The following is a 56,999-nucleotide window of genomic DNA, read 5'->3' as shown; positions in this document are numbered from 1 at the left end:
ATAGTGGTGTTGACGACATTAGAGAACTACAAGATATAATTAAATATGCAAATAGTGTTTTAAAATATAAAATTTGTATTATCGATGAAGTTCATGTGTTATCAAGTAATGCTTTTAATGCTTTATTGAAATTATTAGAAGAACCTCCTATGCAGGTCATTTTTATTTTAATCACTAGTGAATTAAATAAAATACCTACAACTATTTCATCAAGATCACAAAAATTTCTTTTTTTACCTCTTTCTCAGCAAGATATTTTGCAACAATTAAAAAAAATCGTTAACAAAGAAAAAATCTGTATTACAGATGAATCTTTAGACAAGATTGCTTTTTATGCTAATCATAGTTTAAGAGATGCTTTAAATTTATTAGATCAAATTAGTTCTTATAAAAAAGATTTGATTGAAGAAGCAGATGTTGAAAATATGTTAGGTATTTTTTCTAATTCAAAAATAAAACAGTTAGTTAAATTATTGAATGATGCAAATATTAAAAAAATAATTTCTTTTTTAGAAGAAAATTTAACTTTGAATATTGATTTAGTTTTATTTGTTGATGATTTTATTGATTATTTACTTACAGAATTTATTAATTTTGCTAAAATTAAAAGAACTGAAGAAAAAAAGATATTTGATTTATTAAATTTTGAAAAAAGAGATAAATTTTTCAAAATTTTATTTGATTTAAAAAAAATATTACTTTTTTCTAATCAAAAAAAAAATATTATTATTTATAATATAATATGTTTATATCAATTAATTTGGGTTTCAGAACAGATATCGCCGAAATTAATAAAAAATTCTAATTTCGATATCGAGATTGATAATCAGAATTTTATTTTAAGAGAAAACGAAATAAAAACAAAAGAAGAAAGTAAAAAAAGTACTTTTCGAGAATCTTTTATTCATGATTTAAAAGAAATTTTATCTAATTCTTGTGAAAAGACAAAAAAAAAATTTGATAAAGCATTTGAAATTAACAAAGAAAAATATGAAAAATCAAATTCTGGTGATTATTTTTTATATAATAAGAGTAAAATATTGATAGTTAGCACTAAAAATAAAGTACTTTTGTCTTGTGACGATAGCGATGTTTATAGAGAATTATTAAAATCGCGTATTAAAGAACAAATTAAATCTCTTTTTAATAAAAAAACAAATTTAATTAAGGATTATTTGGTTATTTTAGAACAAGATTGGAAAGAAAAGTTAGAATTTGTTTACAAGGGTTTTTTACAAAATCAAGATATTGTTCAATTACAAAAAGGAATTGCTAATTTTGTTACTAATTTTTATGAAGAAAATTCACCTTTAAATATAGAACAAGAACAAAATGCTATTATAAAAACAGCTAGGGATTTTTTTGGTTTTGATAAAGTGAAAGTTGTAGATTAAGGAAAAGAATATTAATTAATTTTTTTAATAATAATATAGATATGTTTGATAGATTAAAAAAAATACAAGAAAATATGGAAAAAGCACAAAAAAAATTAGAATCTCAAGAATTTACTTCGCATATAGGCAATATTACAATAGTAATGCAAGGTTCTAAACAAGTAGTAGATGTTCGTATCAAAGATGCAGAAAATATTAAAGATTTAGAATTTCTTCAAGAAAATATTTTATTATCTTTTAATGATGTTTTAAAAAAAATAGATAAAGCTTCGGAGGATTTATTTTTTAAAGTTTCTCAAGAATATGAATAATAATATTATTGGTAATATTTAAATTTTTTACTTTATAATTATTTAATAGTATTTTTTGGTTATGAATTACTATTTTTGGGATTTTGAGTAAAAAAATATCGACAAAGATTTTTTTAAGCAATAAATAAAAAAATTTCTAAAGAGGTTTTAAAAAAATGAAAAAAAAAAATTCTATTCAAAATGATTTAAATATTGTTAATTCTATTTCGATGTTAGAACTTTCTTATCAAATATTAGAAAATAATAGAGATCCTATGTCTATTCATCAATTGATTAAAAAAGTTCTTGAAATGAAAAAAATAGATATTTCTGATGAAAATAAAATAAGTCAATTATATTTAGACATTATTTTAAGTGGTCGTTTTGTTTTTCATGGGAATGATTTGTGGAGTATTAAAAAAAATAATTTATCTTTATGGGATCAAGAATATTTTATTCTAGATACAATAGAAGAAAAATTAATTAATGATGAAGAAATTTTAGATTTTGATGAATTCGTTCTTCGGAACAAGAAAAAAAAAGATAATACCGAAGAAGAAAAAGATGCAAATAATTTTGAACATTTAGATGAAGCCTTAGAAGATAATGAAGAAGATTTGATTGATGAAGACGAATATTAATATTTATTTTTCAATAAGACTTTTTTTGTTATATAATAAAATTGTAAAAGATAATTTAGTTTCATTATGTTTTTAGGATTTTATAATTATACCACATATTTAACTTATTGTAATGCTATTAGTGCTTGTTTGGGCATTTTTTTATTAGTTTCTTCTTTGATAAAATTACCACCACAAATTTCTTATTATATTGCTTCTATTTTTTTGCTTTTATCAGGAATTTTTGATATGTTTGACGGTTTTGTAAGTCGATGTAAAAAAAGTCGTTCTGAAGAAGAAAAAAAAAATGGTATTCAAATTGATTCTTTAGCTGATTTATTAAGTTTCGGAATTTTACCTATTTTAATTATTCAAAGTTTTTTTTTGGACAAATATCTTTCTTTTATTGAAAATAAAATTGCTAATGTATTATTCATAATTATAACAAGTGTTATTTATATTTTAGCTGTTTTGATTCGATTATCTTATTTTAATATAATAGCTGAAAAAAAAAATAATTGTACTAAAAACAAATATTATATCGGTGTCCCAGTAACTGTTGCTTCATTTGTTTTTCCTTTTTTGATTTTATCGCATCAAATTTTAGAAAAAAGTTTAGGTGAATCTTTTTTAAAAAAAGGTTTCTTTTTTTATTTTTATTTATTTTTTTTGATTATTTTTGCTGTTTTATTTGTTTGTAAGAAAATAGTTTTTAAAAAACCTAAAAATATAATTTATTTTGCTATGATTTTATTTATTTTTTTTATATTAATTATTTTTTTTATTTTTAATTTAAATTATTATTCATTGAAATAATTTTAAATTGATTTTAAAAGTTCAAAATTAAAGGGATTAATTTTTTATGAACAAAAAGCAATTAAATAATAAAAATACTGATATAAACAATAATAGTTCTAATGAAGAAATAAATTTATTACAAAAATTTTTTTATTCTAATTTAGAAAAAAATTTTTTTAAAAGACTTTTGATAAAAATTTTTGTTTCTCGTTTTTTTTCTTTTTTTATTAGTTTATATTTAAAATCTTTTATTTCGAAAATACATATTAAGAAAACCATAAAGAAAAATAATATCAATTTAGAACTTTTAGAAAAAAAATCTTTTTGTTCATATAATGATTTTTTTGTTCGTAAATATAAAAAAATCTTTTTTGCCAAAGAACCACATTTTTTTATTAGTCCTAGCGAAGGAGAGATAAGTATTTATTCTATTTCGGAAAATAGTTTTTTTTTAATTAAAGGAACGAGATATCATTTAAGTGATCTTTTGAAGGATGAAAAACTATCTTCAGAATATAATAATGGTTTTGCAGTTGTTTTAAGATTAAAACCTTATAATTATCATCGATATATTTTTATTGATGATGGATTTGTAACGAAAAATGTTAAAATTAAAGGAAAATTACACACTGTGCACCCTATTGTTTTTAAATATTTTAATGTTTTTAAAGAAAATAATCGTGAATATAGTATTTTAGAAACAAAAAATTTTAAAAAAATTGTTCAAATCGAGATAGGCGCATTATTAGTTGGCAAAATTCATAATCATTCGATTTTAAATTTTCGAAAAGGTCAAGAAAAAGGGTTTTTTTCATTTGGAGGTTCAATGATTGTTTTATTGATTAAATTTGGTTTAGTAGATTTTAATAAAAAAATTTTGATCAATACTCAAAATAAACTAGAGACAAGTTTTCTTTTGGGTCAGAGTATAGGCGTTAAAAAAAATTTTTAAATTTAAAAAGGAATAAGGCAAATAACAAGATTAAATGAAGAATTTTTTGAATAATAAAAAATTTATTTTTGTTACAGGAGGAGTGATTTCTGGTTTAGGAAAAGGAATTGTTACGGCATCTATAGGACAAATTTTAAAACAACGCGGTTTAAAAGTTTTTGTTCAAAAATTTGATCCTTATATTAATATTGATTGCGGTACTATGAATCCTGTACAACACGGAGAAGTTTTTGTTACTGATGATGGCGGAGAAATTGATTTGGATATAGGACATTATGAAAGATTTTTAGACGAAAATTTATCTCGATTTTCAAACGTGACAACAGGACAAATTTATCAAACTGTTATTAATCAAGAAAGAGAAGGCCTTTTTTTAGGCAAAACTATTCAAGTTATTCCGCATATTACAGATGAAATTAAAAAAAGAATTTTAAAACCTATTGAAAATTCAAATTATGATATAGTTATTATCGAAATTGGTGGTACTGTAGGCGATATTGAATCTTTACCTTTTTTGGAATCTATTCGACAAATTCGTTATGATTTAGGATTTCATAATACTATTTTTATACATAATACTTTAGTTCCTTATTTAAAGACTTCTAATGAAATTAAAACAAAACCTACACAACATAGCATTAAAGAATTAAGGTCTTTGGGTATTCAACCTCAAATTTTAATTTTACGTAGCGAAAAAAATATTTCACAAGAATTAAAACAAAAAATTTCTATTTTATGCGATGTTAAAGCAAATTCTATTTTTGAAAATATCGATGTTGATACTTTATATAAAGTTATTTTAAATTTACACCAACAAAAAATAGATGATTTTATTTTAAATTATTTTCAAATAAATAATTTACCAAAATTTAATATTCTTCCTTGGGAAAATTTAATCAATAAAATGGAAATTTTAAAATACTCAATTACTATTGGTTTGATAGGAAAATATGTTTCTATGCATGATTCTTATTTATCTATTGCTGAATCTTTAAAGCATGCAGCTTATTTTCATAATATTAAAGTAGATATTTGTTGGATTGATTCCGAAAATATTAATGAGGAGAATATTACGGAATATCTTCAAAATTGTGATGGAATTTTGATACCTGGTGGTTTTGGTATTAGAGGCATTGAAGGAAAAATAATAGCTATTAAATATGCTCGTATGAATAATATCCCTTTTTTTGGCATTTGTTTAGGGATGCAATTAGCTGTTATTGAATATGCAAAAAATGTTTTAAACATGAAAGAAGCTAATTCGACAGAAATTGATTCTACAACTATTACTCCTATTATAACTAAAAAAAATCAAAATAACAAAATGGGTGGTACTTTAAGATTAGGTCTTTATTCTTGTTACTTAAAAAGAGATAGTAAAAGTTATCGAATTTTTCAAAAAGATATTATTCACGAAAGACATCGACATCGTTATGAAATGAATCCTTTTTATATACCTATTTTGGAAAAAGATAATAATTTTATAGTTTCTGGTGTAAATCAAGAAGAAAAATTACCCGAAATTATAGAATTAAAGAATCATATTTGGTTTATAGGAGTCCAATTTCATCCTGAATTTTTATCTAGACCTTTTCGGCCACATCCTTTGTTTTTAGATTTTGTTTATACTTCTTTGCAGTTTAATATGAAAAAGAATAAAAAAAAAAATATTCCAAATTTTGATATTTGAATATTTTTTTTTTAATTATAATAATTAATTATCTTTTAAATTTAAAGATTTAAATCTTGTTTAACTAAATCTAACAAACTATTTATATCATCTTGTGAAATTTTTTTATATGCATTTCGAAAATCTACGGTAGCGAATGGATTTGTTTTTGCTTTTGCTTCTGCTTGTGATATTTCATTTTCTACAGTTGTTAGTTTTGTTTGAGTTGTTTCTTGAAGTTGTTTTTTGATTTTGTTTATTTTCTCAAATTGATCTCTTAAAGGTTGTACTAGTGTTTTTGCTTTGTCATTAGTGTCAACATTTATTTTTGTATCATCCGTTTCAACTTTGAAACTTGTTCTTATAGTATTATAAGAATCTTTAGTTAATTTTGCTGAAAAAGGCCAAAATTTTAACCAAGCAGCAAACGCAATATATACTACAATTACAGCAGCAAATATGGAAACACCTACAATAACTTTACCCTTTTGGGTTTCTAAGAATTTTTCATTTGCCATAATAATTTATCTCATCTCCTTTTAAAATTTATAATTTAATTAATTAAATTAATCAAATTATTTATTAAATCTTTCTTACGAAAAAGATTTAATACTGTTATTTTAACATATAAAAATAAAGAAATCTACAAAAGATACTTTTATCTTATTTTTTTAAAAATTTCGTGTAATATTTTATCTGCTTTATCATCTTTTTCTATTTTAGAATTATTTTTTTTTTGATTCAAAATACGTTCTATATAAGTTATAGAATAATTATTTTTAAAAGAAGCTTGTTTAATTGTTTCTATTATATCTTCGTGTAAATATTTTTTTTCTTTATACCAACTTTTTACAATTTCATATTCATACGGGAGTAATAATTTTTCTTTTAATTTTTCAAGATTTTCTATAGTTTCTGAAATTAGATGATTTTTTTTGTTTTGGTTTTTTTTGTGTTCTTTTTTTAGATAAATTTGTTCTATTTTTTTAAAAACTCCATCTAAATCAAAAATTTCTATAATTTTATCATCTTTTTTTTTTTGTGATAAAGAAAAAAATTTTTTTTTAATTAATTTTTCTAAAATAAATTCTGTTTCGTTTTTAGAAAAATTAGTTTCTTCTGCTAATTCTAAAGAAGAAAAAATTTTTTTTTTATAATTTTTAAATAAAAAAAGCAGAATGATTAATTCGGTTATTTCTAAATTTAAATTTTTGTATTCTTTGATTAAAATTTGTTCAATATTTAAAATATTTTCTTCATAAAGTTTTTTAATCATTAATTTATTGTTCCTTTCGGAGAAGTTATTTTTTCTAAAGCTTCTTTAGCGGCTTTTTGTTCTGCTGCTTTTTTAGTTTTCCCTTTCCCTTTCCCTAAAGGTCTATTTTCTAACCAAACTTCAATGATAAATTCTTTTTCATGCGCTAAACCTTTTTCAGAAACAATTTTATAAAAAATGTTTTTCCTCTCCGTTTGTATTAATTCTTGTAATTGGGTTTTAAAATCTTGAATATTAGTAATTTTTTTTAGACAAGGTAAAACTATATAATGAAATGTTTTTTGAGTTTGATAAAAACCTAAATCTAAATAAATAGCTGCAAATAAAGCTTCGAAAGCATCAGCTATAATAGAATAATTCTTAATATATCTTTTTTTTTCTCCTTTACCTAATAAAATATAATTAGATAATTCAATTTCTTTCGCGTAAATAATTAAAGAATCAACACAAACCGCTTGTGCTCTTTTTTTTGTCATAACGCCTTCTTGACTTTTGTCTTTGGTATATAAATAGGATGCCATTAAGAAATTAATAATTGAATCACCTAAAAATTCTAATCTTTCATTATTATATTTTTTGGAATTATTTTCGTTTGAGTAAGAACTATGTGTTAAAGCGTTTACATATAAGGCGATATTTTTAGGTTTGACTTTTAATCTTTGAAAAAGTTTTTTTAAAAACATAATTGATTATTTATTTTCTGTTATAAGGTGTTTTTCAATTTTTTTAAGAAAATTTTGTTGAATTAAAATTTTAGCTTGTTTAATAGCGTTATAAAAAGCATAAGAATTTGAATTTCCATGTGCTTTAATAACTATTTTATTTAAACCTAATAACATAGCTCCTCCTATTTCTTTATTATCTAATTTTTTTTTGATTTTTTGTAATTCTTTGGAAAATAATATTTTACTAATTATTTTTTTCAAATAATTTTTTGTCAAAATTTTTTTGATAGCTTGAAAAGTTATTGTTAAAGCTCCTTCATAACTTTTCAGAACTATATTAGATGTAAAACCATCACTTAATAAAATATCAGCTTCGGTATTTAATATATTTTGAGGTTCTTCATTTCCTTTGAATAAAATAAAATTATTTTTTTCTAGCAAATGAAATGCATTTTTTTCAAAAGTTCTACCTTTTGTTTTTTCTGATCCAATATTTAATAATTTTACTATAGGTTTTTTAATTTTTAATAATTCTTGAGCCATTATTGAAGCACAAATAGCAAAATTTACTAAATGTTCTGGTTTTAAATCAGTATTTCCGCCAGCGTCTAATAAAATTTTTTGTTTATTATCTAAATTAGAAAAAATTGGCGCTAAAGCAATTCGCGATATTCCTTTTAAAGTTTTTATGATCAAAAAACTAGCTAATATTAAAGCTTGAGTGGGTCCAGCTGAGACTACACCATCTGCTTCCTCAATTTGAGCCGCTCGAAGAGCTAAAAACATAGAATGTTGTTGGTTATCTCTTAATTCTTCTCTGATGTGTTTAATTCCTGCTTCTAGAAAAAACGGAGTATGTACAATAGTTATTTTGTTTTGGATTTTTTTCAAGATTTTATTATTTATCTTTGTTTTTTTTTGAATTATTTCTTCGATAAGATATTTATCTCCATATAAATAAATGTATAATGAAGAATCTTCAGTTAAAGCTTTTATAACTCCTTCTATAACAATATAAGGAGCAAAATCTCCTCCCATTGCATCTATAGCTAATTTGATCATTAATTTTTGTACTCCTTTTTTAATATAATATTTTTTTGCAAATTCAAAAATTCTTTTTTAATTCCATCGATAATATTAAAATCCCTTAATATATCTAAAAAATGATATTTAAAAAAACCACTTTGTTCTTTTCCTAAAAAATCTCCTGGTCCCCTATGTTTTAAATCGAATATACTTAATTTAAAACCATCATTTTCTTTTTCTAAAATATTTAAACGTTCGCTATTTTTTTTAGTAACTAAAAAACAAAAATTTTTTTTTTGATTGCGTCCTACTCTACCTCTTAGTTGATGTAGTTGGCTCAAACCAAAATATTCAGCTCCTAAAATAATGATTGTAGTAGCATTGGATATATCAATCCCTACTTCGATAATAGAAGTTGTTAACAAAATTCCTTTGTCATCGTTGATGAAATTATTCATTATTTGTTCTTGTTCTTTAGATTTTTTTTTACCATGCAAAACATAAACATTTTTTATTTGATTTTTTTCTAAAAAAGGAATAATTTTTTGAATATTAAAATATTTTTTATTATCTTGAATAGCTGGAACAACAATGTAAGTTTGTTCATTACGAGCTTGATTTTGTTTTAATATTTTTATTATTTCTGGAAAAGAACATTTTTGGGTGATGATATTTTTTTTATCATAAGGTTTTTCTTTTAAAGAAGAAATAGATAAAAAGTTAAAATAAATAGATGCTAAAGTTCGTGGTATTGGCGTAGCTGTTAAGTATAATACATCTGCTTTGAAGTTTTTGTTAATTGTTTTTTGTTTAATTTCAGTTCCGAATTTGTGAATTTCATCTATAATAATAAGTCCGATTTTATAATAATCAATATTAGCTAAAAAATGAGTTCCGAAAATAATTTCAAAATGATTATTTTTAATGTTATCGATTAATAATTTTTTCTTTGTACTTTTAGAAGTTAATAAAATTGTTTTAATATTAGGAAAAAGTTTTTTAAAATTAAAATAATGTTGTTTTGCTAAAATTTCTGTAGGAGACATCATTATAACTTGTTTTTTTGCAAAAATAATACCTAAAGCAGCAAGAAAAGCTATAATTGTTTTGCCTGATCCAACATCTCCTTGGATTAATCTTTGAATAGGTGTTTGTTTTTGAAAATCTCTATAAACATCATTTAATATTTGTTTTTGATTTTGTGTTAATTGAAAAGGAATTTGTTTGATTATTTTCTTTAATTGATGAATATCTAATCTGATAATTTCTTTAGTTGGTAATTCTTGTTGTTCTTTGTGCCATTTTGAAATTATTTTATAAGCTTCTTCGTATTTAAATCTTAAAAAAGATTGTTGAAGTTTTTTTTGATTCAAAGGTAGATGTAAATTTTGTAAAGCTTCTTTACGACTTAATAAATTGTATTTTTTTAAAAAATAACTATTTAAATTTTCTTTGATTTTGAGTTGTGGATGTTGAAAAATTTGTTTTAAAAGAAATGTAACAGCTTTATCAGATATATTTTTGTATTTATATATCGCCTTAATATGGTTTTTAATACTTACGTTAAAAGAAATAAAAGAAATTGTTAATAAATTTTTAAATAAATTATATTTCCCTTTCACAAAAATTTTTTTATTTAGTGTTAAAAATTTAGAAAAAAAAAATTTCTAAAAAGAAGTACGTTAATAATATTATTGTTGCTATCGAGTAATTTAAAATAGATTTTTATAATTTTATAGTCTGTTTTTTTATTTTTTGGAATACGTGGATTATCAATAATAGTGCCATATAAATTAACTTCTGCTTGATTTTTAGCTTTAGTGATGTCGGATAAAATAAAGTTTTCATATTTCTTAGGTTTGGTTAAGATTAATTGTTTAATATTATGAATATTATTTTGTTCTAATTTTGTTTTTAAAGGAGATTTTAAAAAAATTTCTTTTAAGTTCATATCCATTTTAATTTTTAAATTTGCCTTTTTGGAAAATATATATTAAGTTTATAATTAATCATCTTTAATTTCTAATTTTTACTTAGAATATTTAATATTTGTTTTTCGTAATAAAAAAATAAATTAAATTAATATTAATTTTCTCAATTAATTTATCGAAAATTTTATTTAAAAAATTAGTTTGTTAAAATTAATATTAATTTTTTCTTATTTGTACATTATATATAATGTAATCTCGATTAATTCAAGAGTAAATAAAAATAAAGGAAAAATTCGATTAAAAATTAATCAAAAAAAGATAATAAATATATTATTTATCCTAAATTATTATTTATTTTAAATAAAAAATAAATAAAATCAGAATATATTGCATATTAATTGAATTATATTGAAAATAAAATATTTTTTTCTTATTTGAGAATATTTTTGAATTCATATGATAAAAAACAAGATACATTTTATTTGTTTATCACATATATTAGTATATAATAAGAAAACATAAAATTCAAAAAAATATCTAAACATTATTATTGTATGCTTGTAGGCGCTCAAATCTTCTTCGCGATAATAGATGATATTTAGACTTTTTTATAGTTTGTTTTGATGGGATTTCCGTATTTATCTATTTTTTTCGGGTCTAATTGGTATATTTGCGCTCCGACCACCTCTTATAATTCGTTGATTTTTGTCATTTTTCATTTTTTGTTTCTCCTTTGGGTTTTTGTTTTGGTATAAAAAAAGACCTTCAAATCGAAGGTACTAAGATTAATTATTTAAATTTAGTTAATTATTTTAAAGATTATTTTTTTTAAATTTAATAAAATTTTCAAATCTTTGAATATTATAACAATGTTCTATATTTTCTAACGCTGTTCTTAGGGGATCGCTTATACTTTTCAACCCTATTCCATCAATAATATAAATAAATTCTTTGTCTTTAAATTGTTTAATTGTTTTATTTAAATCTACGAAACGAGATAATTCACTATTTATTTTAGAACCAGCAACATTAAAAAAACTACATTCTAATAAAAAAATAGTTTTTTGTATTTTAAAAACAAAATCTATTTTTTTAGTTTCTTTCAATTCGGCATTTGAAAAAATTTCTTTTAATGTTACTTCAGTTTTAAATTCAATATTATTTTTTTTTAATATTTCAGCTATAATAAACATCATCATTTTGCCAGTTTTATTTTTGTTCATATTCGGATTTAAACCGATTTTTACACCTAATAACAAAGATTCTATATTATTAAGCATTGGATTTAAAAAAATGTTTTGTAATAAACCAGATTCTTCAACAAAATTGAAAATAGATGTTAAACAAGTAAAATCAATTTTAATTTCTTGATTTTCCTTATTTAAAAAGATTAATTGTTCTTGTTGTGAATGTTTTTTTGCAATTAAAAAAGGTAAAATGCAAAAACATTCAGTTGTTTTATTTTTAAATAAATAATCAATTTTACTTTTAAACTCAGTTAATGAAGAAGAAAATAAAGTATTTAATTCTTTTATTTCAACATTATATGTTGTTAAAAAAGTATTAATTTTATTCCAATCAACATAAGAATTTAAATTATAAGTAGTAGTTCGTAATTCTTTTTTAAAACTTAAATAATTTAATTCTAAAAGCTGATTTGTCGTAATTGGATAATTAGTAATAATTGTTTCATAATTATTATTTTTTCGTTTTGAAGCATTAGAATTAATAAAACGCGAAACAGAAATTCTATTTAAATAGAATTCAGAATATAATTCATTAATATAAGGTGTATCGTGATTTGTTAAAATCCATTTAACTCCTCTATTATGTGCTTTTTGTAAAGTTTCAAATAATCGTCTTTGCCCTTCTTTACCAAAAGGTGTAATAGTATAAGCATCAAAAGAATTTTTATCCGAATCATAAGGTGGATCAACAAAAAGAAAATCATCTTTTTGCGCTCGATCGATTATTGTTTGATAATCATCGCAAAAAAATTCAATATTTGAGTGTTTTTTAAAGTACAAAATAATTTTCTTAATGTTTTCAACATCAATTAAAGATGATAAAGAAAGATTTATTTTTTTATTAAAAGGAACGTTAAATTCATTTTTTCTATTAACACGATAGATACCATTGAAACAAGTTTTATTTAAAAAAACAAAAAGAGCGGTTTTTCTAATATTTGCGACAGATTGATTATATTCATCTCTAATTTTCCAATAAAAAGATTCACCATTTTTTTTGAGTTGTTCATTTAATTCATTCAATATTTTAATAATTTTTTGTGAATGTTGTATTAAATTTCGCCATGCTAAAATCAAATCTGAATTAATATCATTAAGAATCGCTTTATTAGGTTGTAAATGCAAAAAAAAAGAGCCACCTCCTAAAAACGGTTCATAATAAGTATTAAATTTCGATGGAATAACTATATCTAAAAAAGGCAATAATTGAGTTTTTCCACCAACCCATTTAATAAAAGGCTTTAACTTTGTTTTCTGCATTTTTTTAATTACCTTACATTTATCGAACTTATTATAACACAAATCAAATTTTGTAACAAGTTTTTTTAATTCTTTCTCGTTTGTTTTTCCTTTGGTTTTTTTTGGTTTTGGTATAAAAAAAAGACTCTAGAGGCGGCTCTATTTCAACTATAATGGTATTTTTTCGTTACCATTATTTTTGTTTTAAAACAAAAGAACATTAGCATTATAGTTTTTAAATTATGAAAACATTTTTTTATTCCCTCATAAAGAAGGAGATATTTACAATAAACAAAATAAAAACAAAATAAACCAAAAAAAATCAATTAAAAAAAGGCGCCCACAAATTATGGAAAACCAAAAAAAACCGTTTAAAATGATATTTTTTTAGTGCTTTTTTTCAATGTTTGCTATTATTCTCGCATTCCGTGTAAATTATAAAATCGACAAAACGGGAAAAGCACAGCATGCGCGAATTAGTCGCGAAAACATATAGCATCATTCGCGATTTTCAAGGAAACGCAATAAGACAAACAGAAAGAAAATTCGAAGGAGAAAATAATTTTATCACGGGACAAACACTCTTCGAAGAATTAAAACCGATTCTCAAAGAATGGTTTTATGTTTAAATTCAAAAGAGTAAAATCATGGAAAACCAAATGACAAAACTAGAAAAAAATCGCTAAATTAAACAAACAATTTGATATTTTCAAAAAAATATATTATAATGTTGATAATCAAAAAAAAGAGTTCATTATGGAAAATAAAAATAATCAAATTAATGTTTTTGATGTTTCACAATTTTTTGTAAAAAAAAGATAAAAGTATCAACAAAACAAAAATTCAAAAATTACTTTATTATGCGCAAGGTTATTATTTAGCTAAATATAACAAAGTTTTATTTCAAGAATCAATCGAAGCATGGTCTTATGGCCCTGTCATTCCTGCTGTTTATGCAGAAACTTTAAAACAAGAATTTCAAAAACAAAATTTTCTATTATCTTTTGATTTTAGTTCTAAAATGACTCATTTACCTTTTAATAAAGAACAACAAGAAATTTTATACCAAGTTTTTAATGTTTTTGGCCATATGAATGCTTCGCAACTTAGCGAACAAACTCATAATGAATTCCCATGGAAAAACACTTATGATCCACATAAATTATTTTCAAAATGCATAATTTCGCCAACTGTTTTATACAAATTTTTTAAAAGTAAAAAAAACAATATATAATATTTGGTTTTGATAAAAAAGCGGAAATATTTCGAAATAATTCAGTTTTTAGATCAAATTATGACAAATTTTGAAAGTGATGGACATTTATTGAAAGTTTTCTATGAAACTAAATTTTCTGAAGATTTTATTAATTCTTATATTTCAGATAATTTTAAAAACATTGGTAAAAAAGTTAATAGAGAATCTATAAAAGGTCATGGTAAGGTTGATGTTCTAATTTATTTAGAAGAAAATTCAGAATATATTATTGAAACTAAGAATTATTATAATCAACAAGATTTAGAATTTGTTTTTAAACAAGTGTTACATAGAATTCATCATCGTTTTCTTTACGCTTCAATTGTTTTGTTAGTGAATGGATTTCAAAAAAATAGATTTAAACAAATTTTAGAAAATATTAATAAATGGATTGATTTAAAAAATGGTAAAAAAACAAAATCAAAAAAAAATTCAATGATAATTTTTTTATGGTTAAAATACCAAACCCTGATACTGGTTATGACATTTTACTTAATATTGCTTGTTATCATTTAGAATTCAATATCAATCATTCTAAAAAAAATCATGAAATTAACGATACACAAGTTAAAGAAATTCAAAATCAAAGTCGTAAATTTATAGAATCACTTAATAAAATAAATAGTTTGGATTCAAAACAAATAGAAGTATATGTTAATGATTTGAAAAAAGAATTTGTTGAAATTATACTTTCTTGTTTTGAATATAATGAATATTTTTTAAAACCTAAAAAAAATAATAATTAAAATTTTATTAAGTTGTTTTTTCATTTAATAAAAAAATAATTTTTTTTTATTTAATTTATTTTTTTTAAATTAAACAACTTAGTTATTGTTTTTAAAAAAATATACAAAAAAAATTATAAGTCTATTTAAACCCAATTCAAATAATTAAAATAAAAAATCTTAAAACGATCCTTCAATTTTAAGATCTTTTTTTATACCAAAATTTCAACTTAAAGGAGAAAAAAATGAAAATAGAAAAAGAAAAAGATTCAATCAAAAAAATTTTCTACCGAAGTGACGGTGTGATGATCGATTATATCAAAGAATACAACAAAAAAGGCGGCTTAATCAAAGAAATTTTCTACCGCCGAGATTGTGATTCGGTCGATTACATCATTAAATACAGCACTGCTGGTAAAGAAAAAGACATATTTAACCCGCGAGGACAGTTAATTAAAAGTATATATTACAAAGAAGATGGCCAAACCGAATATTTAATCCACGAGTACAACCCTGAAACTGGAAATAAAATCAAAAGTACTCGTTTTTTTTGGGAAGGCAAACCAATTAACGATACCATGGAATATAGTCAAATTGGCGAAAAAAAAGTTAAAGAAATTCAGCGCGACCAAAATGGAAATAAAATCAAAGAAATTTATTATTATTTTGATGGCCAACCGATTGAGCAGATTATTGAATACAACCCCCACACTGGAAAGGCAATTAAAGATACTTATTACGATCGCGATGGCCAAACTGTTTTTATGGTCAAAGAGTATGATCCAAACAACGGGGAATTAATTAAATATACTCATTATCGCGCCGACGGCACAACTTATTAAAATAAAAAAAAGAAATGCGATAGCAAAATGAAAAACAAAATTGACGCGTTAAAAACAAAATTAACCGAATTAAAATGCGAAAATATTCAAATTATTCAAGACGTCGAAACTAAAATTAATTTCTTTAATTTTAGTTTCGAAGGATTATACTAGATATTCACAATTTTTGAAAATTGAATTTCATCCAAATGCTAATTTAAAGCGAATTCAATGTTTTTGTTGTAGACATTTGCAAAGTTAATGATTGTGAACCATCGAAACGAAACCGTTAGAAAGACAATTTTTTTCCAAAAAAGAACTTTTTAGAAATCAAATTAATTCATTAATTACTTACATTTTAACATGAAAAAATAAATTGTCAACAAAATAGAAGATTTTATTTTTTTTTTTTCGAACAAATATAGAGAAAATAATTTTTATTTATCAATAAATATTTTGAAAAAATATTTAATATTTTTAAAAATTTATATAAAAAATTAAAATTTTTGATTTTTAGTTAATGATTTAAAAAATAAAAAAATTATTTAATTACTAAAATTATTTAATAATCAATATTTCATTATTTTTAAGATTTTTTTATATTATATTTAATATAAATATTATAGAATATTAAATATAATAAAATTTTTCTATTTACTTATTAAATTTAAAATAAATTTAAAATTTATGATTAATCATAGTATGAATTATTTTTTGATTTGGTTTATTCATTTGATTTGTATATTTATGAATTTGATCTTAATCGATTTGATTAAAGAAAATTTATTGAATATTTTTTAATTAAATAACTAATTTAATTATCATAAATATGATATTTAAATAAAAATTTTACAATTTTTATTTTATTATTTTGTATTTTTTTAATATTTTTTATTTTCTCTTATTATTTATATTTTCATTCAAAAATTAATTGAGGTTATGGATATAATGTATTTCGAACAAATTAAAAAAATAATATCAGAACAATTATCTCTTTCAGATACAGAAAATAAAATTTTTTTAGAAACTAATTTAAGAGAAGATTTAAATTTAGATTCTTTTGATGCTGTACAATTAGTTATAAAATTAGAACATTTTTTTGATTTAAAAATTAGTGATGAAATTATGATGCAATTCAAAACAGTTCAAGATATTGTAAATTATATCAAAAATAATAAATTATCAGTTAATCCTAATTAATAATTATTGTATTTTAAATTTTAATAAAAAATTTAAATGAATTTATTCAAATATAAACATATATAAACGAAATATTCGAAAGTTAAATAATTTTAATTATATAAAAAGAAATAATTTTAATTTTTTGTAAATGATATTTTTAAAGAATATTATATTAAATTTTATATAAAAACAATTTTTTTTAAATATAAATATGGAGATTGATTTTATTTCAAAAATATTTTTCAGAAGGATTTTATCAGATTATGTTATGTTATGATTTTAAAAAAATAGAATTAAAATGGCAATCTTATTGGGAAACTAATAAAAAATTTAAAACCAGTGATGATTTTTCTAAAAAAAAGTTTTATTGTTTAGATATGTTCCCTTATCCTTCCTCGGAAGGTTTACATGTGGGTCATATTGAAGGTTATACTGCTAGTGATATTATAAGTAGATTCAAAAGAATGCAAGGTTATAATGTTTTGCATCCTTTTGGTTGGGATTCTTTTGGATTACCCGCAGAACAATATGCTTTACAAACAGGAAATAATCCTAATAGTTTTGTCCAAAAAAATATCGCCAAATTTAAACAACAAATCAAAAAATTAGGTAAAAGTATTGATTGGGAAAAAGAATTATCTACTTCTAAACCTTATTTTTATAAATGGACTCAATGGATTTTTAAAAAACTTTATGAAAAAAAATTAGCTTTTTTGACATATTCTGAAGTTAATTTTTGCGAAGCATTAGGAACAGTTTTAGCCAATGAAGAAGTTATTTCTATTGAGGGAGGACTTGTTTCCGAAAGAGGACATTATCCTGTTGTTAAAAAAAAAATGAAACAATGGATTTTGAAAATTACATCTTACATTGAACAACTTTTAGAAGATTTAGATTTATTAGATTGGCCATCTCAAATAAAAGATGTTCAAAAGAATTGGATAGGAAAAAAAGAAGGTTTTATATTTAATTTTTTTTTAGAAAATACAAAATCGAAAAGTTTGTTAATTTTTACAACTAAACCTAATACTATTTTTGGGGTAAACTCTTTAATTTTAGCTCCAGAACATTATTTGGTAAAAGAACTTACACTCGAAACAAATTCAAAAGAAGTAGAAGAATATATTAAACGAATAAATCAAAAAACTAATTTAGAACGTATTATAAATAAGGAAAAAAAAGGTGTTTTTACTGGAAGTTATGCGATACATCCATTTAGTTCTAAAAAAATTCCTATATGGATTGCTGATTATGTTTCTCCTTATTATGGAACAGGAGCTATTATGTCTGTTCCTTTTTGTAATGAAAAAGATTTTCTTTTTTCATCAAATTATAATTTAAAAATCATTCCTATTTTGAAATTACCTTTTTTGAAAGAAAAAAAAAAAAATATTCTTTCAGAAATTCAAAATAATGAATCATTATTAAGCGAAAATAATGAAAATTTTGTTTTTATTAATAGTTGTTTTTTAGATGGTTTAAATAATAAAGAAGCTCATGAAAAAATTACTCAATTATCTAAAGATAAAAAGATAGGATATAATCATAATACTTATCAAATACATGATTGGGTTTTTTCTCGTCAACGATATTGGGGGGAACCTTTTCCTGTTTATTTTGATGAAAATAATAATATTTTTTTAGAAAAAGATGAAAATTTACCTTTAGAATTACCTTTTTTGGACAAAATTGAAAGTTCTGGCGATGGAACTTCTCCTTTATCAAAAATAATTTCTTGGTTATATTTCGAAAAAGACGGTAAAACTTTTAGAAGAGATACGAATACAATGCCTCAATTAGCCGGAAGTTCTTGGTATTATATTGGATATATTTTAAAAAATCATTTAGGTATTATTCCTTTGGATACTGATGAAGCAAAAAAGAAGTTAGATTATTTTTTACCGGTAGATTTGTATATTGGTGGAGCCGAACATGCTGTAGGTCATTTGTTGTATTCTCGTTTTTGGCATAAATTTTTATATGATTTAGGTTTGACTTCTTGTAAAGAACCTTTTTTAAAATTATTCAATCAAGGAATGATTTTAGGCAAAGATAATTTAAAAATGAGTAAATCACGTAACAATGGTGTTAACGCTTCTGAAATTTTAGATGAATATGGTGCTGATGTTATTCGTCTATATATAATGTTTTTAGGCCCCCTTGAAGATAATAAAGTTTGGTCAAAAAATGGTATAAAAGGAATTCAAAGATTTTTAAATAGAATTTATAATATTTGCGATTTATATTTAGAAAAATATAATTTTTTTTCTTCGGAAATAGAATTTTTATTAAATAAAACAATTCAAATCGTTACGGAAGGTTATGAAAAATTAAGATTTAATAAAGTAATTAGTAATTTAATGATTTTTATTAATACTGTTTATAAATTAAAAAAAATAAATAAAGAACAAATGATTATTTTTTTACAATTATTAAATCCTCTAGCACCACATTTAACAGAAGAATTGAATCAAGAATTTTTAAAAAATAAAAAAGCATTAGTTGATTTATTTTGGCCCTTTTATAAGGAAAAATTTTTAAATACTATTCGATATTCAGATTTAATAGTTCAAATTAATGGTAAAATTAAAACTATTATTAACATCAAAAAAGATGAATTAAAAGATATAATTTTTCAACAAGTGATAGCGAATCCTAAAGTAAAATTATTATTGAAAGACCATAAAATCAAAAAAATTATTTATATTGAAAATAAGTTATTAAATTTAGTTATTTAACATAAATTTTGCTTTGACTAAGTTTTTCAAAAACATCATGTTTCAAATAAATCATATTTAAAATTTTAAATAATAAAGAATATCGGAGAAAATATGAAATTACATATAAAAGGTCTAATGATAGTAATTTCAGGACCATCTGGTGTCGGAAAAGAAGAAATTAAGAAATCTTTATTTCGTAGAGAAAAAAATAATTTTGTTTATTCAATTTCTATGACTACAAGACCTCCTAGGGTGAACGAAAAAGATGGAATAGATTATTTTTTTGTCAGCAAAGAAGAATTTCGAAAAAAAATTAAAGAAAATTATTTTTTAGAATATAATAATTTTGTTGACCATTATTATGGTACTCCTTATCGAAACATTTTAAAACAATTAAAACAAGAAAAAAAAGAAGTTGTTTTGGAAATAGATGTCCAAGGAGCCTTAAAAATTAAAAAACATAAAGTGAATAAAGATGGTGTTTTTATTTTTATTTCTCCACCCTCTCGACAAATTTTATATGAACGTTTAAAAAATAGAAATACTGAAAGTAAAGATATTTTACTTAAAAGAATAGCCAAAGCAGATGAAGAATTTAATTTAGCTTATAAGTATGATTATATTGTTGTTAATGATGAAATCGAAAATGCTGTAGATAAAATTATGTCGATTATAACAGCAGAACATTCTAAAGTAAAAAATAGTATTAATGTTTATTTATCAGAAATTGTAAATAAATAAAAAAAATGAAAAGGAAATAAAAAAATATGTCTCATGAAAATAAATTAGGGTTGAATGAACCATCTATAGATGAATTATTAAAACGTATTGATTCAAAATATAAATTAGTTTATTTATCAAGTAAAATTGCACATGTTATCGAAGACCAAAAATTAGATTTATTTCATGTTTCAGGAAAAAAAATAATTAGTAAAGCTTTAAATGAAATTGTTCGAGGAAATTTTAAGATAGTTTTTAAATGATATATTTTTTTATATATTATGATTTTGTATATATTTTGGATATTTTATATTAAGGATAAATAATTAAATGCTATTGCTTAAACATTCCCCTGTTTTAACTTCGGAAGTTATTAAATATTTAAATATCCAAAATAAAGGTATTTATGTCGATGCTACTTTAGGTGGAGGAGGACATAGTTATGCTATTTTACAACATATTTCACAAGGATTGCTATTATCATTTGATCAAGATTTTTTTTCTATTCAATATTGTTCAAAACGTTTTTCTCAAACTAAAAATATTATATTAATTCATAAAAATTTTGTTTTTTTAAAAGAAGAATTAAATAAAAGAAATATTTTTGCAATTAATGGAATTGTTTTTGATTTAGGATTATCTTCTTTTCAAATAGATGATAAAAAAAGAGGGTTTAGTTATTTGCATGATGATGTTTTAGACATGAGGATGAATCGTGATGAAAAAAAAACAGCTCTTACTATTTTAAATACTTATAATTTAGAAGAATTAAAAAAAATTTTTTTTCTTTATGGAGAAGAACCAAAAGCTGCTTTAATTGCTCGTGAAATTATAAAAAAAAGACCTATTTATACAACTTTAGAATTAGTCAGAATTATAGATAAATTTTATAATTCTTTTTATAATAAAAAAAAAGGACATAATGCTAAAAGAGTTTTTCAAGCTTTAAGAATTGAAACTAATCAGGAATTGAGATGTTTAAAAAAAGGGTTACAACAAAGCTTAACTTTATTAAAAAAAAATGGTAGAATAGTCGTCGTTAGTTTTAATTCTTTAGAAGATCGCATAGTTAAAAGATTTTTTAAACAAAATAGTGAATGTAATTTCTTACCAAGAATACCTATTCTAAAATCTGATTTACCTCCTAATTATTTTAATATTTTAACTAAAAAAGTAATTCGTCCCAATGATAAAGAAATAATTTTAAATCCTCGTTCTCGTTCAGCTAAATTAAGAGCAGCTATTAAAAAAATATAATGTTTTTTTAATTAATTTATTCCGATTTTTATTTTGAATTAATTTTTTTAATTATTTTGAAAAAATACTTTTTTTATGTTTGCATTCGAAATAAAATTTATATATAATAAAGATGCTTGTATTTTAATTCATTTTTTATGTATATTATTAAAAAACATTAAGAGAATTAATATTCTCTGAAATTTATAATTTATTTTGACATTATTTTTTAATTTTTTAATAATAAATTTATTAGAATTAAAGAATTAGAATGGAGTTTAATTTTTTTATGTTTGGATTATTTATTTTTATCGATATTGATAATTTTTTATTTTAATTAAAAGATTAAGTTGTTTAAATGCACTTGTAGATAAATATTTTTAAATGTTTTTTTATATATAATTAATCAACAAAAGGAAGGTTTTCAAAAGAAATGGCTAAAGAACAAGAAATGTTTGATATTATTTTAAAAACTTATGATCATCGTTTAATCGATCAAGCCGCAAAAAAAATTATTAGTAGCGTTGTTAAAACAGGCGTTCAAACTAAAGGACCTATATCTCTTCCTACTAAAAAAGAAGTTTTTACAGTACTTCGTTCTCCTTTTGTTAATAAAGATAGTCAAGAACAATTTGGGCGTTTTACTCATAAGTGTTTAATTCGTATTATTAATCCTAGTGCACAAACTATAGATGTTTTAACTAATATTGTTTTACCATCAGCTATTGATATTGTTTTAAAAAATGCTTCAAGAAGATAAATTATAAAAAAATAATTAAATAACTAAATTATGTTTATTTAATTAAAATAAAGATTTAATTATAAAAATAAACTTTTGTTTTAATTTTTTTGTTATTATCTAGTTATTTGAATTTTTATTTCGAGAAAAGAGGGAGCCAATGGCTAAAGGAATTTTAGGGAAAAAAATAGGAATTACTCAAATTTTTGATGAAAAAGGTTTTTCTATTCCTGTAACAGTAGTTCATGTGGCGGATAATATTGTTATACAACAAAAAAATCTAGAAAAAGATGGGTATCAAGCTACTAAATTAGGATTCGGTTCTAGAAAAGAAAAATTAACAAAAAAACCTCTTCTTGGTATTTTTAAAAAAATCAAAATAGTTCCTAAATCTTTTATTAAAGAGATTCGTTTTATTTCAAGTATTCAAAATAAATTAACTAATTTTGAAGTAGGAAGTGTTGTTCCGGCTACAGAACTTTTTAGTTCTGGTGAATTTGTTGACGTTACAGCTGTTAGTATTGGTAAAGGTTTTGCTGGTCCGATCAAAAGACATAATCAAACTAAAGGACCTGAAACTCATGGTTCTCGTTTTCATAGAAGACCTGGTTCTATGGGTCCTATAAAAGGTAAAATCAAGGGAAAAAAACTTGCTGGGCAAATGGGACATACACAAGTAACTATACAAAATTTAAAACTTGTTTCTATTCATTCAGAAAAAGAATTATTTTTAATTCAGGGTAGTATTCCTGGACCTAAAAATAGCTTTGTTGTTATTAAATCTTCTGTGAAAAAAATGAAAGGAGGAGTTGATAATAATGCCTAATTATAGTTTGTTTAGCCAAAATGGTCAACTATTATCTGAAATTAATTTATTAGACGAAGTTTTTGGCGTTAAACCAAATCATCAAGTTTTATATGATGTAGTTAATAAACAAAGAGCAGCTATGCGTCAAGGAACTCACTCCACCAAAAATAGATCCGCTGTTTCTGGCGGTGGCAAAAAACCTTGGGCACAAAAAGGAACAGGTAATGCTCGACATGGAACTATTCGTTCTCCATTATGGAGACACGGAGGAGTTGTTTTCGGTCCTAAACCAAGAGATTATTCTTTTAAATTAAATACTAAAGTAAGAAAGGCAGCTTTTAATTTTGCTTTATCTTTACAGACTCAAAAAAAAAATTTGAAAATTATTGATTTATTGAATATTTCAAGCTCTAAGACAAAAGAAATAAAACAACTTTTAAAAAATTTAAATATTTCAGGAAAAGTTTTATTGATTGTTAAAGAATTAAATGATGATTTAACCCGTTCAACTAGTAATTTGTCGCAGGTTATTTTAGAAAGTGCTACTCATGTGAGTGTCTATCAAATTTTAAATACTAAATGTCTTTTAATAACAAAAGAAGCTATTAATTATTTTGAAAAGGTTTTAAATAATGAATAATACATACTATGATATATTAAAATCTCCTGTTATCACCGAAGATACAAATAAAAAAATGGAATTATATAATAAATATACTTTTAAAGTTGATGTTAAAGCTAATAAGATAGAGATAAAAAAAGCAGTGGAGTTTGTTTTCAATACAAAAGTTTTTTCTGTTAATACTATTAATGTTTTGCCTAAATTTAAAAGAAAAGGAAAATATCAAGGTTATACTTCTGCTTATAAGAAAGCTATTGTACAATTAATACCAGGAAGAAGAATAGATATTTTTCATGAAAAATAATTTTTAATAAAATAAAAAAATGATTATTTTTTTATTTTATGAATTTAAATTTAAATATTAAATAAATATTATTTTATTTAGATTTTTTTAATAAAAATATATTAACATTATATACAATTCAAAAATTTGATTTTGATGTTAAAATTATTAAAGATTAAAAATTAAGAAAGGTTATATTCTATGTTTATTAAAAAATATAGACCCACATCTAATGGACATCGTAATATGATGTTACAAAGTTTTAGCGAAATTACAACTTCTACTCCTGAAAAAAAACTTTTGTTACCTCAAAATAGAAAAGGTGGCAGAAATAATCAAGGAAAAATAACAGTTAGACATCGTGGTGGCGGAGTTAAACAAAAATATCGTTTAATTGATTTTAAACGAAATAAAGATAGTATAGCTGGAAAAGTAGCGACTATAGAATATGATCCGAATCGTAATTGTTATATTTCTTTGATTAATTATGAAGATGGTGAAAAAAGATATATTTTAAGTCCTAAAAACTTAACGGTAGGCGAAAAAATTTATTCTGGGGTTGATGCTGATATTAAAACAGGAAATACTTTGCCTTTAAAGAACATTCCTGTTGGTTCTTATATACATAATATTGAATTAAAACCTGGTAAGGGCGGTCAGTTAGCACGTAGTGCAGGTGTTTCTGTCCAAATTATTAAAAAAGAAGAAAAATACATTGTAATACAATTATCTTCTGGTGAATTAAGAAAAGTTTTATCTACTTGTAGAGCGACTATTGGTAGTGTTGGAAACGAATCTTATAAATTAATTCGAAATGGCAAAGCAGGTCGAACACGTTATTTATCTATTAGACCTACAGTTAGAGGTTCTGCTATGAATCCAAACGATCATCCGCATGGTGGTGGCGAAGGTCGTGCTCCAATTGGACGAAAATCTCCTATGACTCCTTGGGGTAAAAAAGCTCGTGGTATTAAAACGCGAAAAAAAAACAAAAATTCTAGTAAATTGATTCTTAGAAATCGTAAGAAATAAAAAAGGAAGAAAGAAATGCATCATGTCACGATCTGTTAAAAAAGGTCCTTTTGTTAATGAAAAATTATTTTCAAAAATTAAAAAAAATAAAAAAAACAAAATAATTAAGACTCATTCCCGAGACAGTTTTATTTTACCTGAATTTGTGGGACATAAAATTGCTGTTTATAATGGTAAAAAATATATTGTTGTATCTGTTAGTGAAGATATGGTAACTCATAAATTAGGAGAATTTGCTTCTACTCGTACTTTTCGTGGTCATTCAAAAGAAGATAAAAGAAATAAAAAATAATTTAAGAAGGTGCTTATATGAATGTTGTTAAAGCTATCGCAAATAAAATATCGATTACTCCTAGAAAAACACGATTAGTTGTTGATTTAATTCGAGGAAAAAAAATTAAAGAAGCGCAAGCGATTTTAATGTTTACTTCTAAGACAGCGTCTTCGGTTGTTTTAAATTTATTAAAAAGCGCTATTGCTAATGCTGTACATAATTTCCAAATGAATGAAAATGATTTATATGTCAAAGAAATTTTTGTTAATGAAGGATTACGTTTAGTTCGAATGTTTCCACGAGCTAAAGGGAAAACTGATAAAATTAGAAAAAGAACTAGTCATATTACAATAGTTGTTTCATCAATAAATGATATAACAAACAAAGGAGATATAACAAAAGATGGGTCAAAAGAGTAATCCGATAGGATTAAGATTAGGCATTATTCATGATTGGAAATCTAAGTGGTATTCTACTAATAAACAAGTCCCTTCATTAATATATGAAGATTTTAGACTTAGGAATTTAATTAAAAAACATTATCCTAGAGGAACAATTTCGCAAATAAATATTGAACGTTTGAAAAAACAAAATAGCGAACAAATAGAAATTAATTTATTTACCTCAAAAATAGGAATTATACAAGGTCCTGAAAATAAATCAAAAAATGTTTTAATTAAAAAAGTCGAAGATCTAATCCAAAAAAAAATTAACATTAATGTTTTTGAAGTAAAAACATTTGATAAAATTGCATCTTTAGTAGCACAAAATATTGCTTTACAATTACAACAAAGAGCTTTTTTTAGAATGGTACAAAAAACAGCTGCTTTTAAAGCTTTAAAAAGTGGCGCCCAAGGTGTTAAGATTATTATTTCAGGTCGTTTGGGAGGATCAGAAATCGCAAGAAAAGAAACCATTTTTTTAAAACTTGTACCATTAAATACTTTTAGAGCGGATGTTGATTATGCTTTTGAAGAAGCATATACTACTTATGGCGTTTTAGGTGTAAAAGTATGGATTTATCATGGAGAAGTTTTGCCTGGAAAGACTATTGATGATACACGACAATTCTTTTCTTCTAAATATGATAAATACGAAAACAAAAAAAATTTTTTTCAAAGAAATAGTAACCAAAATATTAAAAAAGTTATTTCTCGAACAGAAACAAAGAGGTAAATTATTATGTTGATGCCGAAAAAAACTAAATATCGTCGTCCACATCGTTTAAGTTACGAAGGAAAATCGAAAGGTAAAAATAAGATTATTAATGGTAATTATGGTTTAATTGCCAAAGAAGGAGCATGGATTTCTAATAAGCAAATAGAATCAGCTCGTATTGCTATGACACGTCATATGAAGAGAGAAGGAAAAGTTTGGATTAATATTTTTCCTCATTTATCTTTGACAAAAAAACCTTTAGAGGTTCGTATGGGTTCAGGAAAGGGAGCACCTGAATCATGGGTAGCAGTTGTTAAAAAAGGGAAGGTTATTTTTGAAGTTAGTGATACAAATGATTCTGATAAATTCGAAAAAGAAGCTTTAAGATTAGCTTCTCATAAATTATCTATTAAAACAAAAATTGTTAAAAAAGGTCAAGAATTATGAAAATAAAAGATATTCGTAATATGACAAAAGAAGAAATGAATAATAAGATTATTTCTTTAAAAAAAGATTTATTAGATGCTAGATTTAGATTAGATTTAGTTAAATTAAAAGATACATCTTGTATTCGCAAAATAAAAATAAATATTGCTCGTATTAAAACAATTTTAAAAGAACAAGAAATTTAACAAAATAATCATGTTCTTGTTTTTTTAAATAATAACATTGATTAATAAATGTTTAGAAAATATTCTAATAAGAATTAGATAATGTTTAAAAATTAATTTCAATTTCATTTTTTTAATTAAACAAAATTTTTATTTTTTTGTTTATTTTATTAAATTTTTTTATATTTTTATAAATATTAAAAAAAAGAGGTTTATTAAATGCGTAATTCTAGAAAAGTTTTACTAGGAACTGTAATATCAAATAAAATGCAAAAAACTATTACTGTTGTTATGCGTTATTACACAAAAGATGTTTTATATGATAAAAAAATCAGAAAAGAAAGTAAATTTCATGTCCATGATGAAAAAGAAATAGCGCAAATAGGCGATTTAGTTTCTTTTATGAGCACAAGACCTTTATCAAAAACTAAAAATTTTCGTTTATTAAAAATTATTTCTAAAAAAAAGGTAAATTAATATGATTCAAAGAAATAGTCGTTTAATTGTTGCTGATAATAGCGGCGCAAAAGAAGTTTTAGTGATTGATATTTTAGGAGCTAGTCAAAAACTTTATGCTTATATCGGAGATGTAGTTAAGGTTACTGTTAAAAAAGCTGTTCCTACAGGAACAATTAAAAAAGGTGAAACTTCTCGAGCTTTAATTTTACGTACTAAGAATGGTTTAAGAGGTAAAGATGGTTCTTATATTAAATTTGATGATAATGCTGTTGTCATGATTAAAGATGATATGACTTTAAAAGGAACAAGAATATTTGGCCCTGTTGTTAAAAATCAAAAATTAAAAAGTAGCAATTTTTCTAAATTTCTTTCTTTAGCTGAAAAAGTATTTATAATATGATGGAGAAGATATATTAATGAATAAAATTAAAGTAGGTGATATAGTAGCTATTATCTCTGGAAAAGATCGTTTTTTTATTAATGAAAAGGGCGAAAAAAAAATTAAAACGGGGAAAATAGTAAAAGTTTTTTTTAAGGAACAAAAAGTATTAGTGGAAGGAATAAATATCGTTACTAAACATAAAACATCTTCTCAAAAAGATGACAAAAAAGGAAATATTATCAAACAAGAAGCTCCTATTCATATTTCTAATGTTGCCTTAATTGAGTCTAATCAAAATGTTATTACTCGTATAGGATTTCGCTATGAATTGGGTAAAAAAGTACGTTATTCCAAAAAAACAGGTAATACAATAGATATTTCTAATTAAAGTAAGGTGTAAAAAATGAATAAAGATAATAATTCTACGAAAAACAATTCTCTTTTATCCTTAAAAGAAATTTTTAATCAAAAATCTATTATGCAAATCCCTCGTATAGAAAAAATAGTTATTAATATGGGAATTGGCGAAGCTGTTTCTAATGTTAAAATTTTGGATGATTTTTACGAACAATTAACTTTATTAAGCGGTCAAAGACCATTACAAATAAAAGCTAAAAAATCAATTTCTAATTTTAAGCTTAGAGAAGGGATGCCAATTGGTCTTAAAGTAACTTTAAGAAACAAAAAAAAATATTTATTTTTAAATAAATTAATAAATATTGTTTTACCAAGAATTAGAGATTTTAGAGGAATTTCACCTAAATCTTTTGATAAAAAAGGAAATTATTCTTTAGGAATAAAAGAACAAATTGTTTTTCCTGAAATTAATTTAGATAAAGTAAAAAAAATTAATGGTATGGATATTTGTATCGTAACTACAGCTAAAAATGATTCAGATGCTAAAAAATTATTAGAATTTTATGGTATGCCTTTTCGCAAATAAAAAAATAACATTTGTTGATCAAAAAAAGGAGTTTATTGTGGCAAAAAAATCAAAGATTGTTCAAAATCAAAAACAAAAAAAATTATATTTAAAATATAAAGAAATAAGATTAAAGTTAAAAAAAAATAAAGATTATAAAGGGTTATCTCGACTTCCAGTTCAATCTTCACCAGTTCGCTTGAAAAATATAGATCAGATTGACGGAAGACCAAGAGGATTTATAAGAAAGTTTGGATTATCTCGTATTAAATTTCGAGAATTAGCGAATAAAGGCGAAATTCCTGGTGTAAAAAAAATTAGTTGGTAAAACCAAATAGAAGAAAGATAAATATAATTGTTATGAATGTTAATCCTATTGCTGATTTATTAACAAGAATTCGTAATGCTAATATTATGTATTATGAAAAAGTTTTAGTTCCTTCTTCAAAATTAAAAATTAACATTTTAGAAGTTTTAAAAAAAGAAGGATTTATTAAAGATTTTCGATTAGATAAAAAACTTAAAAATATTTTGATTCAATTAAAATATGATTTAACTAAAAAAAGAGCTATTACAGGATTAAAAAGAGTTTCGAAATATGTTACTATAGCCAAAATACCTAGAGTTTTAAATGGATTAGGAATAGCTTTAATTTCCACTTCTAAAGGAATTTTAACAGATTATCAGGCTTTATCACAGGGAGTCGGTGGACAAGTTTTAGCTTATATTTGGTAATTAAAAGGAGACATCAATGTCAAGAGTAGGAAATAAATTAATTCCGATTCCTGAAGGAATTGAAGTTAAAATAAAAGATCAAAATCTAGTAGAAATAAAATCATCTACTAAAGAATTAAAATATCAGTTCAATCCTTCGCTAAATATTAATATTAAAAATAATTATATAGCAATTGTTAGACCAAATGATGAAGTTTTTATGAAGAAAATTCACGGAACTTCTAGGGCTTTATTAGCTAATATGATTACTAGTATTAGTCAATATTCAATAAAAAAACTTGAAATATCAGGTTTAGGTTATGATGTGAAACAAGAAGGTTCTAATTTAGTTTTTAATTTAGGGTTTTCACATATCATTAAATTATTAATTCCTAATGATTTACAAATTACTATTAATAAAAATAAAGAAATTGTTATCAAAGGTATAGATAAACAATTTGTAGGCGAGTTTGCATCTAAAATAGCGAAATTACGTAAACCATCTCCTTATAAAGGTAATGGAATTCGTTTTGTGGGGAAATATTATCCTCGTAAAGCTGGTAAAAGTGCTAAAAAATAAAAATTAAAGTTAAAAAAAAAGGAATATTTTAATGAGTTATGATAAATAAAAAATCATCACAAAGTTTACGTAAAAAACGTCATCTTCATTTAAGAAAAAAAATTATTGGTACTTCAACAAGACCTCGTTTGAATGCGTTTTATTCTAATAAATTTTTTTATGTTCAAATCATTGATGATCAAAAAAGAATAACTTTATGTAGCGCTCATAGTAAAGAAATAGATGCTAAAAAAGTTAATATTCTTACTGCTGAAAAAATTGGGAAATTAATTGCCAAAAAAGCTTTAGAAAAGAATATCAATCAAATTGTTTTTGATCGAGATGGACGTTTATACCATGGACGTGTAAAAGCTTTAGCTGAAACACTTCGAAAGGAAGGTCTTCAATTTTGAAAAATATTCAATTAAAAGAAAATAAAATGAAAACAAATATTTTCGAAGAAAAAGTTATTCAAATTAATAGGATTAGCAAGGTTGTTAAAGGTGGACGTCGTTTTCGTTTTTCCGCTTTAGTAGTTGTTGGTAATAAAAAAGGCAAAATAGGTTTTGCTACTGGAAAATCACAAGAAGTTTTAGATGCAATTAAAAAAGCTTTAGAAAAAGCTAAAAAAAATTTAATCAACATATCTTTATCAGGAACTACAATTCCTCATCAAATAATTGGTAAATTTAGTGCTTCTAATACTTTATTAAAATCTGCTCCCAAAGGAACAGGGATTATTGCTGGAGGAAAAGCAGCTAGGACTGTTTTTGAATTAGTAGGTATTCATGATATAATATCTAAAAATTTTGGTTCTCGTACTCCTATTAATGTTTTAAGATCTGTTGTTAATGGTTTAAAAAATTTAAAAACAGTTAAAGATGTTGAACGTATAAGAGGGATTAATTTAAAAGAAAGATTTAAAGAGAAAGCGATCAATAAATAATGAAAAAGATAGAAATCACTTTAAAAAAAAGTATTATAGGAATAAGTCCAAAACAATTGAAAAATATTAATTCTTTAGGATTAAAAAAAATTAATCAAAAAATTATTAAAGAAAATGTGGCTACAATAAGAGGTATATTAAAAAAAATTCAACACTTAGTTTTGGTTAAGGAAATTATTGAAATCAAAGAGGATAAATAGTTGTTATGTTACATGATTTAAAACCAAACAAAGGCGCTAGAAGAAAAACTAAACGCTTAGGTCGTGGTTCTGGTAGTGGCCAAGGTGGAACTTCTGGAAAAGGTCATAAAGGACAGTTAGCACGTTCAGGTGGAAAAAATAGAATAGGATTCGAAGGCGGACAAACTCCTTTCTTTCAAAGAATTCCTAAAAGAGGATTTAACAATTTTAATAAAAAAAAATATGACTTAGTTAATTTAAAAAAATTAGAAATTTTTGACAATGATGTTGTTGTTTCAAAAGAATTATTGTTACAAAAAAAAATAATTAAGAAAACGACATCATTGGTAAAAATTTTAGCTAAGGGAAAATTAACAAAAAAATTAATTATTCAAGCTGATAAATTTTCGCAAAAAGCCAAAAATATTATCGAAAATAATGGCGGAAAAATAGAAATATTAAGGTAATTTTATAATGAAAAAAATTATTAATTTTTTTTCAGATAGAAAAACCACTATTAAAAAAATTTTTATTACTTTAATTGTTGTTTTTATTTATCTTTTTGGTACTTATTTATATATCCCTTTCTTACCCAAAGAAATATATACATATTTAAAAAACGAATCACCAGATGAATCGCTAAATTTATTTTTACCTAGCTCTTTTTGTATTCTATCACTCGGAGTTGCTCCTTATATTACTGCTTCAATTATTATGCAATTAGCACAAAAAGTTATACCTTTATTGAAAGATTGGAGAGAACAAGGTTCTAAAGGAAATTATAAAATTAATTTAACAACTAAATTTTTAACTCTTTTTACTGCAATTTTTCAAGGTTTAGCTTTGATATTTCAATTTACAAGAAAAATAAAATTTCACAACGATATATTTCAAAAATTAGGTCTAAAACCAAAACCAGAATTAACATTAAATTATTATCAAATTATAATAATTATTTCTATTCTTGTGGTTGGTTCTTTTGTTTGTATTTGGTTAGCTAATATTATTACTTCTAAAGGAATATCAGATGGTATTTCATTTTTAATTGTTGTTAGCGTTAGTAAAGAATTAAGTAAAAATGTTAAATCCTTGGTATCGGAAGGTTTATTAAAAAAAGATTTATTTAACGGTGGCGGAGTTTATTTATTGATATTATTATTATTCTTTATTTTGTTATTTTTAACAGTTGTTTTATCTTCTTCTTATTTGAAAATTCCTGTTTATTATATGTCGACCGAAAATAATGATAAAGCTTTAAATCATATTCCCATTAAATTAAATTCTGCTGGGGTTTTGCCTATTATTTTAGCGAATGCTATATTAAATGTTGTATTTACTTTAAGATTTATTTTATCTCCGGCGAATAAGTTTCAGAAATTTTTTTCAATTTTTGAAGAATCGCGTTCTGAGTATTTAGGTTTAGGTTTTTTTATTTATCTTTTATTAATTATGTTGTTTGCTTTTTTTTCTATTTTTATGAATATTAATGCTAATGAAATTGCTCAAAGTTTATCTAAAAAAAATGCTTATTTAGAAGGTAAAAAACCAGGAAAAGAAACAGTTGATAAAATTAATTATGAATTATTTAAAATTACTGTTATTGGAGTTATTTTTTTAACTTTATTATCTGCTGTTCCAGATTTAATTAATATTTTTTTTAAAAAACAATTAAAACAAATAGGGATCAAATCTTCTATTGGTGGAACAGCTCTTTTAATTGTAGTTGGTGTTGCTATCGAATGTATGAAAAATTTAACTAAAAAAACTAATATTCAAAAAATGCATAATACATTATTTTAAAATTAAATAGGTAATAAATTAAATTATGATATCAATAAAATCATCTGAAGAAATTGTTTTAATGAGGAAAGCTGGTAAAATTTTATCTTTAATTAAAAAAGAATTATCTCTTTTTTTAAAAGAAGGAATTTCTACTTTAGAATTAGATATGATTGCTTGCGATTTGATAAAAAAACATGGTGTAATTTCAGCTTTTAAAAATTATAAAAATTTTAACGGTTATACTTGTATATCAGTTAACGAAACAGTAGTTCATGGGGTACCTTCTAAAACAAAAGTTTTAAAATCAGGAGATATTGTTACTTTAGATTTAGGGATTAAATATAAAAATTATTATGTGGATTGTGCTTATACTTATATGTTAGGTGATGTTTCATGTAAAGTAAAAGAACTTTTAAGAAATACTGAAAATGCTTTAATTTTAGGAATTGAACAAATAAAGCCAAAAAAATATATTTCTAATATCACAAGTGCTATTAATTCGGTTGGTCGAAAATATAATTATGGTATAGTAGAAATTTTTTCAGGTCACGGAATAGGCAAAAATTTACATGAAGAACCATACATTTTTAATTTTGATTTCGTGCCTAAAGATTATGTTTTGAAACCAGGAATGGTTTTTTGCATTGAACCTATGTTTACTCTCGGAAGTAAAGATGTTTATATCGAGAATGATGGTTGGACGGCGGTAACTGTTGATCGTAGTTTGAGTGCTCATTTCGAACATACAGTTTTAGTAACAGATAAAGGATATGAAATTTTAACTAATTAAAATATATGTTAGTTAATAAAAAATAGGATTGAAATATGATTAAAGAATTTGATGATGCTGTGGTAATTGAAGTTTTACGTAATACTAAATTTAAAGTACAACTTCTTTCAAATCAAAAAATTATTATTGCTTCTATTTCTGGAAAAATAAGAACTAATAATATTCGTATTTTTAAGAAAGATAGAGTTAAAGTTAATTCTAAAGGAGTGATTACTTATCGCTATAAAGAAAAGGAGACAAATTCATGAAAGTAAGAGCTTCTGTTAAAAAACGCAGTGATGATGATATTATTGTACGTCGTAAAAAAAGAATTTATATTATAAATAAAAAAAATCGTCGTCATAATCAAAGACAAGGATAATTATAAAAAAGGAGATTTTCAATGACAATAATAGCAGGAGTAAAAATTCCTAGCGATAAAAATATATTATATGCTTTAACAAGCATTCATGGTATCGGGATTAAAACTTCTAAAAAAATTTTAGATGAATTAGGAATTCAAAAAAAAATTAAAGTAAAAGAATTAACTGAAGAACAAATTTCTATTATTTTTCAAGAAGTGAAAAAGTATCTTGTAGAAGGTGCTTTACGTATGGAAGTTGCTTTAAATATTAAACGTTTAAAAGAGATAGGTTCAGATAGAGGAGCACATCATCATAGAGGATTACCAGTAAGAGGACAAAAAACTCGTAATAATGCAAAAACAGCTAAGAAAAAACGTAAAAAAATAGTTTATAAAACAAATAAAAAAATTTCTAATAGCAATAAGAATGTAAAAAAAGAAAGGTAATTTATGAATTTTCAAAATAAAACTAAAAATAAACGTAAAAAAAATAAAAAAAATGTTGTCTTAGGAATTGCACATATTCATACAACTTATAGTAACACCATTATAAGTATTACAAATCCTGAAGGAGATGCGCTTTTTCGTAATGTAAGCGGTGGTTTGTTTTTTAAAGGTCGCAGAAAGGCGACTTCTTTTGCAGCTCAAAAAATAGCCAAAATGGCAGCTGATTCGGCTATTAAAGATCATGGAATGAAAAAAATTGAAGTAAAAGTTAATGGATTTGGTTTAGGAAGAGATACTGCTATTCGTTCTTTGCAAGAATCAGGTTTAATAATTACATCTATTAAGGATGTGACTCGCGTTCCTCATAATGGATGTAGACCGCCTAAACGTCCTCGAGGTTAATATTTTATGTTAAGGAGTAATGTTTATAAAAATGGATAAATTAAAATTTATCAAACCTATAATGGAAATTGAAGAAACTAAAACAGATTTATTCAATAAAAAATTTATCATTCAACGTTTAGAGCGAGGATTCGGGCTTACTTTAGGTAATTCTTTGAGAAGAGTTTTGTTATCTTCTTTGCCAGGATCTGCTATTGTTAATGTTTATATCGAAGGAATTGAATATGAATTTAGTGTAATTCCTGGTATTTACGAAGATGTTATGTCTATCATTTTAAATTTAAAAAAAGTTATTATTTCTGTTGATAGCTTAGATGATAATTTCGAACAAAAAATAGAAATTGATGTTAAAGGCGAAAGAGTAGTAACTGCAGCTGATTTTAAAACAATAGATAATTTAAAAATTGTTAATCCAGATCAAGTTATTGCTCATTTATCTGATGAAAAATCTTCTTTAAAATTACAAGCTACTGTTCGTAGAGGCATTGGTTATGTAAGCGCCGAAGAGAATAAAATTTATGGTCAAAATAAATTTGGTGTTATAGCTATAGATTCTTTATATACTCCGACAACAAGAGTAACTTATAATGTAGAACAAAAATTAAATAACAAAGAAGAATTATTTTTGGAAATAGAAACTAATAAATCTATTTCTTCAAAAGAAGCTTTATCGATTGCTGCTAAAATTTTGGTTAATCATTTAAATATTTTAGTTGATTTATGCGACAAAGCAAAAGAGACTGAATTTATTTATGAACCTGAAATCAAGAATCACAATCATGCTTTAGATTTGAGAATTGATCAATTAGAGATTTCGGTAAGATTATTTAATAGTTTAAAAAAATCAGGAATAAATACAATAAAAGAATTAATAAGTAAAAATGAAAAAGAAATTATGAATTTAAATAGCTTAGGTAAAAAATCTTTCGAAGAATTAAAAAATAAGATAACTGAATTAGATCTTTGTTTCAAAAATACAAATATAGATTAAAAAAAGATATTAAGGTATATTCAGAAAGGACAATTTATTTAAATGGCATATAGTAAATTAAAACGTAATACTGCTCAGAGAAAATCTTTATTAAGAAGTTTAGCTTCTGATTTAATTATTTATGAGCGTATTTTTACGACTGAATCTAAAGCTAAAGAGTTAAGAAAAATTATGGATAAATTAATTACTTTGAGTAAAAAAAATAATCTTCATTCAAGAAGAAGAGCATCCCTTTTTTTATTTGATGAAAATATTAATGAAAAACAAACTGTTTTGCAAAAATTATTTCAAGAAATAGCTAATAAGTATCAAAACCGTAATAGCGGTTATACTAGAATTATTAAAACAGAACCGCGTAAAGGTGATTCTGCTCCGATGGCTATAATTTCTCTTGTTTAATATTCTTGATTTTATATTTTTTGGTAATTATATAAAAAAATTAGGGTTTTTGATATGATTAATGTTAAAAATTTAGATTTTAGTTATAAAGAGAAAGAAATCTTTTATAATTTAAATTTTAATATTTATCCTGGAAAATGGATTTCTATCATAGGTGATAATGGTTCAGGAAAATCTACTTTAGCAAAAATTCTAATTGGCTTATTATTTCCTTCTAAGGGGAAAATTTTGATTAATAATTTAGAATTAAATGAAATTAATTTATCTAATATACGCTCTTTAATGGGTATTGTTTTTCAAAATCCTGATTATCAATTTGTTGGTTTCGATGTTAAAAGTGATATTGCTTTTGGTTTAGAAAATTGTTCATTATCAAGAGAACAAATACAAGAAAGAATTAATAAATATTCTAATATGTTTTTGGTTAATGAATTATTAGATAAAAAAATGCAAGAGCTATCAGGCGGACAAAAACAAAAAGTAGCGATTACATCTGTATTGGCCATGGAACCTCAAATTATTATTTTTGACGAACCAACAGCTTTTTTAGATCCTAAAGAAACTCAAGAAATTAATAATATCATTAAGAATATTAATCAAAAGAAAGATAAAATTATAATCACGATTACTCATGATTTATCTTTTGCTTTACAAAGTGATGAAATTATTGTTTTAAAACAAAATAAAATATGGAAATATGAAACTTCTCGAAATCTTTTAAAAAATCAAGATTTTTTAGAAGAGTTTTTTTTCAGTTTACCTTTAGCCTTGAAAGTTTATTATCAATTACAAAAAGAAAAAGATTTATCTTCAATTGATTTACCATTTTTTGAAGAATTAAAGGATGTTTTATGGCAATACAATTTCGAAATGTAAGTTTTTTATATAACAAAAGAAGTTCTTATGTTTTGCGTGATATTAATTTAAAAATAAATTCACAAAATGATTTTATTGCTTTGATAGGCCGAATTGGTTCTGGAAAATCTACTTTAGTTCAATTAATGAACGGATTGTTGATTCCTTCAGAAGGCGAAATTGAAATTTTTAATCAAAAAATTAATTCAAAAACACCTTATCAAAAAATTATTCCTTTAAGGCAAAAAATAGGATTAGTTTTTCAATTACCTGAATATCAGCTTTTTGAAACTACAGTTTTAAAAGATGTTATGTTTTCTCCTAAAAATTTTAATAAAAATGATTTAGAATCAAAAAAAATAGCTATTCAAATGTTAAAATTGGTTGGAATCGATAAAGATCTTTTTCATGTATCGCCTTTTAAATTATCTGGCGGTCAAAAAAGAAAAGTCGCTATTGCCGGTGTTTTAGCGATGAACCCTTCTATTTTAATTTTAGATGAACCAACAAGGGGTTTGGATATTAAAAATAAAATAGAAATTATGACAATTTTAAAACAAGCAAATCAAAAAGATAAAAAAACTGTAATTTATATTACACATGATATTGATTTAGCAGCAGAATATGCTAATAAAATTATTTTTTTAGAAAAAGGGGAAGTTTTATTTTCGGGTTATAAAAAAGATTTTTTTTTATATCAAAATTTATCTAAATTCGGTTTTTATAAGCCTCAAATTTTTCAAATTATGGATTTTTTGAAACAAAAAATAAATCTTCCTTTTGTTCCTCAGTATTCTTTTCAAGAATTAATGAAATATTTAAAAACATTCTATAAAAAAAATAGTAATTAAGGACAATAAACAAAAAAGATGAAAATTGAACAAAATGATTTGAGATATGTTGATGTTTCTAAAAAAAAATCTTTTTTATTTTTTATTCATCCTTCTTTAAAAATTATTTTAATGATTTTTATGTATCGAATTATTTTTGCCTTAAATATTGATTTTGTTTCTCAAGAAAAATTTAAATTTATTCTTTATTTTGTTATGTTTTTATTATTTATTTTTTGCTTAATTGGTTTATTGATAAATATTGATTTTTCTCATACTTTTAGTAAATTATTAAAACAAATTTTAAATTTACATTTTCTTGTTGTTTTTAGTTTGATAATTCATTTATCTTTTAAACCACAAGAAAAATCTATTATTTTTTATACTTGGAAAAACATTAATATTTTTCTTTTCTTATTTTTTATAATACTTTTTTTTTATCCTCCTTTTGCAAAAAAATATATTAAATACTTTTTTTTATTATTCTTATTTTTGTTTGTATTTTTAATACCTTTTTGGATTTCAAAATTTCCTAATAAAAATATTTTATCTTTTCAAAAAAATGATATTCAAAAAGTTTATTTACAAAGAAAAGATATTTTGCAAATTTTTTTGATTGTAATACGTCTTTCATTAATTTTTATTATTAATATAATAATTAGTGAGACTACTTCTTTTATTGAAATTAATGATGGTTTAGAGATTTTATTAAAACCTTTAAAAAAGATTAAATTTCCTGTAGAAATTTTTTCTCTTATGATATCTTTAATTTTTTCTTCTATTCCTTTTTTACTAATAGAAATAAAAAAAATTTTAAAAGCTCAGACTGCTCGAGGTTTAGATTTTAATACAAAAAATATTTTCAAAAAAGTTTATTATTTAGTTTCTTTATTGATACCTATTTTCGTTTTAACTTTTCACAAATCTTATGTTTTAGCTGATGCGATGGAAACCAGAGGATATGTTGTAGGAAAATCAAGAACTAAATTAACTTATTATAAAATAAATAAAAATAATTATTATTCTATTTTTTTTGTTTTGTTTTTTTATGTTTTTTTTGTTTTTTTATGAAAAATTTATTGATAAGTATTTTATTAATTTAATAAAAGAAATTTATAAAATAAAATAATAAAGGAGAAATTTTTATTTGAAAACCTTTACTTATAAAGTAATTTTAAGTTATGATGGTACTAATTATTACGGTTATCAAAAACAACCTTATTTAGTTACTATTCAATCTGTTTTAGAGCGAGCTTTATATTTAATCACTAAGCAAAAAATTGTGACTTTTGCGGCTAGTCGTACAGATAAAGGTGTTCATGCTCATTGTCAAACGATTCATTTCACAATTTCTTTTGTTTTCGATACAATAAAGTTTAAAAAATCGTTAAATAAAATTTTGCCTAATGATATTAAGATTGTTGATATCAACTTAACTTATAATAATTTTCATGCTCGTTATCACGCTAAATCTAAAATTTATGAATATTTTTTTTCTAAAAAACCCTTAGATCCTTTTTGTTGTCGATTTCAAGTTTATTTATCAGATTTAGATTTTGATAAAATAGCAGAAGCAATAATTTTGTGCGAAGGAGAAAATAATTTTGCTTTATTTACGAACAATAAAAATAAAAAAAAATCTACTATAAGGAAAATTTACCGAGCAGGTTTAAAAGAAACTTCAGAACAATATTATTTATATTTTCATGGAAAAAGTTTTTTAAAACAAATGATTCTTTTTTTAGTAGGTTTTTTGATCAAAATTGGCCAAAATAAAAAAAAAATAACAGACTTTAAATACATGTTAAAAGAATGTCGCGGTTTACAATCTTCTTTTTTAGCTCCTAGCCGCGGTCTTTTTTTAAAAAAAATTTTTTATTAAAAAAAGAAAGAGTGGAAATTAATTTATGTTTATTTCTTTTGAAGGTTGTGAAGGCACAGGAAAAACAACTTTATCGAATTTTTTATTTCACAAAATAATATCAAAATATCCTGTTATTTTAACCAAAGAACCAGGAGATGATTATGTTTTTAATTCAAAAATTAGGAATATTTTGATATCTTTTTATAATAAAATAGATGATCAAACAGAAGCTTTATTATATGCTGCTAACAGAATAGAACATTTAAAAAAAGTCATTTTGCCAGCTTTAGAAAAAAAGAAAATAGTTATTTGTGATCGTTATATCGATTCTTCTATTGCTTATCAAGCTTATGGAAGAAATTTAGGAGAAAATTTCATCAAAAATATTAATATTTTTTCTTTGAAAAACTTACCTTCTCTTACTTTTTATTTAGATTTAGAACCTTCAATAGGGATACAAAGGATTAAAACTTATAGAAAAAATAAAATGGAGTATTTTGATTTCCAAAATATGGATTTTCATAATCGAGTGAGAGAAGGTTATTTATCTCTTTGTAAGCGTTATTCTAAAAGGATTTATAAGTTGGATGCTAGTTTACCTTTAGAACAAATAAAATTGATTATTATATCTAGGATCAAAAAATGTTTTTCGATAAATATATAAAACAAAAACAAATTTTATTAGATAAATTCAAACTTATTATGCATAATAAAAAATTATCTCATTTTTATCTTATTGAAGGTGGAAATAATGAAGAACGTAAATTTTTCATTTTAGATTTAGTATATGAATTTTTAAAAATTGATATTTTACCCGAAAAACAAGAAAAATTACGAAAAATGATTTTAAATAATGAATATCCAAATTTTTATTATTTATATGATGTTGTTAAAAAAGAACAAATTTTAGAAATGCAAAATTATTTTCAACAAACTTCTTTATTTCAAGAAAAAAAAGTTTATGTTATCGAACAAATAGAAAAAATATCTTATCAATCGGCTAATAGTTTATTGTCTTTTTTAGAACAACCAATAAATAATAATACTTTAGGAATTTTATCTACTGAAAATCGCCATTTTTTGTTACCAACTATTCTTTCAAGAGCTCAAATTTTTTCTTTAGATCATATATCTTATAATGTGAAAAAAAATAAAATTTTATTATCTCGTTGCGATAAGAATGATGATTGTTTAGACAAAACTTTAAGAAATCTTTTTTATAATTCTAAAAATTATTCTGAATTTTTTTTTCAAAGTGATTATTATTTAAATTTAAAAAAAGTTTTTTTATTATTTTTAGATTCTTTATCGGATGTTTCTTTATTTTCGCGTTTAGCAGTAGTATCTGATGTTTTTTTAGAAGAAAAAAAATTTTTAGATGATTTTTTATTTATTTTATTTAGTTTTTTTTTAGATTTGTATTATCAAAACAAACAAATAATAGGTGTTTTTTCTTTTTTTTGTTCTACAAAAAAGAATTATTGTGATTATTCAGATTCACAAATTAATCAATTTTTAAATATTTTACAAAAAATTGAACAAAAAAAAAAATTAGTAGAAACAAAATTATGTTTTATTTTTTTATTGATAGAAACAGAAAGACAAGTGAAAAATAACTTAAGAGAATAAAAGAGGTATTTATTTTTAAACAATATGGTAATTATTCAGAAAACTTTTTTTCAATCGAAATCGATTTTATATTTGGTATCGACTCCTATCGGGAATTTATCTGATATTAGTTTGCGAGCATTAGAAATTTTAAAAACAGTAGATTATATTTTAACTGAAGATACAAGAAGAGCTCGTAAGTTAACAAGTTATTATAAAATCCAAAAACCATTAATTTCTTTTCATAAATACAATGAACAAAAACGTTTATCAAAAGTTTTAAATTTGTTAAAAGAAAAAAACAATTTAGCTTTGATTAGTGATTCTGGAACCCCTTTAATTTGTGATCCAGGTTTAGGTTTGATTAAAGAAGTTAAAAAATCTGGTTTTTTCGTTACTGCTGTTCCTGGTTCTTCAGCTTTTTTAACTGCTTTTACTTTATCTTCTTTAGAATTTCCTTTCTGTTTTTTAGGTTTTTTTCCTAAAAAAACAAAAGCTAGAGAAGAACTTTTATTAAAATATTATGCTTTCGATGGTACACTTATTTTTTATGAATCAGCAAAAAGAATTCATTCTACTTTGCTCTTTATTCAAAAACATTATCAAAAAAGAAAAATTGTTTTAGCGCGTGAATTAACTAAGAAATTTGAAACTATTATTAGCGGTGATATTGATATGGTTTTACAACAACATTTATCTTTGAAAGGTGAATATGTTTTGTTAATTGAAAAAAATTTTCATCCTCATTTAATTGAAAAAAAAATTGATTTCAAACAATATATTAACTTATTTTTAAAGCAAGGATTTAGCGAAAAAGAAGCTTTAAAACAAGTTGCTAAAATTTGTCGATTATCTAAAAAAGAAATTTATAAAAAAATTAAAATTATAGAATGATTATTCATAAAATAATAATAAAGGTGATTTTAATATGATTTTTAAACTAAATAAAAAAAAATTTTATATTTCTACTTCTATTGTTTATGCTTCCGCTATTCCTCATATCGGGAATTTATATGAAATGATTTTAGCTGATGCTATTGCGCGTTTTAAAAGATTAGATGGTTATGATGTTTATTTTCAAACAGGAGTTGATGAACATGGACAAAAAATAGAACGTAAAGCTATTGAAAATAAACAAAATACTCAAGAATACGTAGATCAAATTTCTAAAGCTATTATAAAAATTTATAATCAATTAAATATTAAATATGATTATTTTATAAGAACAACAAATGATTTTCATTATCAAAATGTTCAAAAAATTATAGAACAACTTTTAAAACAAGAAGATATTTATTTAGGAATATATGAAGGTTGGTATTCTGTTGCGGAAGAAAGTTATATTTCAGAAAAAGATTTAAAAGATGGTAAAACAATTAATGGCGAAATTCCTATTTGGTACAAAGAAGAAGTTTATTTTTTTAAATTATCAAAATATCAAAAACAATTATTAGATTATTTAGAAAAAACTCCAAATTTAATTTTACCTCAGCAAAGAAAAAAAGAAATTTTATTTTTATTAAAAGAACCTTTAACGGATTTATCAATTTCTCGTACTTCTTTAAAATGGGGGATTAAATTAAATTTTGATAATCAACATGTTGTTTATGTTTGGATAGATGCTTTGAGTAATTACATTACGGGTTTAGGTTATAAACTAGAACAAAAAAATGCTAAATTCAAGAAATATTGGCCTTGTGATCTGCATGTTATTGGCAAAGATATTAGTAGATTTCATTTGATTTATTGGCCTATTTTATTAATAGCTTTAAAATTACCTCTACCAAAACAATTCTTAATTCATCCTTGGGTTTTGTTTAATGATCGTAAAATGTCTAAATCTACTCATAACGTTATTTATTTAGAAGATTTATTAAAAAATTTTAGTGTAGATGCTGTTCGTTATTTTCTTTTACGTAATATTCCTTATGTTTCTGATGGCGTTTTAACTTATGAACTCTTATTCGAAAGATATAATTCTGATTTAGTTAATACTATTGGTAATTTGATTAGTCGTACTTTAGGAATGATTAATAAATATTATCATAATAAATTAAAAAAACCTATTTCTGATTTTAAAAAACCTATTACTGAAATTGATTTATCCAAAAAATCTTTAGAAAGTTTGCCTTATATCCGTAAGTTAATGGAATCTTTTAAAATAGCAGATGCTTTAGAACATATAATTCAATTAGCTCGTTCTTGTAATAAATATATTGATTTATTACAACCTTGGAATTTATTTTCTGATCCAACGCAAAAAGAAAAATTAAATATAGGAGTTTATAATTTAGTGGAAACAATTCGTTTTATTGGGGTATTATTAAAACCTTTTTTGCCTGAATTATCTTCGACAATTTTAGAACAAATTAAATCTGAAGAAAATACTTTTGAAAGTTTAAAAGAATTTGGTTTAACAAAAAACAAAGAATTAAAATTAGAAAAAAAACTTTTTGAACGTTTAGAATGGAAAAAAATTTTTAAATAATTTTAAAATATTAATATTTGTCCAAAAATAAAATTATATTTTATAAAATAATAATGGTATTTTTATTTCTAATTTTTCATATATAAAAAATCTTATTATTTTTATTTATATTTTTTTTGATATAATCATGTATAGTAATAAGTAATTTCGTTTTAAACTAAAAGAGAATTGATTAATTAATGTTGATAATGGAAATTTACAGAAAAGAGGCATAAAATTATAAAAAAGAGATTATTTTTTTTTGATATTGATGGAACTTTATATAGTCAAAATGCCGAAAATATTCCAAAACAAACTTGTCAATTAATTCAAACTTTATCACAAAATCCTAACAATATTTTAGGAATAGCTACAGGAAGAAATTATAATAATTTAAAAATTATTGATAAAATTAAACCTTTTTTTAAGTATTTTGTTTTAGCTAACGGTTCTTTTACTCTTAAAAACTTATTGATTTTTGATAAAAATCCTATTCCTTATGATTTAGTTAGTCAAATTATATTAGAAATTCAAGATAAAAAATATAAAATATTTTTAATAATTGTATGTTTTGAAATAAATTTATTTTTAAAATTTGGAAATGAAAATGATGCAAATTTAATTAAAAAAACAAAAAAACAATATAATTCAGTTATTGATATTCAAAAATTAGAACCAAGAGAAGAAATTTTTTTGATTAATCTTTTTGGCGAAGATAAAGATAAAATTAATCCTTTTTTAGAGCAATTAGATTGTTTTCAAATCTATTATTGGCATACACACACTGATTTAACTATGAAAAATATTAATAAATCAACAGGAATCGTAAAAATTAAACAAAAATATCCTGATTATGAATTGATTTGTATAGGTGATGGTAGTAATGACTTAGAAATGTTGAAATTAGCAGATATTAGTATTGCTATGGGTAACAGCGAATATCCTTATATTAAAAAAATGGCTAATTTAATAACTCCACATATTGATGATGATAGCATTTATGATTTTTTTAAATTACATAAATTACTTTAATTTATTTTTATTTAAGCATTTTTCATGAATAAAAAAATAATTGATTTTTTTTATAAATAAGGAATACAAAAAGATTTTTATTATGGAACACAAATTACAATGTTTAAAAGAATTTTGTAAAAAATTTGAATTTCTCAAAGAGCAAGAACAAAATCTTTTTTCTAAAATTATTAATAAATTACTTCAAGTTAATTATTTAACAGCACAAAAAAGCGCAGATATAAATGATTATCATTTTCTTTTATTACATAAAGAGATTTTTATTTTTTTTTTACAATTGTTAGATTTTGAATTAAAAATTGAAAAACAAGACGAAGTAATTTTTATTAAAAATTTAAATCACTTTAATAAATTAAAATTAAAAAAAGAAGAAAGTTTAATTTTGTTAATTTTACGTATTTTATTTCAACAAAAAAAAGAAAATTTAGGTAATTATGATAAAGTTACAATTTATTTACAAAATATTTATCAAGAATTAACTAAAATTAGTTATGTAGAGATTAAAAAATTAACAAAAGAAAAAATGAAGAATATTTTAGTTTTATTTCGTCGTTATAATATTATTGATTATTCAGATAATGATTATTTATTAGATAATTTAATTATCATTATCTATCCTTCTATTTTATATATAATTGATTTAAAAATGGTTCAACAATATAAAGAATTAATCGATAATAAATTAAAGTAATGAAACAAATAACAAAAATAAAATTGATAAATTGGCATTTATTTTCTAATCAAACAATTGATATCAAAGGGAATACATTGATTTCTGGGGAAAATGGTTCCGGTAAATCCACTTTATTAGATGCTCTGCAATATGTTTTAATTGCTGGTAAAAGCGGTGTTAAATTTAATATAGCTGCTAATGAAAATGCTAAGCGTTCTTTAGAAGGTTATATTAAAGGCAAAATAGGTGCAGAAAATAAAGAATTTTTAAGAAAAGATGATGTTATCACACATATTTCTTTAGAATTTTATGATCCAAAAGAAAATAAATACACTATTTTAGGTTGTGTTTTAGAACTTTCTAAAATAGGATTATTAAAAGAAAAATTTTATCTTTTTTCCGGTTTTTCTTTAGAAGAAGATATTTTTATTTTCGATAATAAACCTAAAAATCATCAAGAAATGCGTAATTATTTACAAAAATTGGATTATTATTTTGATTTTTTTGATACAAAAAAAAAATATCAAATCGCTTTAGGTAAATATTTACAAATTGATATTATGAAATATATCAAAATGTTACCTAAAGCATTAGTATTCAAACCTCTTGATTTAAAAAATTTTGTTTTTGAATTTTTATTAGAAGAAAATCCTATTAATATTGAAAGTTTAAAAAATAATGTACAACAATTAAAAAAAATTGAATTTCAAATAGAAACAGAAAAAAACAAAATAAAACAACTAACTGTAATAATCGAAGCCAATAAAAAATTAAAATCATTCAAAAATCAATTATATATTTATTATGCTATAGAAAAAATGGTTTTTTTAGAACAACATCAGATTAATTTCAAAAAATTTTTAACACAAAAAGAAAATTTTGAGAAAGAAATAACTAATTTACAAAAACAAAAAATACGAAAAAAATTAGATTTAGAAGAAATCGATAATCAAATTTTACAATTAAAATCTCATCAAATAAAAGATGATGTAGGTCTTTTTTTATATAATTTACAACAAAACATTAATAAAAATAAAATTTTTATCCAAGATTTAGAAAAACAAAAGGAAAGTTTTCAAAAACAGTTAAATTTAGAAATGATTTTTTTACAAAATTTGTTTAACAAAATAAACAAAAATATTTTACAAAAAAGTATTGATAGAATTCAATTTTTTTTAAAAACATCAACAGAGGAAAATTATAATTTATTATGTGAAAGTTTTACTAATTCAATTAATTATTTAAAACAAAAAAATATTAATTTAAATATTGAAAATAGTGATTTACTTAAAGAAATTCTTATTTTAGGAAATTCTTTAAGTAAAATAAATGTTGATTTAGAATCATTAAATAGAAGTCTTTCAGTTGAATATCACCCTAATATTATTAAACTAATATCTTTATTAAAAGAAAAGTTAAAATCTATTTATCAAAAAGAGATTGAAATTTATACTTTATGTGAATTAATCGAAATTAAAGATGAATTATGGAGAAACGCAATAGAAGGTTTTCTAGGGATTAGAAAATTTAATTTAATCGTAGATAGTGCTTATTTTGATTCATCTTTAAGAATTTATGAAAATGTTCAAAAAATTTTCCAAATTTATGATGTAGGATTAGTGAATCTTGATAGTATTCCAGATATTGATATTAAACAAACTAGTCTAGCTTTTCAAATTTTTTCTGATCATTATGGAGCTTTAAAATATGTAAAAATTTTGCTATCGCATGTTACATGTGAATTGAATATCGATTATTTAAAAAAACATAAAACAGCTATTACTCCTCAAGGGATGATTTACGGAAATTATACTGCTAAACAATTAAATCCAAAAAGTTATTACATTCCTTATATAGGAATAAGATCTAAAAATATACGTAAACAAATGTTAATAGAAAAATCAAAAGAATTACAAATAAAATTAAAACAAAAACAAGATAATCTTAAGAAAAATGAATCTCTTATTGAATTAATACAAAAAATAAAAATGAGTCTTTTTTTTGAACAAAATCACTTTGCTTGTTATCAAAGTTTACAACAAAAAAAAATTGATATAGAAAAAATGGAAAAACAAAAAGAACAGATACAACTTAATCAAAATTTAACAAAATTAGAGATTAATTTGCAACAATTGAAAAAAAATAAAGAACGAGAAAATCAAAAATTAGAAAATATTTTAGAGCAAATAGCACAAAATGAAAATCATATTCTTGTTTATCAAGAAAAAATCCAAAATTTAGAAAAACAAATCATATTAATGAAAGAAAAAATAGATACTTTGCATTCGAATATTCCAGAACATTTATTAACAGAAACAAATGTTCAATTTTTCAATTACACCAAAAAATATTCTGATAATTATTTTTTAATATTAAAAAGTATTCAAAATGGTATTCAAAATATAGAACAACAAAAAAATGAACAAAAAATTCAAATTATAACATTAATGAATACTTACATTAATGATTATCATTTATTAAATTTAGAACCTAAGTTAGAAAATTTTGAATATTTTGTTAAAGAATATGATTTAATTACATCTAAAAATTTAATCCAATATGAAAAAGAATCTAAAGAATTAAGTTCTAAAACAGAAATTATTTTTAAAGAAGAATTTATTAGCAAATTAAAAGAAAGTTTCGAAAATGCTCAACAACAAATCGAAAATTTAAATATTCTTTTAAAAAATAGACCTTTCGGTAATGATCATTACCAAATTATATTAAAAGCATCAAATAAACCGTATTATAATAAATACTATTCTAGTATAATGGAGGAAAAAGATTTTTCACTATCAAATGATTTGCCAATAGAAAATCTAAATTTTACTAATAAAAGTATTTTATTGGATGAATTGTTTCGTAAAATTATTTCTTATGAACAAGAATATATTTCTTTAGCTTATACTTTATTAGATTATCGTAATTATTTAAATTATGATATTCAAATTAATGATAAAGATGGTAATATCTCTTTGTTTTCTAAAGTTTTTCGAGAAAAATCTGGTGGAGAAACACAAGTACCTTTTTATATTATTATAGCAATTTGTTTTGAACAATTATTGTTCGAAAATAGCGAATATAAAGGTTGTCTAGTTTTATTTGATGAAGCCTTTAATAATATGGATGAAAATAGAATAGATTCTATGATGTCATTTTTAGGTGATTTAAAAATCCAATTTTTTATAGCTATCCCGCCACAAAGAATTGTGAATATTTTGCCTTATGTAACAACTAACTTATTGGTTATGAAAGAACAAAAACATGCTTTTATAGAAAATTTTACTAAAGAATGATATTAACATTTATAATATAATCATTTTTTTGAGAAATACAATTTGTATATTAATAGATTCACTATTTCAACCAATAATCTTTTTTTTCTTGTAAAATTTCTTTTCCTAAAATAGTTAAGAAAATTTTTTGATTTTGAATTATAATATATTTTTTTTCTAAAGCTTTTTTAATATATTTTTCATAGTTCAATGAATAATTTTTAAGATCTTGGATGATTTGATTAAGATAATTTATCTTATTTTTTTTTTCGTTATTTTCGAGATGTATTAATAGATTTATCACAATGAAATCTTTTTTTCTTGAACGATGATGAAAAAATTTCAAAATGATTCCTTGTGTTGGCTCGAAAAAAAATACTAAAAGAAAAAAAATAAAAACAATAAAAGCAGTCAAACTTGAAGATGGTAAATCTGTTAGAATAGATATACAATAACCTAAATGAGCGCTTAAAAAAGAGATCAAAATAGAAATTAGAATACTATGACATAAATTTTTTGTAAACAAAAGAGTTGTAGCAGCAGGACCTATCATTAAAGCAATGACTAAAATTACACCTACAGCATCAAAAGTAATAACAGATGTTAAAGAAATTAAAGTTATTAACATATAATTTAAAAAAAATGTAGAAAAACCTAAAGAAGCAGTAAAAGCTTTATCGAAACTATTAATTTTTAATTCTTTATAAAAAAACGTTATAAAAAGAATATTTAAAATCAATATTCCTAAAATTCTTATATTTTTGTCAAAAGTTAATAAATTAGGGTCTCCTAAAATAGCAGCATCAATATCTACATGGGCATTTTTAATACCTCCTAGATTAATTCCTATAACGATAATAGCTATTGCGAAAAATAAAGAAAAAGTGATTCCTATCGAAGCATCTTCATTGATTTTTTCATTATTTGATAATAATTCTGATAAATAAGAAGTTAAAATTCCAGTAACGGTGGCTCCGATAATTAACCAAGGCGAAGATAAATCTTTTGTAAATAAAACAGAGATTACAATTCCTAATAGAATACTATGACTAATTGCATCAACTAACATGGATTTTTTTTGTAAAATCAAAAAATTACCTAAAATAGAACAAGTAATAGATGTCAAGATAATTCCTAAATAAGGACATAAAAATCCAATATTTAATACAAACATTTTTCTATTATATTTTACCTTCCATTATTTCCTGTACTAAGGATTTTCCTTTGTTGCTGAATTGAACTTTATTTTCTCGATAAATTAAATATTCTTTTTGAAAAAAAACAGAATTAATATCTTTTTTGTGAAGATCATTTAAGTCTTTTTCGTTAGTATAAAGATGAATAAGATCCTTGAAATAAATTATTTTTTTTTTGTATCGAAAATGTTTTATTTTTTTTTGAATAATTCCATGTTTAGGTGAAAACAATAAAGATACAAAAACACAAAAACTTAAAATACAAGTGATAATAGGTCCTGTCGGTATATTTCCTCCTTGACCGAACAAACGATCTAAATAAAATACATTTGGGAAGCAACTTATTAAAGTTCCTAATAAACTTGATGAAATACAGACAAAACATGCAATAATGAAATTAGCAAATAAATGATTACTCCAATGTCTTGCAATTAGTGCAGGTGAAATAATTAAAGCACTAATTAAAATAACACCCATTATTTGTAATCCAATAACAACTACCATAATAGTTAAACAATTAAGGATAAAAGTCATTATTTTTGGTTTAATTCCTATTACTTGTGCATATTCTTTATTAAATATAAATAATTTGAATTCTTTCCAAAAGAGGACAATAGTAATTAAAACTATTATTAAGATCCATATAATAGTGAATATTTGTTCATCTTGTATTAAAGCAGCTTGTCCTAAAAAAAATTTATCTAAACGAGCAATTTGAGGCGAAGGATGGTACATTTGAGCATATGATAATAAAGATTTTCCTAAACCAAAAAAAGAAGACAATATTAAAGTTAAGATAGTATCATATTTGATTTTTTTAGTATATTTTTTTATTATTTCTATCAAAAACAAAACCAGTGAAGAAAAAATAAAAGCTCCTAAAAATAAATATTGATTTTCTAATTTATTTGTCACGCAATAAATTAAAATAATTCCAGGAAAACAAGAGTGAGATAAAGCATCGCCGACTAAAGTTTGTTTTTTTAAAACTAAAAATATTCCTAAAATACCGGAAGTTATTGCTAAACACGAAACACTAAGACATAATTTAAAAATGTAAAAAAATGCGTTTGTTTCCATTTTCGGCAACCTCAATTTTATTTATTTTTTTTGAAATTATTTTCGGAGTATGTTTTTTGAATATTTTCTTTTGTAAAACAATTATAAATAGGTCCGCTAGCTATTTTTTGAACATTAATAAAAATGACGTAATCGAAATAATTTTTTACTGTTTCTAAATCATGATGAACTACAATAATTGTTTTTCCTTTTTTTTGAAGTGTTTTTAAAACTTCAATAATAGCTTTTTCTGTTTTAATATCGACTCCTTGAAAAGGTTCATCCATTAAGTAAATATCTCCTTCTTGTGCTAAAGCACGAGCTAAAAAAATTCTTTGTTGTTGCCCGCCTGAAAGTTCAGAAATTTGACGATTTTTTAAATCTAACATATTAACTTTTTCTAAACATTGAAAAGCTATTTCTTTATCTTTTTCATTTGGTCTTTTGAACCATCCTAAATGACCATAACGACCCATCAATACTACATCAAAAACAGTTGTTGGAAAATCCCAATCAACTGAATTTCTTTGCGGAACATAAGCAATTTTTTTATAAATTTCTTTATATTTTTTACCTTCAAACATTATGGTTCCTGAAATTTTAGGAACTAAATTTAATATAGATTTTAACAAAGTTGATTTTCCTGCTCCGTTTGGTCCGATAACAGCCATTAAAGTTTGCTTTTTGATTTCTAAATCTATATCCCATAATACAGGTTTTAAATCATAAGCTACAGTTAAATCTTTTATGCTAATAATATTTTTTTTCATAATTAATTTATTTTTATGTTTTATTTTTCTAAAATGAATTTAGTTAAAATTATAATAATTCTAATTATTTTTTTATTTTATGAATTGTTTTATATTTAAAAAAAATTATAATTTTAATTTATTTTATTTGTTCTTGAGATATTTAGAAATAATATCTATATTATGTTCGATTGTTTTTATATAATCATTTTGTTTATTTAAGGAATCTGAGTATAATACTTCTCCGTTTTCACATACTACCGTTATTTTTTTTCTAATTTGTTCTTTTAAACTTTTAATGTCATTATCTGGAATAGAGCTTTCAGTAAAAATAGCTTTAATATTATTGTTTTGTATAAGAGAAATTAATTCTTTTACACGAGAAGCACTAATTTCATCTTGTGTCGAAATACCTTGTAAGGATTGTAAACTAAATTTTTGTTTTTTTTCTGATAATTTATTTAAATATCGGCAAAAGTAAGAAAAACAATCATGAGATGTAATTAAAATAATCTCAGAATTTTCTTCAAAATTTTCTTCAATTTTTTTTTTTATGTTATTTTCTAATTTTTTTAAATTTTCTTCATAATTGTTCCAATTTTGTTCAATTTTTTTTTCTTTTTCTATTTTATTTTCTATTTTATCATCGATAATATTTTTTATTTTCTTTGTGAGTTGTTCTCCAACTCTTTTCCATAATTGAATATCAAACCAAATATGAGGATCAGGAAATCCTTCCTCTTTGATAATATCTTCCTTTAAATCTAAACAATCTCCGGCTTTAAAAATTTTTCCTGTTGAAAGTTTTTCAAAAGCTTTTTCCATTTGCGCTTCTAGATGCAAACCATTAATTACTAAAAGATCAGCGGTGATGATATGAATTAAATCACTTGGTTTTGTTTGATAATTATGTGGATCTACACCTTCTCCCATTAAATGAATTACTTGAAAATAATCACTTTCTTTGGTTATTTGATCAGTTAAATTACTTAACATAGTAGTTGTAACAACTATTTTTTTTTTATTTCCCTTTTTATTTTGTAATTGATCTAATTTGCGATAAGCAAAAACGGTAATTGGTACAAAAGTAATAAAAAATAAAATAGAGACTATTAATAAACATATTTTTTTATTTATATTTTTTTCGAATAATTTCACAAAATAAAAAACTTTCTTAATTTATTAAAAACTATTTGTTCTTGAAATAAAATTTTTTCAAGGAAGAATAAAAAAAATTTCTTAATAACTAAGATATTTAAATAATTTATTTTTTTCTTAATTTAAAATTAAGACAATATAATTCATTTATATAATTTTATATATATTGTATTTTAAATTATTTTCATTAAATCAATTATTTTTAATTTTAAAATTTAAATAATATTTAATCATTAAATTTTTTTTAAATATATATTTAAGAAAACTAAACTTAAAATAGAAAAATTATTATTTTTGCACATAATATATATATATATATTATTTAATTAATTAAAAAAATAATTTTTCTATTTTGATTAAAATAAAATCATTATACAAATAAAAAAAATTTATCAAGATTTAAAGAAAGTAAAAGATTAATAACAACTAATATAATAATGTTCCAATAAAGTAAATAAAATTTAATAAATTTAAACCAAAAGTTCAAAAGTTGAATAAATACACTTCATTACTTTAATTATACATTATAATAACTTAAATTTTAATAAAAAAACATAATATTATAATTAAAATTGAATATAATAAATTTATAATTATTAATTTTTCTAATAAAAAAAGAAAATAATTTATGTAAACATTTATTTATTTTCTTTTTTATTCTTTCTATAAAAGATATAATTTTAGTTTTGTTTCGATATTTTTTTTTCGATTAATTTTACTAATGTTATCCATTGATAAAAAAATTCTTTTTTAAAATTATTGTTTTGTTGTTTAACTAGTTTTTTAAATTCTCGAAATAGATAGTTAAAAGAAGGATTTTTTTCCTTTAATGTTAAAATTTCTAAATCTCTAGTAGTATTATAAATTATATCAGAGCTTCCCTTTTTATACAATATTGAACCAATTATCAATAAACTAATAAATAATATTAAATTTAATATTTTTTTTAACAAATATATAATCATATTAATGCAAAATATTCCTTTCTTTTTTGTTTTTTTAAATAATTTTTGTAACAAAATGCTTGAAATCAATTATTTTAGTTTTTGCTCTCATATGTATAGATATTAACAGGTATAATCATTTCTGAAATAAAATTAAAAGTATTATTTTTGATTTTATTTATTCGCTTCATTTCTCTTGTATCTTTTTCAAAAAAATTAAAACGATAATTCATAAATTTTATTTTATTATCATTAATGATTTTAGTAATACTTGATTCAAATTTTTTAAATTTTTCTTCTTCAAATAAAGCAATTGGCAAACTTGAAACAATTCCTTTAATTTGTTCATTTTGAATTTTATTTTTTGAAATTAATGTTTCAAATTCACTAGCATCTCCCTCGATTACTGTTATACTAGGAAATCTTGTTTTTAATTCTTGACATAAATCATGGTCTATTTCGAGACATATAATATTTTCTTCTTCAAATTTCTCAATTAAATATTGCGTAATATTTCCACAACCAGCTCCTAATTCTAAAATTTTACCATTTTGAGATTTTAAATCTTTAGGTTTTAAATCAGAAATATTTTTGAAGTATTCGGATATTTCTTGTGTTTCTGGAAACATACCCGAACCCATCATTTTAGCTTTTTTTATTACTTTTTTAGCATGTAACCAATCTGATTTATTGTACGAAATAACAGAAATTAAGAATAAAACAAATAAAATTAAAATATTTTTCGACAAAAAATATTTTTGATTTTGAAAAAAAATCCAAAAACTAATAGATAATATAAAAAAAGAAATAATTATTTTTAAATAACAAATTAAATAATGTTTTTTATCATAAGGTCTAATAAATTGTTCTTTTAAAAAAAAATTTATTTTTGAAAAATTTAATTCTAAATTATTTAAGAAAAATTTAATGATTAAATAAAATAAAAAAGGACATAAAATAAAAAAAATCATTTTATAATTAATCTTAAATTTATTAAAATAATAAAATAAAAAATAAAGCAAAGGAATAAAAATGTATTCTAAAAAATAAATAATTAAATTTAAAAAAGGGATGTTGTTGGTTTTCGAAGGATAGATACTATAATCTCTTATAAAAGAATGAAATAATAAAGCATTAATCGTAAAATTAATTAAAATATAGAATGCTAATGATGATATAAATTTTGTTTTTTTATTGACTTTTTTCACCATAAAAAAATAGCCAAAAATAAAAAAAAGAATAAATAAATTGTATTTAAAAAAAGAAAATCCATCATACCATTTAAAATTAGAAAAGCAAGAACCATTATATCTGTTTAAAAAACACAAAAAATTATCATTTTGATCATTTTGAAGATTAAAAATATGCAATATATTTAAAAATATATCAAATAGGATTATTATAAAAAATAATAAATTAAAAAATTTTATTTTTTTTTGTTTATTATTTTTTTTTAAATGATTATTATGAATATTTTCAATAAATTTATTTTTTATCAATTTTTTTTCTTGTTTCCTCTCTAAAAATGTTTGATACTTTAATAATTTTTAAATTAAGAATAATTTTTTTATTTAAGAATATTTTTATTAATATTAATTTTGGTTTCGAATTTAACGATTATTTTTGGATATAATTTTTTTATTATTGAAATTTTTGTCAAATATATTTCTTAAAAGAATAATATTATCTTATGATGAAAATTTTATTTTTATTTAAAACATTAGGATTTTTATATATTTTTATTTTATTCCTAAAAAAGATAATAATTCTTGATTTGAAAAATAACCTGTTGTTCTTTTTTTTTCTTCTCCTTCGGAAAATAAAATTAAAGTCGGTAAACTTTTAATTTTATATTTAGTTGCTAAATCTGGATGTAAATCAATATCAATTTTAATTAAATAAATATCTTTTATTTTTGGCATTTCTTCATCCAAAACAGAAATAAGTTTACGACAAGGAGGACACCAATTAGCAAAAAAATCTACCAATAATTTTTTCTTTTGATTAATTATATTTTCTAAATCTATTTTTTTTTCATTTATTAACATATTTTTTATTTTTAATCTCTTTATTTTTTAGTTAGGATATTATTTTATAAAAAATCAAATAATTAATATTATCCTATAATATATATTATATTTTTTAAAATTTAATAAATTTAACAAAAGATAAAAAATTTTATCTTTTTTAATGATTTAATATAAATAGCAATGTTTTTAAAATCAAACTGTTTCAAAATCCAAAAAAATTATACATAATTTAAATATCAAAAATAACTTTAAAGAATAATTTTCAAGAGCAAAAAATTCTTAAATAATAAGCAAAAACTTATTAAAAGGGTTTTAATAAAAACCTATAAAAGATAAAATCGTTTATTTTAACTAAAAGAGAAAAGTGTATTTAGTCTTCGTCGCGGGGGTTTTGATTGTGAACCGTCAAAACGGAACCATTAGAAAGACAATTTTTTTTCTAAAAAAATAACTTTTTAGAAAACAAATTAATTTAATAATTGCTTACAATTTAACATGAAAAATTAAATTGTCAACAAAAATTAAAAAATTTTATTTTTTTAATTTTTTTTCAATAAAGAAAAAGAAATATATAACCTTTTAAAGAGTCTTAGCTTTTCTAGTCTTAGAAGTCTTAGAGTCTTTTTTAGTCTTATTTAATAAAAAAAGACT

70 protein-coding genes (1 of these 70 running past the window's edge) are annotated in these 56,999 nt (G+C 22.3%); 56 read left to right on the top strand and 14 right to left on the bottom strand.

Annotated features, from left to right (window positions below):
• From dnaX to MDPP_RS00765, 6 genes are all read left to right on the top strand, one after another.
• On the top strand, nt 1-1,394 hold the 3' portion of the coding sequence (gene dnaX, locus MDPP_RS00790; protein WP_144658303.1) for a DNA polymerase III subunit gamma/tau. The gene continues 292 nt to the left of window position 1, outside the view; the window shows 1,394 of its 1,686 coding nt (coding positions 293-1,686); its start codon lies beyond the left edge, outside the window; it ends in the stop codon at nt 1,392-1,394.
• Between the two features lie 41 nt (nt 1,395-1,435).
• Nucleotides 1,436-1,705 carry a YbaB/EbfC family nucleoid-associated protein gene (locus tag MDPP_RS00785; RefSeq protein WP_144658302.1) on the top strand — a complete coding sequence of 90 codons (270 nt, stop codon included), beginning with the start codon at nt 1,436-1,438 and terminating at the stop codon, nt 1,703-1,705.
• 155 nt (nt 1,706-1,860) lie between these two features.
• Nucleotides 1,861-2,325, top strand: a complete 465-nt coding sequence (gene rpoE / locus MDPP_RS00780; RefSeq protein ID WP_144658301.1) for a DNA-directed RNA polymerase subunit delta — start codon at nt 1,861-1,863, stop codon at nt 2,323-2,325.
• Nucleotides 2,326-2,391: 66 nt separating this feature from the next.
• Nucleotides 2,392-3,120 (top strand): CDP-alcohol phosphatidyltransferase family protein, encoded by a 729-nt coding sequence (locus tag MDPP_RS00775; RefSeq protein WP_144658300.1) that lies wholly within the window; start codon nt 2,392-2,394, stop codon nt 3,118-3,120.
• A gap of 46 nt (nt 3,121-3,166) precedes the next feature.
• A complete protein-coding gene (locus MDPP_RS00770) occupies nt 3,167-4,054 on the top strand; it encodes a phosphatidylserine decarboxylase (RefSeq protein ID WP_144658299.1) in 888 nt (295 codons plus the stop codon).
• A 34-nt stretch (nt 4,055-4,088) separates the two neighbouring features.
• Nucleotides 4,089-5,744, top strand: a complete 1,656-nt coding sequence (locus MDPP_RS00765; protein WP_144658298.1) for a CTP synthase — start codon at nt 4,089-4,091, stop codon at nt 5,742-5,744.
• Nucleotides 5,745-5,785: 41 nt separating this feature from the next.
• Here MDPP_RS00765 and MDPP_RS00760 read toward each other — a convergent pair whose 3' ends face one another.
• From MDPP_RS00760 to MDPP_RS00735, 7 genes are all read right to left on the bottom strand, one after another.
• Nucleotides 5,786-6,241, bottom strand: a complete 456-nt coding sequence (locus MDPP_RS00760; protein WP_144658297.1) for a hypothetical protein — start codon at nt 6,239-6,241, stop codon at nt 5,786-5,788.
• Nucleotides 6,242-6,381: 140 nt separating this feature from the next.
• A complete protein-coding gene (locus tag MDPP_RS00755) occupies nt 6,382-6,999 on the bottom strand; it encodes a DnaD domain protein (protein WP_144658296.1) in 618 nt (205 codons plus the stop codon).
• On the bottom strand, nt 6,999-7,682 hold the full coding sequence (gene rnc, locus MDPP_RS00750) for a ribonuclease III (RefSeq protein WP_144658295.1): 684 nt from the start codon (nt 7,680-7,682) through the stop codon (nt 6,999-7,001). The genes MDPP_RS00755 and rnc overlap by 1 nt, the downstream gene beginning before the upstream one ends.
• 6 nt (nt 7,683-7,688) lie before the next feature.
• Nucleotides 7,689-8,726, bottom strand: a complete 1,038-nt coding sequence (plsX, locus tag MDPP_RS00745) for a phosphate acyltransferase PlsX (RefSeq protein WP_144658294.1) — start codon at nt 8,724-8,726, stop codon at nt 7,689-7,691.
• On the bottom strand, nt 8,726-10,312 hold the full coding sequence (locus MDPP_RS00740; RefSeq protein ID WP_246058864.1) for a DEAD/DEAH box helicase: 1,587 nt from the start codon (nt 10,310-10,312) through the stop codon (nt 8,726-8,728). Before MDPP_RS00740 ends, plsX begins: the two co-directional genes overlap by 1 nt.
• A 20-nt stretch (nt 10,313-10,332) precedes the next feature.
• Entirely contained in the window at nt 10,333-10,647 is a 315-nt protein-coding gene (locus MDPP_RS02185) for a hypothetical protein (protein ID WP_246058863.1), read from the bottom strand.
• Nucleotides 10,648-11,433: 786 nt separating this feature from the next.
• A complete protein-coding gene (locus tag MDPP_RS00735) occupies nt 11,434-13,128 on the bottom strand; it encodes a DpnII family type II restriction endonuclease (protein ID WP_144658293.1) in 1,695 nt (564 codons plus the stop codon).
• A 446-nt stretch (nt 13,129-13,574) separates the two neighbouring features.
• On the opposite strand from MDPP_RS00735, the gene MDPP_RS02145 reads away from it, so the two are divergent.
• The 50 genes from MDPP_RS02145 to MDPP_RS00490 all read left to right on the top strand — a co-directional run bounded on the left by MDPP_RS02145 (nt 13,575) and on the right by MDPP_RS00490 (nt 49,233).
• Nucleotides 13,575-13,736, top strand: coding sequence for a hypothetical protein (locus MDPP_RS02145; protein ID WP_186390723.1), 162 nt, complete (start codon nt 13,575-13,577; stop codon nt 13,734-13,736).
• Nucleotides 13,737-13,933: 197 nt separating this feature from the next.
• Nucleotides 13,934-14,341: a type II toxin-antitoxin system antitoxin SocA domain-containing protein gene (locus tag MDPP_RS00730; RefSeq protein ID WP_144658292.1), complete on the top strand. Its 408-nt coding sequence runs from the start codon at nt 13,934-13,936 to the stop codon at nt 14,339-14,341.
• A 60-nt stretch (nt 14,342-14,401) separates the two neighbouring features.
• Nucleotides 14,402-14,878, top strand: a complete 477-nt coding sequence (locus tag MDPP_RS00725) for a hypothetical protein (RefSeq protein WP_144658291.1) — start codon at nt 14,402-14,404, stop codon at nt 14,876-14,878.
• Nucleotides 14,812-15,108 (top strand): hypothetical protein, encoded by a 297-nt coding sequence (locus MDPP_RS00720; protein ID WP_144658290.1) that lies wholly within the window; start codon nt 14,812-14,814, stop codon nt 15,106-15,108. Before MDPP_RS00725 ends, MDPP_RS00720 begins: the two co-directional genes overlap by 67 nt.
• Nucleotides 15,109-15,332: 224 nt before the next feature.
• Complete coding sequence (locus MDPP_RS00715; protein WP_144658289.1) at nt 15,333-15,929, top strand: DUF2963 domain-containing protein; 597 nt, start codon at nt 15,333-15,335, stop codon at nt 15,927-15,929.
• A 918-nt stretch (nt 15,930-16,847) separates the two neighbouring features.
• Nucleotides 16,848-17,108, top strand: coding sequence for an acyl carrier protein (locus MDPP_RS00710; protein ID WP_246058862.1), 261 nt, complete (start codon nt 16,848-16,850; stop codon nt 17,106-17,108).
• A 245-nt stretch (nt 17,109-17,353) separates the two neighbouring features.
• Nucleotides 17,354-19,828: a leucine--tRNA ligase gene (leuS, locus tag MDPP_RS00705; RefSeq protein WP_144658288.1), complete on the top strand. Its 2,475-nt coding sequence runs from the start codon at nt 17,354-17,356 to the stop codon at nt 19,826-19,828.
• Nucleotides 19,829-19,921: 93 nt separating this feature from the next.
• Entirely contained in the window at nt 19,922-20,551 is a 630-nt protein-coding gene (gene gmk, locus MDPP_RS00700; RefSeq protein ID WP_144658287.1) for a guanylate kinase, read from the top strand.
• Between the two features lie 26 nt (nt 20,552-20,577).
• A complete protein-coding gene (gene rpoZ / locus MDPP_RS00695) occupies nt 20,578-20,793 on the top strand; it encodes a DNA-directed RNA polymerase subunit omega (RefSeq protein WP_144658286.1) in 216 nt (71 codons plus the stop codon).
• A gap of 67 nt (nt 20,794-20,860) precedes the next feature.
• Complete coding sequence (gene rsmH / locus MDPP_RS00690; protein ID WP_144658285.1) at nt 20,861-21,787, top strand: 16S rRNA (cytosine(1402)-N(4))-methyltransferase RsmH; 927 nt, start codon at nt 20,861-20,863, stop codon at nt 21,785-21,787.
• Nucleotides 21,788-22,199: 412 nt separating this feature from the next.
• Complete coding sequence (rpsJ, locus tag MDPP_RS00685) at nt 22,200-22,526, top strand: 30S ribosomal protein S10 (RefSeq protein WP_144658284.1); 327 nt, start codon at nt 22,200-22,202, stop codon at nt 22,524-22,526.
• Between the two features lie 139 nt (nt 22,527-22,665).
• On the top strand, nt 22,666-23,331 hold the full coding sequence (gene rplC, locus MDPP_RS00680) for a 50S ribosomal protein L3 (RefSeq protein ID WP_144658283.1): 666 nt from the start codon (nt 22,666-22,668) through the stop codon (nt 23,329-23,331).
• Nucleotides 23,324-23,953, top strand: coding sequence for a 50S ribosomal protein L4 (gene rplD, locus MDPP_RS00675; protein ID WP_144658282.1), 630 nt, complete (start codon nt 23,324-23,326; stop codon nt 23,951-23,953). The genes rplC and rplD overlap by 8 nt, the downstream gene beginning before the upstream one ends.
• Nucleotides 23,946-24,239, top strand: coding sequence for a 50S ribosomal protein L23 (gene rplW / locus MDPP_RS00670; RefSeq protein ID WP_144658281.1), 294 nt, complete (start codon nt 23,946-23,948; stop codon nt 24,237-24,239). Before rplD ends, rplW begins: the two co-directional genes overlap by 8 nt.
• A gap of 180 nt (nt 24,240-24,419) precedes the next feature.
• Nucleotides 24,420-25,250, top strand: a complete 831-nt coding sequence (rplB, locus tag MDPP_RS00665) for a 50S ribosomal protein L2 (protein ID WP_144658280.1) — start codon at nt 24,420-24,422, stop codon at nt 25,248-25,250.
• A gap of 22 nt (nt 25,251-25,272) precedes the next feature.
• A complete protein-coding gene (gene rpsS, locus MDPP_RS00660) occupies nt 25,273-25,542 on the top strand; it encodes a 30S ribosomal protein S19 (protein ID WP_144658279.1) in 270 nt (89 codons plus the stop codon).
• Nucleotides 25,543-25,559: 17 nt separating this feature from the next.
• A complete protein-coding gene (gene rplV / locus MDPP_RS00655; protein WP_144658278.1) occupies nt 25,560-25,943 on the top strand; it encodes a 50S ribosomal protein L22 in 384 nt (127 codons plus the stop codon).
• A complete protein-coding gene (gene rpsC / locus MDPP_RS00650; RefSeq protein ID WP_144658277.1) occupies nt 25,927-26,700 on the top strand; it encodes a 30S ribosomal protein S3 in 774 nt (257 codons plus the stop codon). The genes rplV and rpsC overlap by 17 nt, the downstream gene beginning before the upstream one ends.
• Before the next feature lie 6 nt (nt 26,701-26,706).
• Nucleotides 26,707-27,129, top strand: coding sequence for a 50S ribosomal protein L16 (rplP, locus tag MDPP_RS00645; protein WP_144658276.1), 423 nt, complete (start codon nt 26,707-26,709; stop codon nt 27,127-27,129).
• Nucleotides 27,126-27,314 (top strand): 50S ribosomal protein L29, encoded by a 189-nt coding sequence (rpmC, locus tag MDPP_RS00640; protein ID WP_144658275.1) that lies wholly within the window; start codon nt 27,126-27,128, stop codon nt 27,312-27,314. The genes rplP and rpmC overlap by 4 nt, the downstream gene beginning before the upstream one ends.
• A gap of 198 nt (nt 27,315-27,512) precedes the next feature.
• Complete coding sequence (rpsQ, locus tag MDPP_RS00635; RefSeq protein ID WP_144658274.1) at nt 27,513-27,770, top strand: 30S ribosomal protein S17; 258 nt, start codon at nt 27,513-27,515, stop codon at nt 27,768-27,770.
• A 1-nt stretch (nt 27,771) separates the two neighbouring features.
• Nucleotides 27,772-28,152 (top strand): 50S ribosomal protein L14, encoded by a 381-nt coding sequence (rplN, locus tag MDPP_RS00630; RefSeq protein ID WP_144658273.1) that lies wholly within the window; start codon nt 27,772-27,774, stop codon nt 28,150-28,152.
• Nucleotides 28,153-28,168: 16 nt separating this feature from the next.
• On the top strand, nt 28,169-28,522 hold the full coding sequence (gene rplX / locus MDPP_RS00625; protein ID WP_144658272.1) for a 50S ribosomal protein L24: 354 nt from the start codon (nt 28,169-28,171) through the stop codon (nt 28,520-28,522).
• Between the two features lie 15 nt (nt 28,523-28,537).
• Nucleotides 28,538-29,077: a 50S ribosomal protein L5 gene (rplE, locus tag MDPP_RS00620; RefSeq protein ID WP_144658271.1), complete on the top strand. Its 540-nt coding sequence runs from the start codon at nt 28,538-28,540 to the stop codon at nt 29,075-29,077.
• A 37-nt stretch (nt 29,078-29,114) separates the two neighbouring features.
• Nucleotides 29,115-29,384 carry a 30S ribosomal protein S14 gene (gene rpsN / locus MDPP_RS00615; RefSeq protein ID WP_144658270.1) on the top strand — a complete coding sequence of 90 codons (270 nt, stop codon included), beginning with the start codon at nt 29,115-29,117 and terminating at the stop codon, nt 29,382-29,384.
• A gap of 32 nt (nt 29,385-29,416) precedes the next feature.
• The gene (rpsH, locus tag MDPP_RS00610; RefSeq protein WP_144658269.1) at nt 29,417-29,791 is read left to right on the top strand and encodes a 30S ribosomal protein S8; all 375 of its coding nucleotides are present in this window, start codon (nt 29,417-29,419) and stop codon (nt 29,789-29,791) included.
• A gap of 16 nt (nt 29,792-29,807) precedes the next feature.
• On the top strand, nt 29,808-30,350 hold the full coding sequence (rplF, locus tag MDPP_RS00605; protein WP_144658268.1) for a 50S ribosomal protein L6: 543 nt from the start codon (nt 29,808-29,810) through the stop codon (nt 30,348-30,350).
• A gap of 38 nt (nt 30,351-30,388) precedes the next feature.
• Entirely contained in the window at nt 30,389-30,742 is a 354-nt protein-coding gene (gene rplR / locus MDPP_RS00600) for a 50S ribosomal protein L18 (protein WP_144658267.1), read from the top strand.
• A gap of 26 nt (nt 30,743-30,768) precedes the next feature.
• A complete protein-coding gene (rpsE, locus tag MDPP_RS00595; protein WP_144658311.1) occupies nt 30,769-31,275 on the top strand; it encodes a 30S ribosomal protein S5 in 507 nt (168 codons plus the stop codon).
• Nucleotides 31,275-31,475 (top strand): 50S ribosomal protein L30, encoded by a 201-nt coding sequence (rpmD, locus tag MDPP_RS00590; RefSeq protein ID WP_144658266.1) that lies wholly within the window; start codon nt 31,275-31,277, stop codon nt 31,473-31,475. The genes rpsE and rpmD overlap by 1 nt, the downstream gene beginning before the upstream one ends.
• Before the next feature lie 5 nt (nt 31,476-31,480).
• Complete coding sequence (rplO, locus tag MDPP_RS00585; protein ID WP_144658265.1) at nt 31,481-31,921, top strand: 50S ribosomal protein L15; 441 nt, start codon at nt 31,481-31,483, stop codon at nt 31,919-31,921.
• A gap of 7 nt (nt 31,922-31,928) precedes the next feature.
• Complete coding sequence (locus MDPP_RS00580) at nt 31,929-33,254, top strand: preprotein translocase subunit SecY (RefSeq protein WP_144658264.1); 1,326 nt, start codon at nt 31,929-31,931, stop codon at nt 33,252-33,254.
• A gap of 25 nt (nt 33,255-33,279) precedes the next feature.
• Nucleotides 33,280-34,026, top strand: a complete 747-nt coding sequence (gene map, locus MDPP_RS00575) for a type I methionyl aminopeptidase (RefSeq protein ID WP_144658263.1) — start codon at nt 33,280-33,282, stop codon at nt 34,024-34,026.
• Between the two features lie 35 nt (nt 34,027-34,061).
• Nucleotides 34,062-34,274, top strand: coding sequence for a S1 domain-containing protein (locus MDPP_RS00570; RefSeq protein ID WP_144658262.1), 213 nt, complete (start codon nt 34,062-34,064; stop codon nt 34,272-34,274).
• Nucleotides 34,271-34,387 carry a 50S ribosomal protein L36 gene (gene rpmJ / locus MDPP_RS00565; protein WP_144658261.1) on the top strand — a complete coding sequence of 39 codons (117 nt, stop codon included), beginning with the start codon at nt 34,271-34,273 and terminating at the stop codon, nt 34,385-34,387. The genes MDPP_RS00570 and rpmJ overlap by 4 nt, the downstream gene beginning before the upstream one ends.
• A gap of 21 nt (nt 34,388-34,408) precedes the next feature.
• Nucleotides 34,409-34,816: a 30S ribosomal protein S13 gene (gene rpsM / locus MDPP_RS00560; RefSeq protein ID WP_144658260.1), complete on the top strand. Its 408-nt coding sequence runs from the start codon at nt 34,409-34,411 to the stop codon at nt 34,814-34,816.
• A 3-nt stretch (nt 34,817-34,819) separates the two neighbouring features.
• Entirely contained in the window at nt 34,820-35,218 is a 399-nt protein-coding gene (gene rpsK / locus MDPP_RS00555; protein ID WP_144658259.1) for a 30S ribosomal protein S11, read from the top strand.
• Between the two features lie 31 nt (nt 35,219-35,249).
• On the top strand, nt 35,250-36,209 hold the full coding sequence (locus MDPP_RS00550) for a DNA-directed RNA polymerase subunit alpha (RefSeq protein WP_144658258.1): 960 nt from the start codon (nt 35,250-35,252) through the stop codon (nt 36,207-36,209).
• Between the two features lie 42 nt (nt 36,210-36,251).
• Nucleotides 36,252-36,608 carry a 50S ribosomal protein L17 gene (gene rplQ, locus MDPP_RS00545; protein ID WP_144658257.1) on the top strand — a complete coding sequence of 119 codons (357 nt, stop codon included), beginning with the start codon at nt 36,252-36,254 and terminating at the stop codon, nt 36,606-36,608.
• A gap of 54 nt (nt 36,609-36,662) precedes the next feature.
• Nucleotides 36,663-37,484: an ATP-binding cassette domain-containing protein gene (locus MDPP_RS00540; protein ID WP_144658256.1), complete on the top strand. Its 822-nt coding sequence runs from the start codon at nt 36,663-36,665 to the stop codon at nt 37,482-37,484.
• Complete coding sequence (locus MDPP_RS00535) at nt 37,460-38,314, top strand: ATP-binding cassette domain-containing protein (protein ID WP_144658255.1); 855 nt, start codon at nt 37,460-37,462, stop codon at nt 38,312-38,314. The genes MDPP_RS00540 and MDPP_RS00535 overlap by 25 nt, the downstream gene beginning before the upstream one ends.
• Nucleotides 38,315-38,332: 18 nt before the next feature.
• Entirely contained in the window at nt 38,333-39,364 is a 1,032-nt protein-coding gene (locus MDPP_RS00530) for an energy-coupling factor transporter transmembrane component T family protein (protein WP_144658254.1), read from the top strand.
• 76 nt (nt 39,365-39,440) lie between these two features.
• Nucleotides 39,441-40,175, top strand: a complete 735-nt coding sequence (gene truA, locus MDPP_RS00525) for a tRNA pseudouridine(38-40) synthase TruA (protein ID WP_144658253.1) — start codon at nt 39,441-39,443, stop codon at nt 40,173-40,175.
• A gap of 25 nt (nt 40,176-40,200) precedes the next feature.
• Nucleotides 40,201-40,821 carry a dTMP kinase gene (gene tmk, locus MDPP_RS00520; protein ID WP_144658252.1) on the top strand — a complete coding sequence of 207 codons (621 nt, stop codon included), beginning with the start codon at nt 40,201-40,203 and terminating at the stop codon, nt 40,819-40,821.
• Nucleotides 40,800-41,786: a hypothetical protein gene (locus MDPP_RS00515; RefSeq protein WP_144658251.1), complete on the top strand. Its 987-nt coding sequence runs from the start codon at nt 40,800-40,802 to the stop codon at nt 41,784-41,786. Before tmk ends, MDPP_RS00515 begins: the two co-directional genes overlap by 22 nt.
• Nucleotides 41,787-41,810: 24 nt before the next feature.
• Nucleotides 41,811-42,659: a 16S rRNA (cytidine(1402)-2'-O)-methyltransferase gene (rsmI, locus tag MDPP_RS00510; RefSeq protein ID WP_144658250.1), complete on the top strand. Its 849-nt coding sequence runs from the start codon at nt 41,811-41,813 to the stop codon at nt 42,657-42,659.
• A 34-nt stretch (nt 42,660-42,693) separates the two neighbouring features.
• A complete protein-coding gene (gene metG / locus MDPP_RS00505; protein WP_144658249.1) occupies nt 42,694-44,253 on the top strand; it encodes a methionine--tRNA ligase in 1,560 nt (519 codons plus the stop codon).
• Between the two features lie 216 nt (nt 44,254-44,469).
• On the top strand, nt 44,470-45,264 hold the full coding sequence (locus tag MDPP_RS00500; RefSeq protein ID WP_144658248.1) for an HAD-IIB family hydrolase: 795 nt from the start codon (nt 44,470-44,472) through the stop codon (nt 45,262-45,264).
• Nucleotides 45,265-45,346: 82 nt separating this feature from the next.
• The gene (locus MDPP_RS00495) at nt 45,347-45,955 is read left to right on the top strand and encodes a DUF4194 domain-containing protein (RefSeq protein ID WP_144658247.1); all 609 of its coding nucleotides are present in this window, start codon (nt 45,347-45,349) and stop codon (nt 45,953-45,955) included.
• A 23-nt stretch (nt 45,956-45,978) separates the two neighbouring features.
• Entirely contained in the window at nt 45,979-49,233 is a 3,255-nt protein-coding gene (locus tag MDPP_RS00490) for an ATP-binding protein (RefSeq protein ID WP_246058861.1), read from the top strand.
• Nucleotides 49,234-49,294: 61 nt separating this feature from the next.
• Here the strand turns inward: MDPP_RS00490 and MDPP_RS00485 are convergent, their stop codons facing one another.
• From MDPP_RS00485 to MDPP_RS00455, 7 genes are all read right to left on the bottom strand, one after another.
• On the bottom strand, nt 49,295-50,386 hold the full coding sequence (locus MDPP_RS00485; RefSeq protein ID WP_144658245.1) for a metal ABC transporter permease: 1,092 nt from the start codon (nt 50,384-50,386) through the stop codon (nt 49,295-49,297).
• A 7-nt stretch (nt 50,387-50,393) separates the two neighbouring features.
• A complete protein-coding gene (locus MDPP_RS00480; RefSeq protein WP_144658244.1) occupies nt 50,394-51,488 on the bottom strand; it encodes a metal ABC transporter permease in 1,095 nt (364 codons plus the stop codon).
• Nucleotides 51,489-51,505: 17 nt separating this feature from the next.
• Nucleotides 51,506-52,237 (bottom strand): metal ABC transporter ATP-binding protein, encoded by a 732-nt coding sequence (locus MDPP_RS00475; protein ID WP_186390722.1) that lies wholly within the window; start codon nt 52,235-52,237, stop codon nt 51,506-51,508.
• A gap of 123 nt (nt 52,238-52,360) precedes the next feature.
• The gene (locus tag MDPP_RS00470) at nt 52,361-53,374 is read right to left on the bottom strand and encodes a metal ABC transporter solute-binding protein, Zn/Mn family (protein ID WP_246058860.1); all 1,014 of its coding nucleotides are present in this window, start codon (nt 53,372-53,374) and stop codon (nt 52,361-52,363) included.
• A gap of 680 nt (nt 53,375-54,054) precedes the next feature.
• Nucleotides 54,055-54,339 carry a hypothetical protein gene (locus MDPP_RS00465; RefSeq protein ID WP_144658242.1) on the bottom strand — a complete coding sequence of 95 codons (285 nt, stop codon included), beginning with the start codon at nt 54,337-54,339 and terminating at the stop codon, nt 54,055-54,057.
• Nucleotides 54,340-54,413: 74 nt separating this feature from the next.
• Nucleotides 54,414-55,529: an rRNA adenine N-6-methyltransferase family protein gene (locus tag MDPP_RS00460; protein WP_144658241.1), complete on the bottom strand. Its 1,116-nt coding sequence runs from the start codon at nt 55,527-55,529 to the stop codon at nt 54,414-54,416.
• A 528-nt stretch (nt 55,530-56,057) separates the two neighbouring features.
• Nucleotides 56,058-56,366 (bottom strand): thioredoxin family protein, encoded by a 309-nt coding sequence (locus tag MDPP_RS00455; protein WP_144658240.1) that lies wholly within the window; start codon nt 56,364-56,366, stop codon nt 56,058-56,060.
• Nucleotides 56,367-56,999 lie beyond the last annotated feature (633 nt).

Origin of the sequence: Candidatus Phytoplasma pini (assembly GCF_007821455.1) — a bacterium.
GTDB lineage: Bacteria > Bacillota_I > Bacilli_A > Acholeplasmatales > Acholeplasmataceae > Phytoplasma > Phytoplasma pini.
This window is presented reverse-complemented; position numbering and strand designations above follow the sequence as displayed.

What these genes read in the sequence shown, in the direction of transcription:
- rpsE (WP_144658311.1), top strand. Translation starts at nt 30,769, where the DNA reads ATGAAAACAAATATTTTCGAAGAAAAAGTTATTCAAATTAATAGGATT.
- MDPP_RS00775 (WP_144658300.1), top strand. Translation starts at nt 2,392, where the DNA reads ATGTTTTTAGGATTTTATAATTATACCACATATTTAACTTATTGTAAT.
- MDPP_RS00725 (WP_144658291.1), top strand. Translation starts at nt 14,402, where the DNA reads ATGACAAATTTTGAAAGTGATGGACATTTATTGAAAGTTTTCTATGAA.
- MDPP_RS00580 (WP_144658264.1), top strand. Translation starts at nt 31,929, where the DNA reads ATGAAAAAAATTATTAATTTTTTTTCAGATAGAAAAACCACTATTAAA.
- MDPP_RS00770 (WP_144658299.1), top strand. Translation starts at nt 3,167, where the DNA reads ATGAACAAAAAGCAATTAAATAATAAAAATACTGATATAAACAATAAT.
- rpsS (WP_144658279.1), top strand. Translation starts at nt 25,273, where the DNA reads ATGTCACGATCTGTTAAAAAAGGTCCTTTTGTTAATGAAAAATTATTT.
- rpmD (WP_144658266.1), top strand. Translation starts at nt 31,275, where the DNA reads ATGAAAAAGATAGAAATCACTTTAAAAAAAAGTATTATAGGAATAAGT.
- rplB (WP_144658280.1), top strand. Translation starts at nt 24,420, where the DNA reads ATGTTTATTAAAAAATATAGACCCACATCTAATGGACATCGTAATATG.
- leuS (WP_144658288.1), top strand. Translation starts at nt 17,354, where the DNA reads ATGTTATGTTATGATTTTAAAAAAATAGAATTAAAATGGCAATCTTAT.
- rpsM (WP_144658260.1), top strand. Translation starts at nt 34,409, where the DNA reads ATGACAATAATAGCAGGAGTAAAAATTCCTAGCGATAAAAATATATTA.
- MDPP_RS00495 (WP_144658247.1), top strand. Translation starts at nt 45,347, where the DNA reads ATGGAACACAAATTACAATGTTTAAAAGAATTTTGTAAAAAATTTGAA.
- rnc (WP_144658295.1), bottom strand. Translation starts at nt 7,682, where the DNA reads ATGTTTTTAAAAAAACTTTTTCAAAGATTAAAAGTCAAACCTAAAAAT.
- rplR (WP_144658267.1), top strand. Translation starts at nt 30,389, where the DNA reads ATGATAAATAAAAAATCATCACAAAGTTTACGTAAAAAACGTCATCTT.
- MDPP_RS00765 (WP_144658298.1), top strand. Translation starts at nt 4,089, where the DNA reads ATGAAGAATTTTTTGAATAATAAAAAATTTATTTTTGTTACAGGAGGA.
- MDPP_RS00455 (WP_144658240.1), bottom strand. Translation starts at nt 56,366, where the DNA reads ATGTTAATAAATGAAAAAAAAATAGATTTAGAAAATATAATTAATCAA.
- rplW (WP_144658281.1), top strand. Translation starts at nt 23,946, where the DNA reads ATGAATAATACATACTATGATATATTAAAATCTCCTGTTATCACCGAA.
- map (WP_144658263.1), top strand. Translation starts at nt 33,280, where the DNA reads ATGATATCAATAAAATCATCTGAAGAAATTGTTTTAATGAGGAAAGCT.
- rpmC (WP_144658275.1), top strand. Translation starts at nt 27,126, where the DNA reads ATGAAAATAAAAGATATTCGTAATATGACAAAAGAAGAAATGAATAAT.
- MDPP_RS00460 (WP_144658241.1), bottom strand. Translation starts at nt 55,529, where the DNA reads ATGGTGAAAAAAGTCAATAAAAAAACAAAATTTATATCATCATTAGCA.
- MDPP_RS00715 (WP_144658289.1), top strand. Translation starts at nt 15,333, where the DNA reads ATGAAAATAGAAAAAGAAAAAGATTCAATCAAAAAAATTTTCTACCGA.
- MDPP_RS00485 (WP_144658245.1), bottom strand. Translation starts at nt 50,386, where the DNA reads ATGTTTGTATTAAATATTGGATTTTTATGTCCTTATTTAGGAATTATC.
- rpsH (WP_144658269.1), top strand. Translation starts at nt 29,417, where the DNA reads ATGAATGTTAATCCTATTGCTGATTTATTAACAAGAATTCGTAATGCT.
- rsmH (WP_144658285.1), top strand. Translation starts at nt 20,861, where the DNA reads ATGCTATTGCTTAAACATTCCCCTGTTTTAACTTCGGAAGTTATTAAA.
- MDPP_RS00475 (WP_186390722.1), bottom strand. Translation starts at nt 52,237, where the DNA reads ATGAAAAAAAATATTATTAGCATAAAAGATTTAACTGTAGCTTATGAT.
- tmk (WP_144658252.1), top strand. Translation starts at nt 40,201, where the DNA reads ATGTTTATTTCTTTTGAAGGTTGTGAAGGCACAGGAAAAACAACTTTA.
- MDPP_RS00785 (WP_144658302.1), top strand. Translation starts at nt 1,436, where the DNA reads ATGTTTGATAGATTAAAAAAAATACAAGAAAATATGGAAAAAGCACAA.
- rplQ (WP_144658257.1), top strand. Translation starts at nt 36,252, where the DNA reads ATGGCATATAGTAAATTAAAACGTAATACTGCTCAGAGAAAATCTTTA.
- MDPP_RS00530 (WP_144658254.1), top strand. Translation starts at nt 38,333, where the DNA reads ATGAAAATTGAACAAAATGATTTGAGATATGTTGATGTTTCTAAAAAA.
- rplF (WP_144658268.1), top strand. Translation starts at nt 29,808, where the DNA reads ATGTCAAGAGTAGGAAATAAATTAATTCCGATTCCTGAAGGAATTGAA.
- MDPP_RS00570 (WP_144658262.1), top strand. Translation starts at nt 34,062, where the DNA reads ATGATTAAAGAATTTGATGATGCTGTGGTAATTGAAGTTTTACGTAAT.
- MDPP_RS00535 (WP_144658255.1), top strand. Translation starts at nt 37,460, where the DNA reads ATGGCAATACAATTTCGAAATGTAAGTTTTTTATATAACAAAAGAAGT.
- MDPP_RS00720 (WP_144658290.1), top strand. Translation starts at nt 14,812, where the DNA reads ATGGTTAAAATACCAAACCCTGATACTGGTTATGACATTTTACTTAAT.
- rpsQ (WP_144658274.1), top strand. Translation starts at nt 27,513, where the DNA reads ATGCGTAATTCTAGAAAAGTTTTACTAGGAACTGTAATATCAAATAAA.
- rpsK (WP_144658259.1), top strand. Translation starts at nt 34,820, where the DNA reads ATGAATTTTCAAAATAAAACTAAAAATAAACGTAAAAAAAATAAAAAA.
- rpmJ (WP_144658261.1), top strand. Translation starts at nt 34,271, where the DNA reads ATGAAAGTAAGAGCTTCTGTTAAAAAACGCAGTGATGATGATATTATT.
- MDPP_RS02185 (WP_246058863.1), bottom strand. Translation starts at nt 10,647, where the DNA reads ATGGATATGAACTTAAAAGAAATTTTTTTAAAATCTCCTTTAAAAACA.
- rplP (WP_144658276.1), top strand. Translation starts at nt 26,707, where the DNA reads ATGTTGATGCCGAAAAAAACTAAATATCGTCGTCCACATCGTTTAAGT.
- MDPP_RS00480 (WP_144658244.1), bottom strand. Translation starts at nt 51,488, where the DNA reads ATGGAAACAAACGCATTTTTTTACATTTTTAAATTATGTCTTAGTGTT.
- MDPP_RS00515 (WP_144658251.1), top strand. Translation starts at nt 40,800, where the DNA reads ATGTTTTTCGATAAATATATAAAACAAAAACAAATTTTATTAGATAAA.
- rpoZ (WP_144658286.1), top strand. Translation starts at nt 20,578, where the DNA reads ATGTCTCATGAAAATAAATTAGGGTTGAATGAACCATCTATAGATGAA.
- plsX (WP_144658294.1), bottom strand. Translation starts at nt 8,726, where the DNA reads ATGATCAAATTAGCTATAGATGCAATGGGAGGAGATTTTGCTCCTTAT.
- rpsC (WP_144658277.1), top strand. Translation starts at nt 25,927, where the DNA reads ATGGGTCAAAAGAGTAATCCGATAGGATTAAGATTAGGCATTATTCAT.
- MDPP_RS00540 (WP_144658256.1), top strand. Translation starts at nt 36,663, where the DNA reads ATGATTAATGTTAAAAATTTAGATTTTAGTTATAAAGAGAAAGAAATC.
- MDPP_RS00735 (WP_144658293.1), bottom strand. Translation starts at nt 13,128, where the DNA reads ATGCAGAAAACAAAGTTAAAGCCTTTTATTAAATGGGTTGGTGGAAAA.
- MDPP_RS00550 (WP_144658258.1), top strand. Translation starts at nt 35,250, where the DNA reads ATGGATAAATTAAAATTTATCAAACCTATAATGGAAATTGAAGAAACT.
- MDPP_RS00710 (WP_246058862.1), top strand. Translation starts at nt 16,848, where the DNA reads ATGGATATAATGTATTTCGAACAAATTAAAAAAATAATATCAGAACAA.
- rplO (WP_144658265.1), top strand. Translation starts at nt 31,481, where the DNA reads ATGTTACATGATTTAAAACCAAACAAAGGCGCTAGAAGAAAAACTAAA.
- rpoE (WP_144658301.1), top strand. Translation starts at nt 1,861, where the DNA reads ATGAAAAAAAAAAATTCTATTCAAAATGATTTAAATATTGTTAATTCT.
- MDPP_RS00755 (WP_144658296.1), bottom strand. Translation starts at nt 6,999, where the DNA reads ATGATTAAAAAACTTTATGAAGAAAATATTTTAAATATTGAACAAATT.
- rsmI (WP_144658250.1), top strand. Translation starts at nt 41,811, where the DNA reads ATGGTAATTATTCAGAAAACTTTTTTTCAATCGAAATCGATTTTATAT.
- rpsJ (WP_144658284.1), top strand. Translation starts at nt 22,200, where the DNA reads ATGGCTAAAGAACAAGAAATGTTTGATATTATTTTAAAAACTTATGAT.
- rplD (WP_144658282.1), top strand. Translation starts at nt 23,324, where the DNA reads ATGCCTAATTATAGTTTGTTTAGCCAAAATGGTCAACTATTATCTGAA.
- MDPP_RS02145 (WP_186390723.1), top strand. Translation starts at nt 13,575, where the DNA reads ATGCGCGAATTAGTCGCGAAAACATATAGCATCATTCGCGATTTTCAA.
- MDPP_RS00465 (WP_144658242.1), bottom strand. Translation starts at nt 54,339, where the DNA reads ATGATTATATATTTGTTAAAAAAAATATTAAATTTAATATTATTTATT.
- rplV (WP_144658278.1), top strand. Translation starts at nt 25,560, where the DNA reads ATGAATGTTGTTAAAGCTATCGCAAATAAAATATCGATTACTCCTAGA.
- rplC (WP_144658283.1), top strand. Translation starts at nt 22,666, where the DNA reads ATGGCTAAAGGAATTTTAGGGAAAAAAATAGGAATTACTCAAATTTTT.
- metG (WP_144658249.1), top strand. Translation starts at nt 42,694, where the DNA reads ATGATTTTTAAACTAAATAAAAAAAAATTTTATATTTCTACTTCTATT.
- gmk (WP_144658287.1), top strand. Translation starts at nt 19,922, where the DNA reads ATGAAATTACATATAAAAGGTCTAATGATAGTAATTTCAGGACCATCT.
- rplE (WP_144658271.1), top strand. Translation starts at nt 28,538, where the DNA reads ATGAATAAAGATAATAATTCTACGAAAAACAATTCTCTTTTATCCTTA.
- MDPP_RS00760 (WP_144658297.1), bottom strand. Translation starts at nt 6,241, where the DNA reads ATGGCAAATGAAAAATTCTTAGAAACCCAAAAGGGTAAAGTTATTGTA.
- rplX (WP_144658272.1), top strand. Translation starts at nt 28,169, where the DNA reads ATGAATAAAATTAAAGTAGGTGATATAGTAGCTATTATCTCTGGAAAA.
- rplN (WP_144658273.1), top strand. Translation starts at nt 27,772, where the DNA reads ATGATTCAAAGAAATAGTCGTTTAATTGTTGCTGATAATAGCGGCGCA.